The 42,943-nt window shown below is 60.1% G+C and carries 39 protein-coding genes; 13 read left to right on the top strand and 26 right to left on the bottom strand.

The window, feature by feature from the left end; translation table 11 throughout:
* Positions 1 to 187: 187 nt before the first annotated feature.
* The 5 genes from rplT to E6C55_RS30795 form a co-directional block, all read right to left on the bottom strand.
* A complete protein-coding gene (gene rplT / locus E6C55_RS30775; RefSeq protein WP_136373676.1) occupies positions 188 to 547 on the bottom strand; it encodes a 50S ribosomal protein L20 in 360 nt (119 codons plus the stop codon).
* Between the two features lie 50 nt (positions 548 to 597).
* Complete coding sequence (gene rpmI, locus E6C55_RS30780; protein ID WP_136373677.1) at positions 598 to 798, bottom strand: 50S ribosomal protein L35; 201 nt, start codon at positions 796 to 798, stop codon at positions 598 to 600.
* A gap of 19 nt (positions 799 to 817) precedes the next feature.
* Complete coding sequence (gene infC, locus E6C55_RS30785; protein ID WP_136373678.1) at positions 818 to 1,417, bottom strand: translation initiation factor IF-3; 600 nt, start codon at positions 1,415 to 1,417, stop codon at positions 818 to 820.
* A 169-nt stretch (positions 1,418 to 1,586) separates the two neighbouring features.
* The gene (locus E6C55_RS30790) at positions 1,587 to 2,849 is read right to left on the bottom strand and encodes a glycosyltransferase family 2 protein (protein ID WP_136373679.1); all 1,263 of its coding nucleotides are present in this window, start codon (positions 2,847 to 2,849) and stop codon (positions 1,587 to 1,589) included.
* Between the two features lie 132 nt (positions 2,850 to 2,981).
* Entirely contained in the window at positions 2,982 to 4,157 is a 1,176-nt protein-coding gene (locus tag E6C55_RS30795; RefSeq protein ID WP_136373680.1) for a glycosyltransferase family 4 protein, read from the bottom strand.
* 185 nt (positions 4,158 to 4,342) lie between these two features.
* Between E6C55_RS30795 and E6C55_RS30800 the strand changes: the two genes are divergently transcribed.
* A complete protein-coding gene (locus tag E6C55_RS30800; RefSeq protein ID WP_136373681.1) occupies positions 4,343 to 4,870 on the top strand; it encodes a phosphatase PAP2 family protein in 528 nt (175 codons plus the stop codon).
* Here E6C55_RS30800 and E6C55_RS30805 read toward each other — a convergent pair.
* The 5 genes from E6C55_RS30805 to E6C55_RS30825 form a co-directional block, all read right to left on the bottom strand.
* Positions 4,867 to 6,549 (bottom strand): ABC1 kinase family protein, encoded by a 1,683-nt coding sequence (locus E6C55_RS30805; RefSeq protein WP_136373682.1) that lies wholly within the window; start codon positions 6,547 to 6,549, stop codon positions 4,867 to 4,869. The genes E6C55_RS30800 and E6C55_RS30805 overlap by 4 nt on opposite strands.
* Positions 6,550 to 6,582: 33 nt before the next feature.
* Positions 6,583 to 6,885, bottom strand: coding sequence for a phasin family protein (locus tag E6C55_RS30810; RefSeq protein ID WP_136373683.1), 303 nt, complete (start codon positions 6,883 to 6,885; stop codon positions 6,583 to 6,585).
* 1,256 nt (positions 6,886 to 8,141) lie between these two features.
* Positions 8,142 to 10,313 (bottom strand): DNA topoisomerase III, encoded by a 2,172-nt coding sequence (locus E6C55_RS30815; protein ID WP_136373684.1) that lies wholly within the window; start codon positions 10,311 to 10,313, stop codon positions 8,142 to 8,144.
* A 32-nt stretch (positions 10,314 to 10,345) separates the two neighbouring features.
* Positions 10,346 to 11,158 (bottom strand): tRNA (guanosine(46)-N7)-methyltransferase TrmB, encoded by an 813-nt coding sequence (gene trmB, locus E6C55_RS30820; protein WP_136373710.1) that lies wholly within the window; start codon positions 11,156 to 11,158, stop codon positions 10,346 to 10,348.
* 132 nt (positions 11,159 to 11,290) lie between these two features.
* Complete coding sequence (locus E6C55_RS30825) at positions 11,291 to 11,479, bottom strand: hypothetical protein (RefSeq protein WP_136373711.1); 189 nt, start codon at positions 11,477 to 11,479, stop codon at positions 11,291 to 11,293.
* 317 nt (positions 11,480 to 11,796) lie between these two features.
* Here E6C55_RS30825 and E6C55_RS30830 point away from each other — a divergent pair, with 317 nt between their 5' ends.
* The 5 genes from E6C55_RS30830 (at position 11,797) to E6C55_RS30850 (ending at position 15,385) form a co-directional block, all read left to right on the top strand.
* Positions 11,797 to 12,774 carry a TIGR01212 family radical SAM protein gene (locus tag E6C55_RS30830; RefSeq protein ID WP_136373685.1) on the top strand — a complete coding sequence of 326 codons (978 nt, stop codon included), beginning with the start codon at positions 11,797 to 11,799 and terminating at the stop codon, positions 12,772 to 12,774.
* A gap of 1 nt (position 12,775) precedes the next feature.
* Positions 12,776 to 13,435, top strand: coding sequence for a tRNA (mnm(5)s(2)U34)-methyltransferase (locus E6C55_RS30835; RefSeq protein ID WP_136373686.1), 660 nt, complete (start codon positions 12,776 to 12,778; stop codon positions 13,433 to 13,435).
* 33 nt (positions 13,436 to 13,468) lie between these two features.
* Positions 13,469 to 13,873: a VOC family protein gene (locus E6C55_RS30840; RefSeq protein ID WP_136373687.1), complete on the top strand. Its 405-nt coding sequence runs from the start codon at positions 13,469 to 13,471 to the stop codon at positions 13,871 to 13,873.
* A complete protein-coding gene (locus E6C55_RS30845) occupies positions 13,870 to 14,850 on the top strand; it encodes a type I phosphomannose isomerase catalytic subunit (RefSeq protein WP_136373688.1) in 981 nt (326 codons plus the stop codon). Before E6C55_RS30840 ends, E6C55_RS30845 begins: the two co-directional genes overlap by 4 nt.
* 64 nt (positions 14,851 to 14,914) lie before the next feature.
* Positions 14,915 to 15,385, top strand: a complete 471-nt coding sequence (locus E6C55_RS30850) for a hypothetical protein (protein ID WP_136373689.1) — start codon at positions 14,915 to 14,917, stop codon at positions 15,383 to 15,385.
* Positions 15,386 to 16,296: 911 nt separating this feature from the next.
* Here E6C55_RS30850 and E6C55_RS30855 read toward each other — a convergent pair.
* The 4 genes from E6C55_RS30855 to E6C55_RS30870 all read right to left on the bottom strand — a co-directional run bounded on the left by E6C55_RS30855 (position 16,297) and on the right by E6C55_RS30870 (position 18,653).
* Positions 16,297 to 16,485 (bottom strand): DUF4177 domain-containing protein, encoded by a 189-nt coding sequence (locus E6C55_RS30855; protein ID WP_136373690.1) that lies wholly within the window; start codon positions 16,483 to 16,485, stop codon positions 16,297 to 16,299.
* Positions 16,486 to 16,488: 3 nt separating this feature from the next.
* Entirely contained in the window at positions 16,489 to 16,920 is a 432-nt protein-coding gene (locus E6C55_RS30860; RefSeq protein ID WP_136373691.1) for a hypothetical protein, read from the bottom strand.
* 82 nt (positions 16,921 to 17,002) lie between these two features.
* Entirely contained in the window at positions 17,003 to 17,401 is a 399-nt protein-coding gene (locus tag E6C55_RS30865; protein ID WP_230986932.1) for a DUF2500 domain-containing protein, read from the bottom strand.
* Between the two features lie 16 nt (positions 17,402 to 17,417).
* Entirely contained in the window at positions 17,418 to 18,653 is a 1,236-nt protein-coding gene (locus E6C55_RS30870) for a stalk domain-containing protein (protein WP_136373692.1), read from the bottom strand.
* Positions 18,654 to 18,829: 176 nt separating this feature from the next.
* Here E6C55_RS30870 and E6C55_RS30875 point away from each other — a divergent pair, with 176 nt between their 5' ends.
* The gene (locus E6C55_RS30875) at positions 18,830 to 19,369 is read left to right on the top strand and encodes a MogA/MoaB family molybdenum cofactor biosynthesis protein (RefSeq protein WP_136373693.1); all 540 of its coding nucleotides are present in this window, start codon (positions 18,830 to 18,832) and stop codon (positions 19,367 to 19,369) included.
* Positions 19,370 to 19,379: 10 nt separating this feature from the next.
* Here the strand turns inward: E6C55_RS30875 and mobA are convergent, their stop codons facing one another.
* Genes mobA through E6C55_RS30895 form a run of 4 tightly spaced genes read right to left on the bottom strand, consistent with a single transcriptional unit; the run spans position 19,380 to position 25,527 of the window.
* Positions 19,380 to 19,979 (bottom strand): molybdenum cofactor guanylyltransferase, encoded by a 600-nt coding sequence (gene mobA / locus E6C55_RS30880; RefSeq protein WP_168735970.1) that lies wholly within the window; start codon positions 19,977 to 19,979, stop codon positions 19,380 to 19,382.
* Positions 19,980 to 20,017: 38 nt separating this feature from the next.
* A complete protein-coding gene (gene nasC, locus E6C55_RS30885) occupies positions 20,018 to 22,141 on the bottom strand; it encodes an assimilatory nitrate reductase catalytic subunit NasC (RefSeq protein ID WP_230986933.1) in 2,124 nt (707 codons plus the stop codon).
* Positions 22,128 to 24,218 (bottom strand): nitrite reductase large subunit NirB, encoded by a 2,091-nt coding sequence (nirB, locus tag E6C55_RS30890; protein WP_136373695.1) that lies wholly within the window; start codon positions 24,216 to 24,218, stop codon positions 22,128 to 22,130. Before nirB ends, nasC begins: the two co-directional genes overlap by 14 nt.
* Before the next feature lie 46 nt (positions 24,219 to 24,264).
* Positions 24,265 to 25,527, bottom strand: a complete 1,263-nt coding sequence (locus E6C55_RS30895; RefSeq protein ID WP_136373696.1) for a molybdopterin molybdotransferase MoeA — start codon at positions 25,525 to 25,527, stop codon at positions 24,265 to 24,267.
* A gap of 428 nt (positions 25,528 to 25,955) precedes the next feature.
* Here E6C55_RS30895 and E6C55_RS30900 point away from each other — a divergent pair, with 428 nt between their 5' ends.
* On the top strand, positions 25,956 to 27,209 hold the full coding sequence (locus tag E6C55_RS30900; RefSeq protein ID WP_230986934.1) for a nitrate/nitrite transporter: 1,254 nt from the start codon (positions 25,956 to 25,958) through the stop codon (positions 27,207 to 27,209).
* 628 nt (positions 27,210 to 27,837) lie between these two features.
* On the opposite strand, the gene E6C55_RS30905 is transcribed toward E6C55_RS30900, so the two are convergent.
* From E6C55_RS30905 to E6C55_RS30915, 3 genes are all read right to left on the bottom strand, one after another.
* Positions 27,838 to 28,359 (bottom strand): hypothetical protein, encoded by a 522-nt coding sequence (locus E6C55_RS30905; protein WP_136373697.1) that lies wholly within the window; start codon positions 28,357 to 28,359, stop codon positions 27,838 to 27,840.
* An 11-nt stretch (positions 28,360 to 28,370) separates the two neighbouring features.
* A complete protein-coding gene (locus E6C55_RS30910; protein ID WP_136373698.1) occupies positions 28,371 to 29,090 on the bottom strand; it encodes a hypothetical protein in 720 nt (239 codons plus the stop codon).
* 472 nt (positions 29,091 to 29,562) lie between these two features.
* Positions 29,563 to 31,032, bottom strand: a complete 1,470-nt coding sequence (locus E6C55_RS30915) for an MDR family MFS transporter (protein ID WP_136373699.1) — start codon at positions 31,030 to 31,032, stop codon at positions 29,563 to 29,565.
* 149 nt (positions 31,033 to 31,181) lie between these two features.
* On the opposite strand from E6C55_RS30915, the gene E6C55_RS30920 reads away from it, so the two are divergent.
* Positions 31,182 to 31,754: a TetR/AcrR family transcriptional regulator gene (locus E6C55_RS30920; RefSeq protein WP_136373700.1), complete on the top strand. Its 573-nt coding sequence runs from the start codon at positions 31,182 to 31,184 to the stop codon at positions 31,752 to 31,754.
* On the opposite strand, the gene E6C55_RS30925 is transcribed toward E6C55_RS30920, so the two are convergent.
* The gene (locus E6C55_RS30925; RefSeq protein ID WP_136373701.1) at positions 31,738 to 33,507 is read right to left on the bottom strand and encodes a B12-binding domain-containing radical SAM protein; all 1,770 of its coding nucleotides are present in this window, start codon (positions 33,505 to 33,507) and stop codon (positions 31,738 to 31,740) included. The genes E6C55_RS30920 and E6C55_RS30925 overlap by 17 nt on opposite strands.
* A 560-nt stretch (positions 33,508 to 34,067) precedes the next feature.
* Here E6C55_RS30925 and E6C55_RS30930 point away from each other — a divergent pair.
* Positions 34,068 to 35,426, top strand: coding sequence for a hypothetical protein (locus E6C55_RS30930; protein WP_136373702.1), 1,359 nt, complete (start codon positions 34,068 to 34,070; stop codon positions 35,424 to 35,426).
* 82 nt (positions 35,427 to 35,508) lie between these two features.
* Here E6C55_RS30930 and E6C55_RS30935 read toward each other — a convergent pair whose 3' ends face one another.
* Both E6C55_RS30935 and E6C55_RS30940 read right to left on the bottom strand, forming a co-directional pair.
* Positions 35,509 to 36,855, bottom strand: a complete 1,347-nt coding sequence (locus tag E6C55_RS30935; protein ID WP_136373703.1) for a GH1 family beta-glucosidase — start codon at positions 36,853 to 36,855, stop codon at positions 35,509 to 35,511.
* A gap of 139 nt (positions 36,856 to 36,994) precedes the next feature.
* On the bottom strand, positions 36,995 to 38,032 hold the full coding sequence (locus E6C55_RS30940) for a hypothetical protein (RefSeq protein ID WP_136373704.1): 1,038 nt from the start codon (positions 38,030 to 38,032) through the stop codon (positions 36,995 to 36,997).
* Between the two features lie 134 nt (positions 38,033 to 38,166).
* On the opposite strand from E6C55_RS30940, the gene E6C55_RS30945 reads away from it, so the two are divergent.
* Together E6C55_RS30945 and E6C55_RS30950 are read left to right on the top strand one after the other, a co-directional pair.
* On the top strand, positions 38,167 to 39,021 hold the full coding sequence (locus tag E6C55_RS30945; protein ID WP_136373705.1) for an alpha/beta hydrolase: 855 nt from the start codon (positions 38,167 to 38,169) through the stop codon (positions 39,019 to 39,021).
* Between the two features lie 172 nt (positions 39,022 to 39,193).
* On the top strand, positions 39,194 to 39,991 hold the full coding sequence (locus tag E6C55_RS30950; protein ID WP_136373706.1) for a Cof-type HAD-IIB family hydrolase: 798 nt from the start codon (positions 39,194 to 39,196) through the stop codon (positions 39,989 to 39,991).
* Positions 39,992 to 40,102: 111 nt separating this feature from the next.
* Here the strand turns inward: E6C55_RS30950 and E6C55_RS30955 are convergent, their stop codons facing one another.
* Positions 40,103 to 40,507: a helix-turn-helix domain-containing protein gene (locus tag E6C55_RS30955; RefSeq protein WP_168735971.1), complete on the bottom strand. Its 405-nt coding sequence runs from the start codon at positions 40,505 to 40,507 to the stop codon at positions 40,103 to 40,105.
* A 270-nt stretch (positions 40,508 to 40,777) separates the two neighbouring features.
* Here E6C55_RS30955 and E6C55_RS30960 point away from each other — a divergent pair, with 270 nt between their 5' ends.
* On the top strand, positions 40,778 to 41,002 hold the full coding sequence (locus E6C55_RS30960; RefSeq protein ID WP_136373708.1) for a hypothetical protein: 225 nt from the start codon (positions 40,778 to 40,780) through the stop codon (positions 41,000 to 41,002).
* A 125-nt stretch (positions 41,003 to 41,127) separates the two neighbouring features.
* Here E6C55_RS30960 and E6C55_RS30965 read toward each other — a convergent pair whose 3' ends face one another.
* Positions 41,128 to 42,171 (bottom strand): GNAT family N-acetyltransferase, encoded by a 1,044-nt coding sequence (locus E6C55_RS30965; protein WP_136373709.1) that lies wholly within the window; start codon positions 42,169 to 42,171, stop codon positions 41,128 to 41,130.
* Positions 42,172 to 42,943 lie beyond the last annotated feature (772 nt).

A 42,943-nucleotide genomic window follows, 5' to 3' on the forward strand; every position in this document is an offset into this window, starting at 1 on the left:
CCCAGTGGCCTCTTTCATCGAACAAAATTCGCTTGAGAATATTCGGCTCCATGTTTCAAATGTACCAAACAACAAAGAGAACGTGAAGACCCACTCCACACCCGAAAAGTTATAAATTCTATTATGTGAACAAAAAACCGCCCCTCCCGGCAAGCGGGCGAAGGCGGTTCTTTATCGCAGACGCGAATTACGCGTTGATCTTCTCTTTGGCAGTTCCTGCCAGGCTGTTGAACGCAGCGATGTCGTTCACGGCCAGGTCGGCCAGGATCTTGCGGTTCACTTCGATGCCGGCCAGCTTCAGGCCGTGCATCAGCTTGCTGTAGGACAAGCCGTTCAGACGAGCGGCTGCGTTGATGCGCACGATCCACAGCTTGCGGAAGTTGCGCTTCGTTTGGCGACGGTCGCGGTATGCGTACGTCAGGGACTTCAGGACTTGCTCGTTAGCTTTCTTGAACAGGCGGTGTTTCGCGCCCCAGTAACCTTTAGCCAGCTTAAGAACACGGTTGCGACGGCGGCGTGTGACGAATCCGCCCTTGACTCTTGCCATTGCTCATTACCTCCCGAATATGAATATCGCTCGCGCGATCTGGTAGTCGATTACTTCAGGTTGCCGATTTGTTGTTGCAGACGACGGTAGTCGCCTTGAGCCAGCAGCGGCTGCGAGCTCAGAACGCGCTTCTGGCGTCCGGACTTGTGAGACAACAAGTGGTTCTTGTAAGCCTTGAAGCGCTTCACTTTACCGGTTCCGGTAACTTTGAAACGATCCTTCAGGCTGCTGTGCGTCTTCATCTTAGGCATCTGTATTGTCCTCCTGTCATTAGTGGCTCTTCGGAGCCAGAATCATGATCATGCTGCGGCCTTCCAACTTCGGAACTCGCTCAACGGTGCAGATGTCTGCCACTTCGTTAGCGACGCGTTCCAAGATCTTGAGGCCGATGTTCGAGTGGGCAATCTCACGACCGCGGAAGCGCACGGAACATTTGACTTTATCGCCTTCTCCGAGAAACTTCACGACATTGCGAAATTTCGTCTGGTAGTCGTGCTCCTCGATATTCGAACGGAACCAAACTTCCTTCAGGTCGACGATCTTCTGATTCTTCCGGGCTTCCTTTTCCTTCTTCTGCGATTCGTAGCGGAATTTGCCGTAGTCCATGATGCGGCATACCGGCGGCTTCGCCTGCGGCGCCACGTTCACCAGATCCATGTTCGCATCGATAGCCATCTGCATAGCTTCGCGGAACGGCTTGATGCCGAGTTGTTCGCCTTCCGATCCGACGAGACGGACTTCCTTGGCCCGGATTTCCTCATTGATTTGATGATCCTTGCTGATAATGTTCCACCTCCATATGGGACTGAGTTGCCATGTTCTTCTCTGCTTATACACAAACAAAAAAATGCGAGTCGCGAAGACCCGCATTCCGTCGCAAACGTTAATGGGCTCGCGAGGATCGCTCCTTCGCCGCCGGGACGTCGGCTACGCAAACCAGCCGACCGTTGCCGGGCAGGTGAGAAGCGGGTGCTTCTGCTTGTGCGTGCTGATGATTAGAACAGTCACTCAAGCAATATATCACGCGGGCGATACCGTGTCAAGCCGAATTCGTCCCCTCCGCCCCCATCCGCTTGCTCTGCACCTCTTCCAGCCGCAGCACCCGCGAGTGCTGCGTGTGACTCCACGTCTTGTTGTTCTGAGTGAAGAACGCCCAGAAGGTGATCGGCCACCAGGAGAGGAAGAACAGCGGGAACGTGAGCAGCCTCGCATAGCTTCTCCAGTTCACCCTCTCCAGCAGCATCGCGAGCGGACATTGCAGGTAGATGTAGAGGGACACCGGAACGGCGAACCAGGCCGGAAGCAGCGAATAGACGGAGTCGAGCCGCGGCGCCCCGGGCAGCAGTCGATCGAGCCACAGCGTAACCGTCAGCAGCGAGCCGATCAAGAAATTATACGCGTTGAAAATATACAGAGAAGCGTCCAGCTTGATCCAGCTCCGCTCGCGGATTCCCTGCCACAGCATCGGCAGCATGTATCTCCGGGCGACATCGAAGTGTCCCTGCATCCACCGGAGGCGCTGGCGCGACGAAGCCCGGAACGTGATCGGCTTCTCGTCGTACACCCGGGCATCGAAGTTGAACTTCGGGTAGACGTCCTTCCGGATGCAGCGGACCGTGAACTCCAGGTCCTCCACGAGGCTGGTCGCTCCCCAGCCCATCTCCCGCAGCAGGGAGGCGTCGAAGCACATCCCCGTCCCGCCGAGGTAATTCGCGAGGCCGACGTTGTGCCTCGGCAGTTGCCAGAGCCGATTGCAGAACCAATAGTTGATCCCGTTCGCGGCGCTCACCCAGGAATCGTGCGGGTTCTTCGTGTCCAGATACCCCTGGATGACGCGATAGCCGTTCAGCAGGTCCTCGTTCATGTAAGACAGGAAGTCCGTCGCCACGAGGTTGTCGGCGTCGAACATGACGACGGCGTCATAGCTGCGCGGACGCTTCCACAGCTCCTTCAGCATCCATTCGATGGCGAAGCCCTTGCCGCGCTTGTTCGGCATCGTCCGCTCATAGGCGTAGACGCCGGGATACCGGCGGACGACTTCCGCCGTCCCGTCGGTGCAATTGTCGCAGATAACGAACAGATCGTACAGCTCACGCGGATACCTCAGCTTCAGCAGATTCTCGACGAGCGCGCCGACGACGGCCTCCTCGTTGTGGGCGGCCACGATCAGGGCGAACGACTTCGTCGGCTTGTGCGTAATCTGCTCCTTCTTGCGATGCCACCCGAACAGGGACAGAACGACCTGGTAGGTGCCGATCAGCACGAAGATCAGTTGGAGAGCCATAAACGCTTTATTCCACATATTCAGTTGTATTACCCCCTGAACCCCTTTTTCGCGACGGCTGTCTGCCGGTTCCTTCGGTTTATGTGTGGGAAGGCTCCCGGCGCCGTTCTCTTTGTGTGTTGTTGTTCCTTGCCGATCCGTTCGCCCGCTTCAGACGGAGATGACGTCCCGCTCGCGGCTCTTCCCGGAGGAGACTTCGACTGCGCAGGCGAGCAGCCCGCCGAACACCTCGTCCCAGGACTTCGACCGGGCCGTCCGCAGCGCCTCGTGCGAGAGCCGTTCCCGGAGCGCCTTGTCCCCGTGAAGCTCGGCGAGCGCGTCTGCGAATTCGTCCGGCTGTCCCGGTGCGCACAGAAGGCCGCTGACCCGATGCTTCAGCGTGTCCGGCACGGCTCCCGCGTTCGCGCCGATGACGGGCAAGCCGCAGGCCATTGCCTCCAAGACGACGTTGCCGAACGTCTCGGTCGGCGAGGGGAAGAGCATCGCGTCCGCCGACGCCATCCAGCTCTGCAGCTCCGCCTGAGCAACGGAGCCGAGGAAGACGGCGCGGACACCGAGCTTCGCGGCCAATGCCCGCAGCTCGGCATCCGCCGGACCTTCTCCGGCCAGAACGAGCCAAGGCTCGACTCCGGCGCGTTCCGCGAAGCGGGCGACCGCTTCGACGGCGACCTCCGTCTGCTTCTCCGGCGCCAGCCTGCCTGCGCTGAGCGCAACGAAGCGGTCGGCGGGAATGCCCGCCCGCTCCAGCACCGCGGCCCGATCGGCCCCCGGATGGAAGACGGACGTGTCGATTGCCCGGCTCCATACGTCAAGGCCGCTCCAGCCCTTCTTGCTGCATTCCTCCAGAACCGAAGGCGAAGGCACGAGAATGCGATCGCACGGGCGGTGGAACCAATACAAATATCTCCATAACAGTCTGCCCATCCATTGGAGGTTGTAATACGGAAGGTAGCGAACAAAGTGGGTGTGGTGGGAAGCGATCAGCGGAATGTCGTGCTTCAGCGCCAGACGTCTGCCGGTCATGCCGGTGCCGAATGGGGTGGCGACATGAATGAGCGTCGGTCGGAAGTCGAGCAGCTTGCGCTCGGCCGCGGGCGACACGGGCACGGACAGCCGCAATTCGGGATAGAGGAAGAAGGGAACGCTCGCGAGCCTCTCCGCGGCCCCCTGCGGCGCCGATTCTCCTCTCGGGCGCGACGGGGCGAATACCTGAACGGCAATTCCTTGCCTGCGCAGATAGGCAGTCCATCTCTCCAGCGTCTTCGCAACGCCGTTTACTTCCGGAGAGTAAGTATCGGTGAACAACGCGATTCGTAGCTCCTCCATGCGTTCATCGCCTCCTCGTCATTGCTTCCATCGTAAGAGAGCGACGTTATCGGCGTGTCAGGAGAATGTCAAATCCCTGCCGGAGAACGATTTACAATGCCCTGCAATTGCGTTGATACTTTCGCAACACTGGCCATATACGATAGAATGGCAATAACAGCTCAGAGGAAAAGGAGAGGAACGGCATGACCCAACTGTACCGCCTGCTCGACGAGATAGAGGGACCTCTCTTCCTGCACGTGAACAAACGTTGGAACCGCGAGGCGCTGAACCGTCTGTTCGCCTTGCTTACCTTGATGGGCGGAGCGACGTTCGCGCTGCTCTCTTCGGCCGCCGCCGGCATCTTCGCCAGAGGGGCGTGGAGCCTCGCGGGCTGGCAGGCGCTGGCCGCCGTGGCGATCAGCCACGTGCCCGTCTTCCTTGCGAAGCGGAGCGTTCCCCGCAAGCGTCCGTACCAAGTGTATCCGCAAGCCATGACGGGCCGCCGCCCGCTGAAGGACCCGTCCTTCCCTTCCGGTCATACGACGGCGGGCTTCGCCATGCTCACGCCCTGGATGCTCGCCCAACCGCTGCTCATTCCGCTTCTGCTTCCGCTCGCGATCGGCATCGGTCTCTCCCGCGTCTATTTCGGCCTTCATTTTCCAAGCGATACGTTGGCGGGGGCACTTCTTGGCGGTTCTACGGCACTGCTCGTCTCTCTCTGGATTGTCTAACGACCCGATCGGAAAATCGAGTAAAGAAGCCAAAGAAGCATCGAACCCGCGACGGCGAAGCCGATCTCAATCGCGGGAATGCGGCCGATCGTGATGCTGCTCTCGCTGTTGATCGAGGAGCCGATGATCAGGCCGACCATCAGGATGCTGAACGACAGCAGCACAATGCTGATCGAGAGCCGGTTCCCGATGCGGTCCAGCTTCTTCATGAGCGCCTCCGTCTCCGGCATGGACAGCTCGAGCTTGATCTTGCCCTGCTGCGCCAGCGTCAGCAGCTCCTTCAGCTTGCCCGGCGCGTCCCACAGCCAATCGATCGCCCCCGGAAGCCTCTCTCCCGCCTGTCTCAGCGCCCGAATCGGATTGATCTTGTGCCGCAGCAGCCTTCGCCCGAACGGTTCGGCGACCTTCAGGATGCTGAATGTCGGGTCGAGCCCGGATGCGACTCCCTCCGTCGTCAGAAGCGTCTTGCCAAGCAGCGTCATCTCGGACGGAATCCGAATATCGTGCTTGCGCGCCACCTCCATCAGCCTGCGAATCGCGTCTCCCAAGCTGACCTCGCTGAGCGGAACCCCGTAGTACCGCTCCCGAAGCTCATCCACGTCGGCATACAGCTTCTCCCGATCGGCGCCGTCCGGAATCAAGCCGAGCCTGGCGATCGCGCGAAGAACGCCTTCCGTGCTCTGCCCGCGAAGCGCGATAACGAGGGAGGAGAAATAGAGCTTCGTCGTCGTACTCAGCTTCCCGACCATCCCGAAGTCAAGCAGCGCGATGCGGCCGTCCTCCAGAACGAGGGCATTGCCCGGATGCGGGTCCCCGTGGAAAAATCCGTCGAACAGCACCTGGTGGAGGATAATCGAGACGAAGCGCTCGGCGATCTCCGCGGGCGAATGGCCGGCGGCGGCAAGCATATCCTTATCCGACAGCCGGATGCCGCCCACCCGCTCCATCGTCAGAATTCGGCTGCCGCTCCGTTCGGGATAGACGGCCGGAATGTGCAGATAAGGAATCGACGAGCCGAGAACGGCGAACTTCTCCGCGTTGCGCCGCTCCTTGTCGTAATCAAGCTCCGCGAGCAGCGCCCTGCCCAGTTCGTCCGCCATCTCGCGGATTCGGTATCGCCTCGCCCAATCAAGCCGCTTCTCCGCCAGCCCGGCCAGCTCGGCCAGAATATCCAGGTCGGTCTCCACGATCGCCCGGATATTCGGCCGCTGAACCTTGACCGCCACCGATTCCCCCGAGCTCAGCGTCGCCAGATACACCTGGCCGATGGAGGCCGCCGCCACCGGGCGCTCCTCGAACTCGGAGAACAGGATGTCCAGCTTCTCCCCGAGCTCCGACTCGATAATCGCCACCGCCTCCTCGAACGGGAAGATGGGCACGTCGTCCTGCAGCTTCCTCAGCTCCGCCACGATGTGCTCGGGCAGCAGATCGCTCCGCGAGCCGGCCAGTTGGCCCAGCTTCACGAACGTAGGCCCGAGCTCCTCGAGGAACATCCGGACCCGAATGCCGAGCGTCCTCTTGTCCGCGCTATCCTCGTCCACATGCCGCTTTTTCCAGAGTGCCCGGTACGGTACAAGCTCGGACAGCCCCAGGTCCTTGACGAGGTAGCCGAAGCCGTAGCGAAGCAACGCCGACGCAATCTCGCGAACCCGCTGAAGATGACGGATTCTCCTCCCCACTCTCTCCTCCCCCCTTCTATCCCGCCTCGCGCGCTATTCGCTCTTCTCGAGCCGGTCGAGCAGTTGGTCGAGACGGCGTTCGAGCCGCTCGATGTCCTCCCGGGTCGCCCACTTCCGGTCGCCGACGACCTTCTGCACCTTCTCTTGCACGAGCGCCTCCACCTTGCTCTGCGTCTCCTCGCCCTTCTTCAGCAGCTCATCGACGAAGGCGAACGATTCCGCGCGGCTCATCTCGCCCTTCTTGACCAATTCGTCCACCAGCTTCTCCGCCTGCTCCTTGGTCGCTACCGCGATCCCGAGCCCAAGCGATACGGCCTTGCTAATCAGATCTCTCATTGCGAACCTTCTCCTTCCGGCTGCTCGCCTCGGCCTTGGCATCGTTGTTCTCGCTTAGTTTGCATGATCCAGTGGAGGGTCATTCAGGAACCGGGTCATTCAAGATCGGGGCGTCTATACATGTCTATGCGGGAAACTTCGGACGCCAGTCTAACCAACCCAAACTAATCCTGCGTTCCATTATGTCGCTTCTCCCGTTCGCTCAGGCTCCCTGCGTTCCATTACGCCAACTCTCCCGTTCGCTCAGGCTCCCGTCCCCCTCTTCTCCTTCGGCTGATACGCGGCATCGGCGGGACGGAGCGACGAATGGAGGATGAGAGTAACCAGACTGCTCTCATGAGCGAAACGGAGCGGTGATGGGGGGAAGAAGGTAGTTTAACTGCGCACATTGGCGGGACGGAGCGACGAATGGAGGATGAGAGTAACCAAATTGTGCTCATGAGCGACAGAGATCAGCGAACGAGAGACGAATTCGCTCATCTGGTCCGATGACTCTTGCGATTTATGTGATTTTTCACATTCGTTGGCTTGGTTCGGAAGGAATCGCGGCGTTTTATGTGGTTTTTAGCATATATGCGGCAACTCGGGCTGGAATTTTTTCTATATATGCTATTTTTCACATAAAATCGTCCAAACTGCCTGTTGGCGAGCTTCACGAATGTGAAATTTCACATAAATTTCCGGCGGGTTCGGGGATTTCAAGGGGGTTTGAGAGGTTGGGAGGTTTGGGGGGTTTGGGAGGTTTGGGAGGTTTGGGAGGTTTGGGAGGTTTGGGAGGTTTGGGAGGTTTGGGAGGTTTGAGAGGCTTGAGAAGTTTGCGAGGTTTGCGAGGTTTGCGAGGTTTGCGAGGTTTGCGAGGTTTGCGAGGTTTGCGAGGTTTGCGAGGTTTGCGAGGTTTGCGAGGTTTGCGAGGTTTGAAGGGTTCGACGATTTCGGGAGTCTAGGAAGTTTCGACGGTTTCGAATGGGGCGTTACGTCACGGCTCGGCCTATGACTTTAAAGGGGCAGTGGCGGTTCTCAATCGGCAATAATCGCCCATCCCCGGCCGCAGCCTGCGGGAAAGGCGATTATTCCCCTGCACATATCCGGGTTGTGAGTCCCAATCGGGCCTCTGCTCCCCCGCTAATTCGGCCAATCCCGCCAACCCGGCTAGTCTAGCCAATCCACTTAATCCAGCTAATCCGGCTAATCCGGCTAATCCGCTAACCCGACTTCCCCGGCTGTACCGACGAATCCGGCACCCCTGGCAAAGCCCGCTATTCCTCCTGCCGCTTCAGCGCGGCGAGCAGCTTCTCCGCGAGCGGGTTCGTCGGCTCCGGAGCGTCGCTGTACTTCTCGATCAGGGCGCGCTGCTCCTGCTTGCCGGCGCGGCCGCGCGGCTTGTCGCCCACCATCTCGACCACGTTGCACGGGCGGCACTGGAAGTACTTGCCCGCCTTGCCGTCGCGAATCTCCATCTTCTTGTGGCATTGCGGGCAGCGATGGTTCGTCAACGCCGGCTCCGCCGAGCGGCGATACTCGCATTCGCGGTCGGAGCAGACGTAGGAGCGCCCCCGCTTGGTTTTCACTTCCTTAAGCGGCTTGCCGCATTCCGGGCAACGGTAGGAGGTCAGGTTGTGCGGCTTGTATTCGCGCGTCTCCCGCTTGATCTCCTCGACCCACCGGCGCGCGCGCTCCCGGATGCCGGTCATGAACGCGTCCGGATTGCCGCTCCCCTTCGCAATCCGTTCGAGCTCGGCCTCCCACTTCGCGGTCATGTCGGGACTGCGAAGCTCGTCCACGACGAGCTCGTACAGTTGGCTCCCCTTGCCGGTCGGAGAGAGGCGATTCTGTCTCCGTTCGATCGTATCGGTGGAGAGAAGCTTCTCGATGATGTCCGCGCGGGTCGCCGGCGTGCCGAGCCCGTGCTTCTCCATCTTGGCCAGCAATCCCGCTTCGGTATAGCGTCCGGGCGGCTGCGTCTTCAGCTCCTTCGAGCGGCATGCCTTAAGCGGAAGCGACGAACCGAAGCTGAGCGGCGGAAGCTGCTGTGCGCCTTGCCGCGCTTCGGACCGCTCCGCATTCTCCTCGTCTTCTCCGTCGTCCTCCCAATCGTCTCCCGCGAAGCCGGCCGATCCGGAGGCGTACACTTCTCTCCAGCCGGCATCCTTCTCGATCCGGCCCTTCGCGTAGAATCGATCTCCTCCGACCGCCAGCACGACCGATGTCTCGTCATAGCGATACGGCGGATAGAAAATCGCGATAAAACGGCGGACGATCAGATCGTACAGCTTCCGCTCGTCGGGCGAGAGCGCCGACAGATTGACGTACTGCTCGGTCGGGATGATCGCGTGGTGGTCGCTTACCTTCGAGTCGTCGACGAAGCGCTTCGACGTCGGCAGCGCCCCGCGCAGCAGCCTGCGGACGAGCGTTGCGTAAGGGCCGACCGCGATGCTGTCCAGACGAGCCTTCAGCGTCGGCACGATATCGCCGGAGATATACCGGGAATCGGTGCGCGGATACGTGACCAGCTTATGCTGCTCGTACAGCTTCTGCAGGACGTTCGACGTCGTCTTCGCCGAGAAGCCGAGCCGCTTGTTCGCGTCCCGCTGCAGCTCGGTCAGGTCGTACGCTTGCGGGAACGGCTCGCTTCGCTCCGAGGTGCTCAGCTTCTCGACCTTGGCCGAGCCGCCGCGGCCGGCCCGATCCGCAATCGCCTTGGCCCGGTCCTCTTCCCAGATCCGGCCGTCGTGTCCGTCCTTCTCGCGCCACTGCGCCAAGAAGGTGCCGAAGTCGGCCGTCACCGTCCAGTAAGGCTTCGACTCGAACTCGCGGATATCCCTCTCCCGATCGATCAGGGTCGCCAGCGTCGGTGTCTGCACACGCCCGGCCGCGAGCTGCGCGTCGTACTTCGTCGTCAACGCGCGCGTCACGTTCAGCCCGATGAGCCAATCCGCTTCCGCGCGGCACACCGCCGATCGGTACAGCGGGTCGTATTGGCGGCCCGGCTTCAGATTCCGGAAGCCTTCGCGAATCGCCTGATCGGTCTGCGAGGAGATCCACAGCCGCTTAAACGGCTTGCGCCAGCCGACCTGCTCCATGATCCAGCGCGCGACAAGCTCTCCTTCCCGGCCCGCGTCCGTCGCGATAATGAGCTCGCCCAGGTCGGAGCGCTTGCACAATTCGTTCACGGCGCGGAACTGGCCCGCCGTCTCCTTCATCACCTTCCGCTTCATCCGCTCCGGAAGGATCGGCAGCTCCTCGAGGTTCCACGTCCGATACTTCGGATCGTAATCCTCCGGCTCCGACAGCGTAACGAGATGGCCGAGCGCCCACGTCACCACGTAGTTCGGCCCCTCCATATAGCTTCGGCTCGTCTGCCCGCAGCCGAGCACCCTCGCAATCTCCTTGGCAACGCTCGGCTTCTCCGCCAGAACAAGCGACTTCATCCCCGCGTCCCCTCCTCTCCCCGAATCCCGAATCAAGTCTCCGAAAGCTCTCCTGCAGCCTTTTCGCCCGATGTCCCTTCCTCGTTCGCCCCGCCTGCGTCGGCGTTCTCCTCTTCCGCGGCGCGCCGCTGCGCACGCTTCATCTCCTCGGCCACGCGGGCGCGGTGCGTCTCGACCGCCGCGCTGCCGACGACCGCTTCCAGACGATAGATCGGCATCCCCTGGCCGGAGAACTTCGTCTCGTATTCGGTCAGAACAAGATCCTCGCGGAGGCCGTTCCGGTGAAGATCCAGCGAGATATTCTTCATCTGAAGTTGCGAATCCGAGAAGCTGTTAAGCGAGAATTCGAACAGGCTCAGCGAGTCGGTCTTGAAGTGAATCTCCCCCTTCTCGTTAAGCGCCTTCTTGTACATGTCGAGGAAGCGATGATACGTCAGCCGACGCTTCGCATGCTTCGACTTCGGCCACGGATCGCTGAAGTTGAGATAAATTCGCTCAAGCTCGCCCGGCTCGAACATCTCCTCCAGATGCTCGACATTGCCTCGAACGAGGAAGAGGTTCGGCACTTCTTCGGAGTTTTTCTCCTCCTTCCATAGAGTACGCGCCTTCCGGCTGCCGATCCGCAGCAGTTCGTCGAACATGTCCATTCCAAGATAATTGATAGCCGGGTTGTTCGCGCTCATCCTGCTGATGAACTGCCCCTTGCCCATGCCGAGCTCGATATGAATCGGATGATCGTTGCCGAACAGCTCCCGCCACTTGCCCTTCCACAGCTTCGGCTCCAGCACGACCAGATCCGTCTGGCTCTCCAAGCTAACCTTGTTCTTCTTGCCCCGCAACCGCATCGCCATTGCCCCTTCCGTACATTTAAACCGACAACTTATTGTGCCGAATCTCTTCGCAAAAGTAAAGAGAAGCCGCCGGCCGCTCCCGAAGGAGACAACCGACGGCTTGTCGGAGCATATGGGGACAGGACCTTAGTTGAGCGGACGGGGTTCTTCGATATGGTACTGCGCGTCCAAGGCGTCCTGCAGCTTGCGCTTCGCCGACACCTCGACGGTATGGTTGCTGTGGAACTTGATGCCCGCGAGCGCCATCGCTTCCTTGATGGTCAGCTCGATCTTCATCGTATCGTCTCCTTGAGGGATCTTCACCGAGTTCATCATGATCCTCACCTCTCGCTTCCTCTTGATTAAATGGTTGTGGGAACGAATTCCCGGGAATTGGCGACTGGAAAAAAATTCAGCGGCGTATATAGGTTCATGTCAGCTATGTTTGTTGATTTGGCGCACTTTTAATATAACAGTTCATGTTAGGTTTTGCAAGATGTAAGCGCTATTTTCCGCGCCTCCCCAGCCAAAAACATCTTTATCGGAAACCGCCCGGGCACCAAAAAGCTTTTATCGGGACAGGTCTCTCGTTCTCGCCAATGGCGGTTTTTTTCGGTACAATACGGTTAGGGTATGCACAGCAAGGAGCGGTTATGAAGACAATGGAGACCACGTCCGCATTCACGGCCCTCGAGCCCCGCGTCTGGAGCGACAACAAGCGGTTCCGCACGTGGAATCACGAGATGCGCGAGCAGTTCGGCACGAAGGTGATGAAGGTTATGCTCGACGCCGGCTTCACCTGCCCCAATCGGGACGGGACGATAGCCGCCGGAGGTTGCACGTTCTGCAGCGCCCGCGGCTCGGGCGACTTCGCCGGCAGCCGTCGCGACGACCTGATCGCGCAATTCAACCAGATTCGCGACCGCCAGCACAAGAAGTGGCCGAATGCGAAGTACATCGGCTACTTCCAGGCCTATACGAATACATACGCCCCGCTGGCGAAGCTGCGAGAGTACTACGAGACGATTCTAGCCCGGCCGGGCGTTGTCGGCCTGTCGATCGCAACCCGGCCGGACTGCCTGCCGGACGATGTTGTCGAGTACCTGGCCGAGCTTAACGAACGAACGTACCTGTGGCTCGAGATGGGCTTGCAGACGGTTCACGAGTCGACCTCGAAGCTGATCAACCGCGCCCACGATACCGCCTGCTTCGAGGACGCGGTCGCCCGGCTGCGCGCCCGTGGCATCCGCGTCTGCGCCCACATCATCTACGGCCTCCCCGGCGAGGATCGGGAGATGATGCTGGAGACGGGCCGCCGGGTCGCCCGGATGGACGTGCAGGGGATCAAGATCCACCTGCTTCATCTCATGCGCAAGACGCCGATGGTCCGCCAATGGAAGGAAGGACTGCTGCGCTTCCTCGAGCGGGACGAATACATCGGTCTCGTCGCCGATACGCTGGAGCTGCTGCCGCCGGAGATGATCGTTCACCGGCTGACGGGAGATGCGCCGCGCGATCTGCTCATCGGCCCGATGTGGAGTCTCGACAAGTGGCCGGTGCTGAACGGGATCGACGCCGAGCTGATCCGCCGCGGCACGTGGCAGGGCAAATTGTACCGGAAGGAGAGATAAGATGGGCTTCCTCTCGGTATTGACGATGGCGCAGCGATGGGCAAGCGAGCATGCGCCGCCGGGTTCGGTCGTCGTCGACGCGACGGCGGGCGGCGGCGTGGACACGCTGTTCCTCGCCCGGACGGTCGGCCCCCGCGGCCGGGTATACGCGTTCGACGTGCAGCGGGAGGCGCTCGAGGCGACGCGCTCGAGGCTGCGGGAAGCGGCGGCAGGCGGCAGCGGGAATGCCGCAGGCGGCGGGCAGCAAGACGGCCGGAAGGCGGAATTCCGCAGCAAGCCGCGCCGCCCGAGCCTGGCTCCGGTGGAGCTGCTGCACGCCGGGCACGAGCGGATGGCCGAGTTGGTTGCCCCCGAGCATAGGGGAACGGTTCGGGCCGTCATGTTCAACCTCGGCTACTTCCCCGCCGCCGGCGATGAGGGGCGCAAGCTGATTACGCAGACGGAGACGACGCTGGCCGCGCTCGAGGCGGCGCTCGGGCTGCTCGCTCCCGGCGGGATAACGACGATCGTCGTCTATCCCGGCCACGAGGGCGGCGGCGAGGAAGCAGCGGCCGTGGAGGCGTGGAGCGCGTCGCTGCCGGGCGATGTCGCCCAGGCTGCCCTCTACCGCTTCCTGCAGAAGCCGAGCGCGCCGTATCTGATCGCCGTCCGCAAGAGATAAGCAGAAGAGATATAACGAAGGAGTGGAACAACCATGGCTGTACGCAAAATCGAGCATGTCGGCATCCATTCGGGCAATCTGGAGACGTCCATCGAATTCTACACGAAGGTGATCGGACTCGAGCACCTGGAGACGATCACTCACACGAACGGGATCATCCGGCTCGCGTTCCTGTCGTTCCCCGGCTCGCGGGCTACCGAGATCGAGCTGATCGAGGGGTATGACGGCGACGTTCACCCCGAAGGCCTCGTTCATCACGTCGCCTTCGCCGTCGACGATATCGAGGAGGAATACGAACGGCTCGCCGGACTCGGCGTTGCCGCGCTGGACTCCGAGATTACCCGCCTGCCGAACGGAAGCCGCTACTTCTTTTTCCACGGTCCCGACGGAGAATCGATCGAATTTTTCCAATCCACCCGAGGAGGACAAACACAATGACAATCAAACCTTATCCGCTTCACTTCAAGCCGGAGTTCAAAGAGAGAGTGTGGGGAGGCCGCGCGCTCGAGCAGTTCGGGTACGACGTTCCGGAAGGCCATATCGGCGAGGGCTGGGTGATCGCCGACCATGAGAACGGCGTCTCCCACGTGCTGAACGGCGAACTCGCCGGCCAAGGCCTGGACGAGATCCGCGAGAAGCTCGGCGCCGAATGGTTCGGCTCCGCCGGCAGCCGTTCCGGCAACGGGCGCTTCCCGCTGCTGATCAAGCTGCTCGATTGCAACGACGACCTGTCCGTTCAGGTTCACCCGACCGACACGTACGAGCGGTTGCCGAAGGGCGAGCTCGGCAAGACCGAGATGTGGTACGTGCTGGACGCGAAGCCGGGCGCCAAAATCATCTACGGCCTGCAGCCGGGCGTGACGCGCGACTCGTTCGCCGCCGCGATCGCGGACAACCGCATCATGGACACGCTGCAGGAGGTGCCCGTGCAGGCGGGCGATACGTTCTACATCCCGGCGGGCACCGTGCATGCGCTGTGCGCGGGCGTGCTCGTCGCGGAGATTCAGCAGAACTCCGATACGACCTATCGCCTGTACGACTACGATCGTCCGGGGCTGGACGGCAAGCCGCGCGAGCTTCACGTCGAAGACTCGCTGAACGTTACCGCCTACGAGGGCGCCGGGGCAACCCGCATGAAGACGGACGGAGCGAAGCCGAACGAATGGCTGACGCTGGCCGAGTCCCCGTACTTCGTCACCGCCAAGGGAGTCGTCAGCGGCTCCTGGAGCCAAGAGACGTCGCCCGCCAGCTTCGACATTCTGATCGTGGCGGAAGGCGCAGGGGCCATCGGCTGGGGCTCGGAGTCGATCGCGGCGAAGGCGGGCGACTGCTTCCTGCTGCCGGCGACGCTCGGCGCTTATTCGCTGGACGGCAGCTTCACCGTGCTTCGCAGCCGGGTTCCGGCAGACAACTGACAACTAACCAACCAACACCGAACCAACTGACAACTATCAAGCCAATGGGAGAGGAAGTCGAGCGATGCTGCGTCAAACGTTGATCCTAACCGGACTGGGACTTGCCATGTGGGCGGTCTCCCTGCTGTTCTTCCTGCTGTTCGGAGACTGGCTGCTCGTCAGCACCGAGGACGCCGGGTTCGGGGCTTCCTTATTCCTGCTCGAAGCGTTGACCGTGCTTGTGCTGATCGGCATCTCGCTCGTCGTGCGTCTGCGCTTGTTCCGCCAGCCCGGTTCGGCAACCCGGCTCGGCTATCTCAGCACGGCGATCGGCCTGCTGCTGAACACGTTCGTGCTCTGGAACCGCGACAGCGTGTTCAGCAAGTTCGACGCAGGGCAGCATCAGGCGTTCTCCGTCTGGATGACGCTCGCCTATGCGTTCTTCTTGATTGTGCCGGCGATCACGGACCGGCTCATCCGGTCGAAGCCGGAGCCGGCTGTGTCCGCCGAAGCCGCACTCGAAGGCTACGACGAAGCCGCCGAGCCGGCGGAATGAGGCTGCGCAGCAGGGCGAGGCGAGGCAAGGCCAGGCGCGTTCGCGGCAAGCCGTCAGGGGAATCCCCTGGCGGCTTTTTAATATTCGCGTCGTCCGCTCCACCCGGCGCCGCTCGCATTATCCAATCGGCACCAACGCTGCAGACGATTTTATGTGATTTTTAGCATTCGACGGCTCGGATTGCGGGTAGATCGCGGCATTTTATGCGATTTTTAGCATATATCCGGCACCTCGGCCCGGAATTTTCTCTATGTATGCTATTTTTCACATATAATCGTCCCAAACCCCCGTTACCGAGCTGCGCGAATGTGAAATTTCACATAAATTCCGGCAGCACCTTGTCTCCACCGACTACCTCGACTTCGACTTGATCCGCAGCCTCCCCCTGCCTCGTTTATCTTCCGATACTCCGAACAATCCCCCTGCTGCGAGCGGCAAGGGGATTGTTTCGCGGCGATGCAACCCAGCGGGCCCGCGCGGGAGGCGGGAGTGAGTCGGCGGCGAGTTGGCGAGTTGCGGTCAGCGAGTTGGCGGTCAGCGAGTTGGCGGTCAGCGAGTTGGCGAGTTAGTGGTCAGCGAGTTGGCGGTTGGCGAGTTGGCGGTTGGCGGTCAGCGAGTTGGCGGTTGGCGAGTTAGTGGCTGGTAAGTTGGCAAGTTGCGGTTGGTAAGTTGGCGATTCGCGAGTTGATGGTTGATGGTTGGTGACTGGCGAGCCGATTGTTGATTAGTTGGCAGTTAGCGGCAGCCAGCGGTTGGCAAGTTAATGAACGTCGAATTGGCGGTACGCAAGTCAGTGAGCAGGATAGCGAGTCAATAGGGAAGCGAGTCCGCGGTTAGTTCGGCGAATTGACGGCTGGCGGTCAGCAAGTCGAAGAGTCGGGACCGACGGGAAGGAGGGAGGAGGGAGTGGCTCACTCCTCTTGAGCGGGCCGCTCGAAGATGATCTCGTAATGGGTCGGCTTGCCGTGGCCGTTGTAATTGGTCGGGAGCACTTGGACAAGCCGCCACCCTTGCTTCGCATACTCGCGGATCGTCTCCTGGTGGGTCGCCTCCGAGAAGAACCCGCCAAGCGACGTCTCTACGAAAATATATTCGAACATAAGTCACTGCCCCTCTTCTCCAAATTGTCCGGAATCCGCTTGATCGTATATCAGCTCCATCAGCTTCCTGCTCGTCGTCTCGTCGATGCGATACCCCTGCTCCGTGTTCGGAAGCTTGAGGAGCAAGCCGTTCTGCGGGCTGTCGGTGTTCGCGATGTTCAGGTGGTACGACGATTCCGCACCGTCCTGCCCTCGAACGATCATCCGGAAGATCGCTCCGTAATCCAAGACCCTCTCCATGGGGCCCGCGCGGTCAATCGCCTCCCGGAAAAGCGAGAGCGCCTTCCCATCCTCGTAGGTGCGGGAAACGAAGGGCGGGGCCGCCATTGTCAGGCATACCTGGATGCATTCCAAGGTGACGCTCGCCCCCTTCTGTCCGTCCGCCTTCGAGCACCCGGCCAGGAGCGCCGGCAAAATCAGGACAAGAGCTACCATCCCGAGACAACGCACTTCGAAACGACACACTCCGAGACAACGCACTCCGAAACGACGCACCGAAGCATCCCCCCCTTCTCTCTTAAGCTTCCAGCGAGCGCTCGAAGCCCTTGAACCTTGTGCCTTGGTGCGTCAGCACGCCCCGATCCCCTATCGCGATCAAGCCGTATTGATTCGCTCTCACCGGCAGTTCGACCCGTTCGCGGTCCTCGAATTCGAATGTGATGTAGTAGTTCGTGCTCGCGCCGGAATCGCCGGAGCCTCCCCACACCTGCGTGCGCTTGTCGACGACTCGACAGGGGCGGGACAGCACCTCGGACGCATTGTTCTCCGCCCAGACGGTCACTCCCTTGCCTACGCTCAGCACAATGCCCCCTACGACAACAAGTCCTACGATCACGATAAAGAACGTAACGAGCCCCGGCATCCCCGAAGAACCCCCGAAGTCGCTCGGGTCGCCGAATAATGCAGACAAATACATGTACGAATATCCTCCTCTATTCCCGCTTCCATTCGTAGGTCAGCGTCGACTTCTCCGAACCCGCAAGGGCCGTATGCTCGAATGTGAAAATATTCCCCTCCCGCTTGACCAGCGAAAGCCGGTCGGTCGGATAATCAAATTCCAGCTTCCCCCAACTGTCCAGCAGCTCACCTTCTTCCGCAGGCAGCAGCTCCCGATAGAGCGCAATCCTTGTCCCTCGCTCCAGATCGACCAGTTGCAGCAAGCCGGACGTATAAGGGCGAACGAGAGCGATGCCATCCTCCAACGAGATATATTCCAGCGTATAGGAATCTTGCTCCTCGCCCATCAGCAGCGCCGCATCGAGCTTCTTCGCAACTTCTCCCGCTTCGTCGAGAAGCAGAACGGAGCCGCTGCCCATCAGAACATGGTAGCCTTCCTCCGACGTCTCCACGCTGGTTGTGGAATGGAAGCCGTAATAGGAGATTTTGGTCTGCAGGTCCAGCTTCCCGTCGCGGATAACGAGCTGATAGAGCTCGGTTCCGAGCATCGGTTCCCCGTATACGTGGTACACGGCAAGCAGCACTGTGTCGCCTTCCTCAAGCTTCGTCGCCGTCATTCCGTAGTATTGGTAAGCCCGAACGTTCGACCAGCCGATCGTATGAGGCAGCTCGCCCCCGACCGCCGCGTAGACGATGCCGTTGTCCCTTCGCACCCAGTACCAGCCTTGCGGATCGCCGGCCAGAATGCTCTTCGGCGTGTAATCCACGAACAGCTCGCCGCCGTTGGACAGCTTGACTTCCCCTCCCGCCCAGGCAGCCAGCGACTTCAACGGGTAGTACCATTGCCCGTTCGAACGAATCGGGGCCGCCGCCATCGTCGTCTTGCCGAAGTTCGTATAGGCGATCTTGGAGCCCGCTCCCCACGTCAGCTTGCGATTCGGCCCGGTGGCGGTCAGAACGCCGCGGGAGTCCGCCGACCAGACAATATCGCGGAACGCGAGCGACAGCTCCTTCAGGCTCAAATAAGTGACGCCGTTCTTGACGAGCAGTTGGTCCCCGGGGTGGCGAATATCGTAGCTCATCCCGCCCGGATAGAGGCTATAGATCGTGCTCTCGGGCAGCGGCGCCGCCGCGATTGCCGATAGCGCCTCGGCCGCGATTGCCGAGTGAGTCCCGTTCGCCTGCGCCAGAGCGAACGGGCCGCCTGCGACCGCAGCCCCGAGCAGAAGAGCCATTGCGGCCAACGCCGCCTTGCGATAATGCATTCTCATGAACTTTCCTCCAGAACTAGTCGACTGATTCCATTTTCATCCTTCTATAGTAAACGTGGCTAACCGTCGATTAGTTGCGTTTTTCCCCCCGGTGCGTTCTTGCCCCTTGTCTGCTACACTAATCTTATCCATAAAAAAAAGGACTTCAGATGAAGAAGTCCCGAGGGGAGAACGCTATGTCCAGCCTATCTTCAACCGAGCAGCACCGGCGCGAGGCGCCTTCCAGCGTTGCCTGCCTCATCATTACCGTGTCGGATACGCGCACGCTCGAGACCGACAAGAGCGGCCGGCTCGCCGAAGCGCTGCTGCTTGAGAACGGGTATGCCGTCGCGGGCCGCCGAATCGTGCCCGACGAGTACGCGGGCATTCGCAAGCTGATTGCCGAAGCCGCCGCCGATCCCGCCATCGAGGCGGTTCTGCTGAACGGCGGCACCGGAATCGCCGGCAGGGACACGACCTATGAAGCCGTGCGCGACGTTCTCGAGAAGGAGATGCCGGGGTTTGGGGAGATTTTCCGCATGCTTAGCTTCACGGAAGACATCGGCTCCGCCGCCATTCTGTCCCGCGCAGTCGCGGGAACGGTCGGCACGACGGCCGTGTTCTCGATGCCCGGCTCGACGGGAGCCGTGAAGCTGGCGATGACGAGGCTGATCGTTCCCGAGCTGCGCCACGTCATGCGCGAGCTGTACAAGGACGCTCCCCGCGGCGGGAGCTAGAGCCCTTGCGTCAATGCGGAGCGATTCTCGCGTAATCGTCCGGCGTGTTGATATTCGTCACGAAGCTTGTGTCGATGCCGGCCCGCCTCAGCTCCTCCTCTTCCGCTACACACGGCTTGACGGCCTCCAGCAGCGCCATCATTCTCCGTTCCTCCTGCGCGAGGCAGCTCTGCGAATGAAGGACGCACTCGGGGCGATAAATCGCCTGCAGCGGGTGCAGCCGCCCGGACACGCGGGGCACGATCGCGTTCGCCCCGCTCGCTTCAAGCCGCTCCGCCATCCAATCCGCCGCGTGCGGGCTGACGAAGGGCATGTCGCAGGCCGATACCCACACGAGCGGCTCCTGCGCCTCCAGCAAAGCGATATGAAGCGCCGAGAGCGGGCCGCTGCCCGGCAGCCAGTCGAGGCGGGTCGGCAGGCCGAGCCCGCCGAGCTCCTGCGCTTGCCGCTGCGTTGCGACGACCAAGGCTACCGTCTTGCAGCGGGACGCCATCCGCTCCGAGATCGTGCGGATCAGGGGAGCGCCCGCGAATGGCAGCAGCCCCTTCGCAACGCCGCCCATCCGCCTTCCCGCGCCTCCGGCCAAGATGACTCCTTCCAAGCTCCCCATCCCCTTCTCCCCCATGACAGTCAAGCCGCTCAATCCACTCAGGACCACGGTTCGATCGCAACGGCGCTCACCTTGAAGTCGGGCATCCGGCAGAACGGGTCGAGCAGCGGATTCGTCAGCAGGTTCACGTTCTGGATGCCGCCCCAATGCATCGGGATAAACAGCGTGTCCTCGCGAATGCCGATCGTCACCTTGCTGCGCACAATCGCCGTCCCCCGGCGCGAGCGGACCCGCACAAGTGTCCCGTCCTCGATCCGATACTTCCTAGCGGTGGACGGGTGCAGCTCGACGACGTTCTCGACCGCCCGTGCGGCGAGCGCGGCGCTTCGTCTCGTCTGCACGCCCGTCAGGTAATGCGGCAGCAGCCGTCCATTGGTCATGAGCAGCGGGTAATCGCGGTCCGTCTCCTCGCCCGGAGGCAGGTTATCGACCGGAACGAGCCGGGCCAAGCCGTCCGCATGGGCGAAGCCCGCTTCGAACAAGCGCTTCGTTCCCGGGTGGTCCGGCGACGGGCACGGCCAGTAGACGCCCTCCTCCCGCCTCAGCCGGTCGTAAGTGATGCCGTAATAATCCGCGATTCCGCCTCTGCTCGCGATGCGCAGCTCCTCGAAGATCGCTTCCGCCTCGGCAAAATCGAACTTGTCCCCACGCCCCCACCGAGCTGCGAGATCGCACAGCCATTGCCAATCGTGACGCGCCTCGCCCGGTGCCGGCCGCGCCGCTTCGCGCAGCAGTACCCGGCCTTCCAGGTTCGTGAGCGTGCCCGTATTCTCCATGTAAGAGGTCACCGGCAGCACGATGTCGGCCAGCTCGGCCGTCTCGGAGAGGAACATGTCGGCGACGACCAGGAACTCGAGGCTCTTCAGCCCCTCCTCGACCAATCCAACGTTCGGGTTGGAGACGATCGGATTGGAGCCCATGACGAGCAGGCCGCGAATGTCGCCGCTGACCGTCAGCTCCATCATCTCGTAGGCCGACACCCCCTTGCCGGGAAGCTCCGCGGCATCGATTCCCCATACGCCCGCGATATATTCCCGGTCCTCCGGGTTCTCGATCAGGCGATAGCCCGGAAGCTGGTCGGCCTTCTGGCCGTGCTCGCGCCCGCCTTGGCCGTTCCCCTGACCTGTGACCGCTCCGTAGCCGCAGCCGCGTCGTCCGATCTTCCCCGCGGCCAGCATCAGGTTCAGGTAGGCGCGAACCGCCATGTGGCCGTCGCGGTGCTGCTCGATTCCGCGCGCCGTGAACACCATCCCCGTCCCCGCGCGCCCGTAGGCAATCGCCGCCTTCCGGATGGCCGCTTCGGGAACCCCCGTCAGATTGGAGATATCTTCAAGCCGCATCTCCTTCACCTGCCGCTCGACCTCCGCGAAGCCAGTCGTTCGTTCGCTCAAGAAGCGGCGGTTCTCCAGCCGCTCCTCGAGCAGCACCTTCAGCAGCCCGTTCGCAAGCGCCGCATCGGTTCCCGGACGAACCTTCAGATGCAGATCGGCAATCGCGGACGTGCCCGTCTCTCTCGGGTCGACGACGATAATAAAGGTGCCGTTCTCCTTGGCTTTGTTGAAGTAAGGCATCAGCGTCGGCTGGCATTCCGCGATGTTCGTCCCGACGAGGAGCAGGCAATCCGTCTCGGGAATGTCCGACAGCTTGTTCGTGAGCCCCCGATCGATGCCGAACGCCTTGACGCCGGCCGAGGCGGCGGCCGACATGCAGAAGCGGCCGTTGTAGTCGATATGCTTCGTCCCGAGAGCGATGCGCGCGAACTTCCCGAGCAGATAAGCCGACTCGTTCGTCAAGGAGCCGCCGCCGTAGACGCCGACGGCATCGCGGCCGCGCTCCCGCTGGATGGCGCTCATCCGCTCCGCGATGGCGGCGACGGCTTCCTCCCAGCCGATCCGGACGAACGCTCCGTTCTTCTTCGCGAGCGGATACAGCACCCTCTCGCGCGACATGGCGTGCTGGTGGGCGTTCTGCCCCTTGACGCACAGACGCCCCTCCGAAGCGGCATTCATCTTCCCCTCGGCGCGGTAGCGAACCCTTCCCGACGGCAGCGGCTCCTCCGCGACGTTCATCTTGCATTGCACGCTGCAGAACGGGCACTGTGTGCTCATGACGGGCAGGGCCGCTCCCGCTCCTACTCCCCGTTCGCGCTCATTCCTCGACATATCCATCCCCCGATCCCGCTCCAATGGCGATTCTGCTCTGCGGATGACCTGCGGGCTGCTCCAGCAGCAAGTCGACCCGGGCTTCGGGGTCCAGCAGTCTCTCTCGAACCTCGATCAGCCCGATCCTCTCAAGCCAGCGCCACAGCGGCTCGCCGTAATAAGCGCTGCTCGCGTACCAGACGACGCAGGCATGAATCGCGTCGATCGCCGAGCCGAGCGACGGCTCGAGCGCGAGCAGTTGCGCCTGCTTAACCGGAATCGTCTCGTTGCCTCCCGCATAGATCTCCCAGCCCGCAGGAGCACGCGAGAGGCCGAGCTCCTTGACATAGAGGCCTCCGCGGCCCTGCGCCCCGGTGTCGACGGCGATCGCGACCGGGCCCGGAAGCCGCAGGCCGCGCATCGAATGCTCCAGCGCAAGGCCGATGCCGGCCGCTTGTTCGACGTCTCCTCCGACTCCGTAGGCGATGACGGCTTCGTGGCCGTCTTCCCTCAAGTAATACCGCAGCGCCGGCCGGCAGGTCGGGCAGCCGTCCCGCGTCCGCCAGCCAAGCGCTTCCATCGCCTGCCCCCGGCTCGCGAACGCCGCTTCTTCCATGGCCGCCTTCAGCCGGGACGGCCCAAGCTCCGTGCAGCCGCAGGCCGCAGGCTCCGTCTCGGCCGCGACCTCCACCGCGCCGCTGGCCGCAAGCCTCAGCATCGCCTCCACCATCGGGCGGCAGCCGCCGCAGGAGCCGGACGCCTTCGTGCGTGCCTTCACCGCTTCGACCGTCTTCAACCCTTCCGCCTGGACGGCCCGCACAATCGCCGCCTTGCTGACTCCGTTGCAGTTGCAGACGATCTCCGCGTCCGGCATCGAAGCCGCCGCCTCCTCGCCGCGATCCCCGCCTCCGGCCGAGATGGACCGGACGGCGGAAGCGATGCCCGCTCCCCGCTTCAACTGCTGCAGCAGCTTGCTCCCGTCGGAGGTATCCCCGTACAGAATCGCTCCGGAGATTCGGTCTCCTTCTGCCAGAATTTTGGCGTAGGTGCGTTGAACGCCGTCGTAGACCTGGTAGGCGATATCCTCTTCGCCGTCCGCAATCTGCCCGGCGGAGAAGACGTCGACGCCGGAAATCTTGAGCTGCGCATACGGGATCGAGCCGCGGTAAGGCTCCGTCTCGACGCCGCACAGCCGTCTCGCGAGCACTTTGCCTTGCTCGTACAGAGGAGCCACGAGGCCGTATACGATGCCGTCATGCTCCGCGCATTCCCCGATGGCATACACGTCCGGCTCGCTCGTCTGCATATAATCGTCGACGACGAACGCCCGATTCACCCGAATGCCCCCGCTCTCTCCCAGCTCGACATTCGGGCGAATGCCGACCGCCATCACGATCAGATCCGCACGCTGCCTGCTTCCGTCCGCGAATTGCACTCCTTCCGCCCGTTTGCGGCCGAGGACCCGCTCTGTTTTCCTCCCGAAGAGGAACTTCATGCCTTGGCCTTCAAGCTCCTTGCGCAGCATATCCGCAGCTATCCGATCAAGCTGGCGGTTCATCAGGTAGGAGGCGTTATGGACGACATGGACCTCCATTCCGAGATTAAGCAGCCCCCTCGCCGCCTCGAGGCCAAGCAGCCCTCCCCCGATGACGATCGCCTGCCGATAGTTCGCCGCCGTCTCGGTCATCTTCCGGCAGTCCTCCATCGTGCGGAAGGCGATCACGCCAGGCTTGCCGATGCCCGGAAGCTGCGGGATGAACGGCGTGGAGCCGGTCGCCAGAATAAGCCGATCGTAGCCGATCGACCGGCCGGAGCCCGTCGCGACGGTCTTCCTCTCGCTGTCGAGCCGCACGACCTTCTGGCCGGTGATCAGCCGAATGCCCTTCTCTTCGTACCACTGCCAGGAATTCAGAATAATATCGTCCATCGAAGCGTCTCCCTGAAGCACCTTCGACAGCAGAATTCGATTGTAATTCGGATGCGGCTCGCTGCCGATGATCGTGATCTCGAACTTCTCGGGAGCGAGCGCGCAGATCTCCTCCACGCACCGGACGCCCGCCATCCCGTTGCCGACGACAACCAGCTTCTCTCTGCCCATTCGCCTGATTCCCCTCTCTGCACCCGCCCGCGGTCAAGGCGGAAGCCTAAAGCCTAAGCCAGCGAACGCGTTGCCCCGCTCCGGCTCCTTGCCCTCCGGCCGGCACGATCGCCAGCGCCCCCGCTCCGGCGAACGCCGCGACATTGCCCGACCGGTCGTTCGGCAGCGGCTCGATTCTCCAGCCGTCCGCCGATGCGCGAACGCGGGAACGAATAAATCTCGGATACGGACAAGGCTTCGCCACTCCCGCGCTTAACGTCCCTTCCTCCCACTCGTTCCGGAACTGCTCCCGTCCGAGCGCCCGGCGCAGATACGGCTTCACAAGCAGCTCCAGCCCGGCGAAGCACGCCGACGGATTGCCCGACAGCGCGATAAGCGTCTTGTTCCCCCGGACAAAAGCCGAAGTGGGCGTTCCCGGCCTCATCAGCACCTTCGTGAACAGCGGCACGGCGCCTGTCAGCTCCGCCGCGGACTTGGCGCAGTCGTACCTCCCGACACTCGCTCCTCCCGACGTCACGACGAGGTCCGCCGCATCCCACGCTTGATCGATGCGCGCCGCGATCTCCTCCGCGTTGTCGGCGCACGGCGGGAGCCGATGGACGACGGCCCCCATCTCCCGCAGGCTCGCTTCCAGCATGAAGCTGTTCGAATCGTAGATTCGTCCGGGCAGCAGAGGCTGCCCCGGCAGCGTCAGCTCGTCCCCGATCGGCAGGACGACGACGGAAGGCTTCTTATATACGGCGATCCGCTCGAAGCCGAAGGAGGCGAGAATCGCCAGCTCCTTCGCCCCGATTCTCGTTCCCTGCTTCACAAGCAGACTGCATTCCGGAAGATCCTCGCCGGGCTCGGCGATATGCTGCCCCAGTTCGGCCGGCCTGTCGATCTGGACGACGCCGATTCCGTCCTCCCCGGCCACGCGGCGCACCCGCTCCTGGATGATGACCGAATCGCAGGAGGCGGGCACGGGGGAACCGGTGAACACGCGGACGGCCGAGCGTTCGGAGGCGTCTGCGCGAACGCCTTCCGCGCTCTGGCCCGCCTTCAGCTCCGATTCCACGAACAGCAGAAGCGGATGGTCCGGGGACGCTCCTTCCGTATCGGCCGTACACACGGCATAGCCGTCCATTGCCGCCCTGCGGAACGGAGGCAGCGGGAACGGGCTTACGTAGGTCTCGGCCGCCGCGCGTCCCAGCGCCGAAGCCAGCTCCGCCTCTTCCTTCCCGGGGAGGACGGCCCGCAAGCCGAGCCATTCCTCCGCCTCTTCCACCGTTGCGACGCCCTCTCTCTTCCTGGCTCTCGTCTCGATCATCGAATCTCCCCCTTGGGCCGAATAAATGCATAAAAGCCCGTCCCTTGCTGCAAGGGTACGGGCTTCGTCGCCATTGTCGCGCACATCGTTGTGCGTCGATTATTTTCTTTCTTCCAGATTAACCGTCGAACCCGAACCTGTCAACATAAATGTCATAATACATTACACAATAGCGCGTAGAAGACGGGAAGAAAGAACGAAACCTACCGAAAACGAATCAAAATCCCACATTTTCAGAAAATTAACGTAATGTATATTGACATAAAAAACTTGATTTTCTATAATTCAGCTTGGGTTCACAATGACGTGACCGAAATAATGACCGGTGTGCACAAGGTCGTGCCGCCGTTGGCAATGGGGCCGCAATTCTTCCTATAGGGAGGACTGCGGCCTCTTCATGTTCGATTCAGGAAAGGGGAGTTCAATCGATGAATAACGTTAATCAAATGAATAACGGCAATCAAAGCTTCTGGAAAAGCGGGCATAAGCCGACTCTGTTCAGCGCCTTCCTCTACTTCGATATGAGCTTTATGATCTGGGTTCTGATCGGTCCTCTGAGCGTCGTCATCATGCAGGATTATCCGATGGACCCCGTGCAGAAAGCGAACCTGGTCGCCCTCCCCGTGCTTGGCGGCTCCATTCTCCGGCTTGTGCTCGGCTTCCTGACCGATTATATCGGCGCGAAGCGCACCGGGCAGCTCGGCATGCTGCTGACGACGATCCCGCTCATCTGGGGATGGCAGTTCGTCAGCTCGCTGGATCAACTGTACATCGTCGCCCTCCTGCTCGGCATTGCGGGCGCCTCGTTCGCCGCCGCGCTCCCGCTCGCCAGCCAATGGTACCCGAAGCAGCATCAGGGCCTCGCGATGGGCATCGCCGGAGCCGGCAACAGCGGCACCGTCTTCTCGACCTTGTTCGCGAACCGGATCGCGCAGCACTTCGGCAGTTGGGAGGTTGTGTTCGGCCTCGCTCTCATCCCGATTCTGACGGTGTTCGTGCTGTTTACGATTCTCGCCAAGATCAGCCCCAACCGTCCCGCGCCGAAGAAGCTGTCCCACTACGGCAAGGTGCTGAGCCAGAAGGACGCTTGGCTGTTCTGCCTTCTGTACAGCGTCACCTTCGGCGGATTCGTCGGGCTGTCCAACTACCTGACGATTTTCTTCAACACCCAATACGGTCTGTCCGCCGTTCGCGCAGCCGACTTCACGACGCTCTGCGTCATCGCCGGGAGCTTCTTCCGCCCGATCGGCGGCGTGCTGTCCGACAAGCTCGGCGGCGTCAAGATGCTAACCCTGCTCTATGCCGGAGCGGCGGTCATGCTCGCTTGCGTCTCGTCGCTTCCGCCGCTGCCGCTCGTCATCGTCCTGCTCTTCATCGGCATGATGTGCCTCGGCTCCGGCAACGGCGCGGTATTCCAGCTCGTTCCGCAGCGGTTCGCGGGCGAGATCGGCATCGTGACCGGCATCGTCGGCGCCGCCGGCGGTCTCGGCGGCTACGCGCTCCCGCTTATCCTCGGAAGCCTGTACAAGTCGACCCATTCGTATACGCCCGGCTTCCTGATCCTGAGCGGCATCGTCGTCTGCAGCCTCATCCTGCTGACAGTTGTGCAGAGCGGCTGGAAGAAAACATGGAGCGGCCAAGGCGGCACCGCGAAGGTCGACACGATCGGCCAAGCGGGCTAACCTGCCAAGACACTTGGCCAAGATGCCGCGTGCAAGAAGGGCTGTCCCGGGAGCGATGCCTGCTCTCCGCGGGCGGCCCTTCTCCGTTCCAGTCGCCGCCCGTGATTCGGGGGCGATGCGATGTATGCGCGGGCGACTTTTGCGATTTTATGTGAAATTTCACATTCGTCGGCATGGATTCCGCCCGATTTGAGGCGTTTTATATGATTTTTAGCATATAATCGGCCCACTCGAGGCGGAATCCCCTTTATGTATGTGGTTTTTCGCATATAATTGGCCAAATCTCCCCTTATCGGCCAGCACCAATGCGAAATTTCACATAAATTCCGGCAGACAACGACCGCACCGAGTGCAGCGTCACCGAACTCCCTTAGCACACTCGATACACTTACCGCCCCGTCGCTCTCGCCGCATCGACTGCCCCCGTCATACTCGCCTCCCCACCACACTCGCCGCACTGGCCCACCTCACCCACCGCACTGCATCTGCCTATCATACTCGCACCCGCACCCGTCGCTCCCGCCGCATCGACTGCCCCCCGTCATACTCGCCACACCTCCCGAGCCCTCCCATCACGCTAAAAAAAACGGGAGGCAAAAGCCTTCCCGTTTTACTATACCGCTAGCTATTAACCACCAATTCGTTCCAATTGATCACTAGCGATCTGCTTGTAAAGTTTCACCCCAGTTTCCGCGTCAAAAACTAAGGTTACTTGAGCATTTTTAACCAATCCAAGCCTAATATCTTGATATTCTGAAAAGGAACCTTTTAGTACCCAAACTTGTCGATCAGCCGATATTTGTGAATGAGAGCCGTCCCCTTTCGCTTTTTCGAATTCCCCCCATGTAGTTAACTCTGCCGCTTTCGAATCTTCCGTGGATTTTGAATCGTTAGCGGACTTGAGTTTCGAATCATCTGTGAAGACAGATAAAATATTATCTTTAGTAATAAGTGCCGATTGAGGCAAGTCAGTATTTCCCACAAATTCCGGAGCGGGATCTTCTTTGTAAAGAGACGGATCGATTCCGATTGGTCTCGGAATAGCGGTTTTCGCTTGATCAGAAGGATTTGCAGCACTAGCAATACTTAAAAAAACAACAGCACTAACTATGACCACTAAACTTGCGAGTAAAGTAATTTTCTTTTTCATAATATCTCTCCTTATCGAGTGTACGTGGCTGTACTATAATTAGTTGTTCCACCAGAGGTTCCAAAATTAGCGTACCACAGAAGGCTGTTGTACCCTGTAGAATAATCTTCCCTGGTTCCAGTTGTCCAATTACTCCACGAACCACCTGTACCAAGGGTTTGTATAGCTGTTGACGTATTTCCACTCGTCCAAGTTGCACTCGTATTATTCGTTTCGAAGCCCACACGATGTCTTGTGGCTGTAGTTTCAGTCCGGCTGTAAGTATGAACCGAAGTATAGTCTACGTAAGCAACCCAATTCGTTCCTGATGTATACTGAATTTGATAGTTGTGCGTACCACTTGTACTGAACCCTGTAACCAAATATTCTTCGTAAACACCTGCTGAGGATTGCGCAGCTGTGTAGTATCCATCAGCATTACTTACTTTAGTAGTTCCACATGTATAAGCCCCACTTGGATTTTCGGTAGCTCCATTAACACGACCTACTTCAATCCATCCTGCACTTGTGGAACCACTCCCGAACCCAAGCCATTGCGTTTTAACTACAAAGTTGCAAGTATTAGTGCTGCTGAATCCACCACTAAGAGTTGTATTTGCAGCTGAGAAATAACCGCCTTGTATAGACACCCCTAAATTAGCTACTCGTGCATAATCATTTGCATACGCTGGAATTGCAAAGCTAAATAGCAAAACAATGAAGATAAGTAGTGAAGGTACTTTTCTACGCATTCAATTTCCTCCTATATTTTGGTTTTGATCTAGGCTAAGAATGCTCTTGACAGGATTGCATTGATCGGAAATACCCATTCAACATTTAAACTGAACTAAAAGCAAAAATATGTGCCCCCTTTCTTTAATGAGTCGCCCATACTCTTGCTTTTTATAAATCTAAGTTGTCTGGTTGGGATAGCAAGCAATAGGCGCAAGCAATCGACTTCCCGGTTCGTACACAACCACTTTCGAAGTCAAATGGTGAAGACATTCACAACAAAACCGCAGGCAAAACACATGGCAATTTTGTCGCAAATAGCATTCAATATATATATAACTCGCAATCGCTGTAAAAAGTTGCATAGTTAAGGAAATTTTTATTAAGTCTTGTCACGCACGGTTGACTACTACCACCCGAAATAACAAAAAAGACCGCCCGCTAAGCCGATGGCTTAGGGGCGGCCCCTTCTTGCGCTTATGGTGTCGCTGCTCAGTGGCCCATGCCGCGAGTTTCGCCTTCCGGCGCCTTCGTTCTGCGGATGAACAGACCGAGCACGACGGCGATGATCGCGATGATAAAGCCGAGCCAGAACGCGCTGTTCAGTCCCTCGATCAGGCCCTTGGCCATCTCAAGCGGATTCTGCGGGTCGCTGGACGTCGCCAGGTAATCCTTCTGCCCGTTCGACATGATGCTGATGAACAGTGCCGTGCCGATCGCGCCGGACACTTGCTGCAGCGTGTTCAGAATCGCCGTGCCGTGCGGATACAGGTGGCGCGGCAACTGGTTCAGCCCTGTCGTCTGCGCCGGCATCATGACCATCGAGAGGCCGATCAGCAGAATAATGTGAATCGTGATCACATAGCCGCTGCTCGTCGACTCGTCGAAGCCGGTGAACAGGAAGATCGACAGCGCCACGATGATCAGGCCCGGGATGACGAGCACACGCGGTCCGAACTTGTCGAACAGCTTGCCCGACACCGGCGCCATGATCCCGTTCACGATGCCGCCCGGCAGCAGCGTCAGGCCGGACTTGAACGCCGTCATGAACAACACGCCTTGGAGGAACATCGGAAGCAGCGTCATCGTCGAGAACAGCGTCATCATGATGACGAACAGCAGAACGGTCACGAGCGCGAACATCGGATACTTGAAGGCGCGCAAGTCCATGACCGGCTCCTTCAGCTTAAGCTGGCGAAGCACGAAGACGAGCAGCGCAACGGCTCCGACCGCAATCGGCCAGATAACCTCGTTGTGCCCCCAGCCGACGGCGCCCGCCTTGCTGAAGCCGTACACGACGCCGCCGAACCCGATTGTCGAGAGGATGATCGACAGCACGTCTACCTTCGGCTTCGTCACCTCGGACACATTCCTCATATAAACCGCGGCGAAAATCACCGAGAAAACAGCGATCGGAATGACGAGAATAAACAGGTAGCGCCAGGACAGCGAGTCCATAATGAGGCCGGACACCGTCGGCCCGATCGCGGGTGCGAACATGATGACGAGGCCGATAAGCCCCATCGCTCCGCCCCGATTCTCCGGAGGATAGATCGCCAGAATCGTATTCATCATAACCGGAAGCATCAGCCCTGTGCCGAGAGCCTGAATGACCCGTCCGGTCAGCAGCACCTCGAAGCCCGGAGCGACGGCGGCGATAATCGTTCCGGCAAGGAACAGGAGCATCGCCGACAGGAACATCTGCCGGGTGGTGAACCATTGTTGGAGCACGGCCGTCACCGGCACGAGTACGCCGATCACGAGCATGTAAGCCGTGGACAGCCACTGGATGGTCGAATAAGGAACGTTCAGGGCGGTGACAAGCTCGGGAAGCGCGTTGCCGAGCAGCGTCTCGTTCAGGATCGCGACGAATGCGCCGATAATGAGCGCGAAGACGATCGGCCCTCTGCGGATGCGGCTCGGATCGAAGCCGCCGCCCTTGCTGTTGCTTGCTGCGTTCATGGGTAAGGTGATCTCTCCCTTATTTCTATTTTTCTACACTTGTATGGCTATGCGAACAAATGTATAGTTTCCAATATACAAGTTTTATTGCCTTATTCTCAAGATTCAATATCGCTCAACATGTAGAATAATCTACAGAATGGAGTCCTATGTCGAACAAAATACCCATCTCCGACAAGCCGGACCTGAGAGTCAGACGCACCCATAAGCTGCTGTGGGAAGCGCTGTTGAAGCTCCTCGAGACTTACCCTTACGATTCGCTTACCGTTCAGCAGATTTGCGAAGAAGCCATGGTGCACCGGACGACGTTCTACAACCACTTCGAGGACAAGGACCATCTGCTGAAGTATGGCTTGCGCCAGATCGACGACCTCTTCGGCAAGCGGTCGATTCGCGAGCGTCTGCTGCACCCGGTCCGAACCGCGGAAGAGATTATCGAGAAGAACAAGCTGGCCCCGCTCATGGCGAGCCCGACGGACGGCACCCTCTCCCGCATTCTGTACAAGCAAGGAATGGAAGGCCTCAAGAAGGACCTGCGCGAGCTGGAGGAGTCGGGAGTGAAGTTCCCGCTTCCGCTGGACGTCATCGCTTCGTTCTATTCCGGTGCCCGCCTCTCTCTCTGCGCGTGGTGGATGGAGAACGGCCGGAAGGAATCCGCCGATCAGATGGACGAATATTTGCGGCAATTGATCAATCCGAAGCTGTTCATGGAAGAGGAGTAAGCGCAGGCCTTCCCTGCGGAGCTGCCGCCGCGGGGAGTACGATCGGAATCAGCTTCGCCTGCGCCTCTTCCCCTCGATAGAGGATGGCCAGCAGCGTCGCGGCGTCCGACCGGTATTCCCCGCTCTCCATCCATGCCGCATAATCGAAGGGGACTCTCTCGAGCGCGAGCCGCTTCGCCCCTTCTCTCTCGTCCAGCCCCGCTTCTCTCGATGCACGCTTGAGGTCGTCGGCCCAGTCTTTTTTGCCCAACCGTTCACCGTCCCACCAAACCTTGCGAGGCTTGTACTTGTGCTGGAGGAAGTAGTCGATCTTAAGCAAGCCGAGCGCCAGCTCCATGTTCAGGGCCGGATTCGCGTCGCTCTGCAGGAACGACCACAAGCGGACGAACAGGTCCTCGAGCTGATGACCGATTCTCTGCCAGCCCTTCTCCTCCCAATAGTCCCCGAACCGCTGGAAAAAATCGAACGGAGACGGATAAGCCCCGTTCACCAAATATTCGATCGTCCGATCCATTCGGTGCGCATTCCAATACTTCTCCAGCACGTCCTCCACCCGCTTGATTCTCGCCAGGTCGGCGAAGGGCAGCACGTCGTTGCCCAGCATCTCGTAGGGTGCCCGATCCATGTAAACATAGCCGTGCTTGTCCGCGTCCCTGCGCAAGCCCGTCCCTCTCAGCATCTTCAGGAAGCCGAGCTGAAGCTCCTCCGGACGCAGCGCGAACACGTCGTTGAACGTCTCGCGGAACGTATCGTAATCCTCGTGCGGCAGGCCGGCGATCAGGTCCAGATGCTGGTCGATCTTGCCGCTTGCCTTCACCTTGCTCACCGTGCGCGTCAGCTTGCTCCAGTTCTGCCGCCGCTTGACCGCGAGATTCGTCTCGTCGTTCGTCGATTGGACGCCGATCTCGAACCGGAGAATGCCGGGCGGAGCATGTTCCGCCAGGAAGTCCAGCACCTCCGGACGCATGATGTCCGCGGTGATCTCGAACTGGAAGACGCAGCCCCGGTGGTTCTCGATCAGGAAGCGGAACATCTCGAGCGCGTAGTCCCGCTTGATGTTGAACGTGCGGTCGACGAACTTGATGAGCTTGGCCCCGCTGTCGATCAAGTACGTCAGGTCCGCCTTCACCCGCTCCATGTCGAAGTACCGGACCCCGACCTCGATGCTCGACAGACAGAACTGGCAACTGAACGGGCAGCCGCGGCTCGTCTCGAAGTACACGACCCGATTCGCCAGCGTCGGCACATCCTCCTCGAAGCGATAAGGGGAAGGAAGCTCGCTCAGGTTCAGCTTCGGCCGTCCGGGGGTCACAATAATCTCGCCGTTCTTGCGGTAGGCAAGCCCGAACACGAAGTGGAATTTGCGCTCGTCCCTGAGCTCGCGAAGCAGGTCGCGGAACGTCTCCTCGCCTTCTCCGATCACGATATGATCGACCGCAGGCAGCCGCTGCATCCAGTACTCGGTATCGTAGCTCACCTCCGGACCGCCCAACACGATCGTCGTGTTCGGCAGCACCTTGCGAAGCATGTCAATGACGGTGATCGTCTCTTCGATATTCCATATGTAGCAGGAGAAGCCGACAACGTCCGGCTTGCGGCCGTACAGATCCGAGACGATGCCCATCGCCGGGTCCTTGATCGTATATTCCGCCATGTCCACCCGGAACTCCGGCTCGGCGAATGCCTTAAGGCAGCGCAGGGCGAGCGAAGTATGGATGAACTTGGCATTCAGCGTCGCAACAACGACGTTCATGGTCGATTCCTGCCTTCCCGAGCGGAAGCGCTCCTCCTTATTCTAACGGATATCGGGGAGTACAGCACCATATCTTCTCTGACGGCATTATGCCTCTTCTTCCATTCGATCACGAAAGGGAACATTTGTTCTCCTTCATTGTAGCGTTTTCTCGAATTAATGCAAGGGGTTCTGTAAAAAATGTTGCCGTGCGAAGGCCATGATCCGGGAGGTGGAGGTTCCTGATCCAAGGGGAGAAGAGGCATAACCTGCAAAAAGGGGATGATGTTTGCGGCATATGTAACAACATGGGAATTATTTTGCGAGGGGGGAAGGGCGGAGAGGAGAGATTGTGTTCGGCAGAATGAGAAAAATGAAGGGATAGCCGAGAATGCCTGCCAACAGGCAATAAAAATTAGCGACTCGATAAAGTGCAACCTTGATCTTATAGGCTTTCGAAATTTAGGATGAATCCAAATTTTATTTTCTTTTAAGGCTGCGTTTACGGGATGTTCAAATTCATGTGGCTAATATGGAAAAGGCTGCTGAGGCTGAATATGGATAGCTAGGGGGAATCAGGAATGATGAGATGGGGGGCCGCGCTGCTTGCGGCGTCGCTTCTGGCCGCGACGCTCGCGGGATGTACGGGAGGCGGCAGCGGGGAAGACGGCAACGCTTCGCCGGAAGCAACGGTTCTGGCCGCAGAAGGAATCGCGTATACCGGCAAAATCAAAAGCGTAGACGGCGAGACGATTACGGTGTACAAGCCGTTGGAGGAGACGGGCGCGGCCGGGACGGAGGAAGCTTCGGACGTGACGGGGAGTTCGGAGAGTTCGGAAGCAGACGAAAGCGCGAATGTCGATGAGACCGCGGGGGCGGATGCGGCTTCGGATGCGACGGCTTCGGAGACTCCGGCTTCAGACGGCTTCTCCGAGGAGACGCGTGTCCTCTTGATTACGGAGGCTACGGAATTGACTCGGGACAGCAGACAGGACGAGGTTGACGGGCAGGACGCGGCCGACGGACAGGAAGACGCGGAGTTCGCCGCTTCCGCCGAGCCGATCTCGCTGTCGGAGCTGCAGGCCGGGCAATTCGTCGCTTATACGCTCGTCGAAGGGACGGACGAAGCGGCGACGGTGCGCGTGCTCGCGGCGAACCCGCTTCAGCCTGCGGCGGCGACGGACGCGCAGGAGCGCATGGGCGGCGGCGGTGCGCCGGAAGCCGGGGCGGAGCCCGGCGAAGAAGGGGCGGTACCGCCGGACGGAGCGGCGCCCGAAGGCAGCGCGCCTCCTTCGGGAGAGCGGCCGGACGGGAAGCCTGACGCGCAGGGCCAGGGACAAGCTCCGGCAGGCGGCGGCTCTTCGGGCGGCAGTTCCTCTGCGCCAGGCTCGTCCGCCGCTCCTTCGGGTTCGCCGGAGGCCAAGTCGAGCACGGCGCCTTCCGCTTCCGCCGGCACGACGGGCAGCGGCACTACGAACGGCAGCACAACGGCGGCCGCTCCGACAGGCTCGATGACGATCGGCAAGATCAAGAGCATCAGCGGCAGCACGATCGTCGTCTACACGTCGACGATGTCGTTCGGCCAAGGTGGCCAAGGCCGGGGACCGGGCGGCGACGGAGCAAGCGGCGATGGAGGAACGCCGCCGAGCGGCGACCCTCCCGCAGACGCGTCCGCTCGGCCGGAAGGCGCTGCGGGCGGCACTGGCACCGGTGGAGCCGGTCCCGGCGGCGGACAGCGCGAGATGACGTTCAGCGACGAGACGCTGACGATTACCGTCACGAGCAGCACGAAGCTCACCTCCCAGACGATGGCGGATGGCAAGATGACGGAGACCGCGATCGAGCTTAGCTCGCTCAAGGCCGGCGACATCCTGATGATTACGCTGAAGGACGGCACCCAGGAGGCGGAGACGATTCGCCTGAACGTTCAATCGAAGTAACGGCGGCAAGCGCAACGAAGAGCCCTCGGGTTCCGGGAATATCCCGGTCTCCGAGGGCTCTTCGCCTAACTTGCGACGCCGCTTACGCGTCGAACCCGCCGTCCGCGATGACCTTCTGAATGAAGTAGAAGCTATCCTTCGGATGGCGCTCTTGCGTCTCGTAATTCGTATAGACGATGCCGAAGCGCTTCTTGTAGCCTTCCGCCCACTCGAAGTTGTCGAGCAGCGACCAGGCGAAGTAGCCCTTCAGCGGCACGCCGGATTCGATCAAGCGGTGGCACTGGATGAAGTGCTTCTTGTAATAATCGGCGCGCAGTTCGTCGTGAACGCGGCCTTCCGCCGTCAGCTCGTCCTCGTAGCAGGCTCCGTTCTCCGTGATGTAGATCGGAACGTCGCCGTACTCGTCCTTCACCCACGACAGCACCTTGTACAGGCCGTCCGGATACACGTTCCAGTCCATGAACGTCTTGGCGAAGCCGACCTGAACTTCCTCGCAGTCGAACAGGCCTTCATCCTTCTTGCAGCGTCCGAAGCCGCCGCTGTAGAAGTTGACGCCGATGAAGTCGATCGGCTGCGCGATCGTCTCCATGTCGCCTTCCCGAATCGGAACCTCGACGCCCTTCTCGCGGAACCAGTCGACCATGAACTCAGGGTACGTTCCCTTGAACGTCGGGTCCATGAACCATTCGTTGTTGTACGCGCGGTTGCGATGGGCGGCGGCGACATCCTCCGGCTTCGTCGTATACGGCTCGAACCAGTACAGATTGTGCGTCGTGCCAATGGTGCCTTCCGTGCCGAGCGCGCGGAACCTCTTCACCGCTTCCCCGTGAGCGACCATGCAGTTGTGGGCGACGGTCACGGCGAGCTGCAGATCCTTGTTGCCCGGGGCATGGGCGCCGATGTAGTTGGACAGGAACGACACGCACCAGGTCTCGTTAAACGTGATCCACTGCTTGATTTTCCCATCGAACGCTTGGAAAATCACCTCCGCATACTTCACGAACGCATCGATCGTCTCGCGGTTCGCCCAGCCGCCCTTGTCCTGCAGCGCTTGCGGGAGATCCCAGTGGTACAGCGTGACCGCAGGCTGAATGCCCGCTTCGAGCAGCGCGTCGACCACGCGGCGGTAATAGTCCAGCCCCTTCTCGTTCACCTCGCCCGTCCCTTGCGGGAAGATGCGCGGCCATGCGATCGAGAAGCGGTAAGCCTTGACGCCCAGCTTCTTCAGAAGCGCGACATCCTCCTCGTAGCGGTGGTAGCTGTCACAAGCGACATCGCCGTTGTCGTTGTTCGCGACCTTGCCCGGCGTATGCGAGAACGTATCCCAGATGGACAGGCCGCGGCCGTCCTCTTGATAAGCGCCTTCGATCTGGTAAGAAGCCGTTGCCGTGCCCCATAGAAAGTCCGACGGGAATTGGATCTTCGCCAACTCGTATCCCTCCGTATTGATGAATGGTTTCATGGATTCGTAAAACGTTTTCCTTCTCTCATTGTAAACCATTCCTGCGGAAAAGGCATACGGTTAATCTGTGCGATGTTGGCGAGTTCTTATTCGATCTGGCCGCGTTCTAGCTGCCGAGCAGCGAGCGGGCCTGCGCCTCCAGCCCGTCCCGGAACTGCTGCACCTCCGGAAGGTTCGTCTGGCCGCCGTCGTCTCCCTTGCGGAACACGTACCCGTCCGTCTTGTCCAGCACATCCAGGAACTGCTGCGCCAGCTTGGCCGTCGCCGTGTCCGGATGCTCGCTCGCGATCTTCTTGTAGAGGTCGGTAATCTCCGGCAGAATCTTGTAGGTGTTGTAGTCGAAAATCGGCGTGTTGTCGAGACCGTACAGCAGATTCGTCAGGTAGCGGAGGTAAAGCGTCGTCGCCGCTTCCTTCTCCGGCGAATCCGGATAATTCGTCACATATTGCTCCGCCGCCAGCGTGCGGCTTGCCAGTTCGTCCCACGAGATAACGAGCCCGCCGTCGGCGGCCGTCTTGTTATCCGACTCGGCGGCCAGCAGCGCGATGTAATCCTTCATGGCGGGGCTGACGTTCGCGTCGAACCGCTTCAGCTTGCCGTAATCGACCACGGGGAACACGAAGCCTTCCGCCGTCTCCAGCTTGTAGCCTCCGGCCAGCGCATCCAGCGCCATCTTGCGGGAGGCTTCGTCCTCGATCTTATTGAGCTGTTCCTCGGTGAACGTCCAATCCAGCTTCTGAAGCTGCTGCTGGAGCGCGTCCGCCTCGAAGGCGGTCTGCTGCTTCGGCAGATCGGTCTCGTACACCGCGAGAAGCTGGCGCAGCAGCTCGTCCGCCGTCTCCGCGGACACCTTGGCGATATCGGCATCCAGCGCGGCGTTCAAGTCGGCGAGAGTGGCCTGCGCTTCGATTTTTTTCTTGAAGGCGGCCGCAATCTCGGCGTCTTGGGAATCCTGGGAAGGAGCCGGCGTCGTGGCCTCCGGAGCGGATGCGGATGCGGACGGCGAGCTTGGCGCGGAAGATCCGGCTCCGTTATTATCGTTGTTGGCGCAGGCGGTCAGGCTGCCCAGAGCGAGCGCGGAAGCCATCGCGACGAGCAGAAGCTTGCGGTTTGAGCCTAACGTCTTGCCTATCATTGTATTCATGTGCATAACCTCCTCTATATAGAGAGACGGAAGGGAATCCCGGAAGGTTGCTTCCGCGGGATTGCAATTATTGGGTATTTGGGCTACAAAAGAATAGAGAAACACGGATGCGGCGAAGAGAGGAGCAAGCAAGAATGGACTATCGAGAGACGGAATGGCGAATGAGGGACGATACGCTCATGTTCGCCTGCGAGTGGCTGCCGGAGGACCCTGCGAATGCGAGGGCATTCGTCGGACTTGTCCACGGCATGGGAGAGCATTCCGGGCGCTACAGCCATGTCGCCGAGATGCTCGTACGGGAAGGCTGCATCGTCTGGGCGTTCGATCAATACGGCCACGGAAGAACGCCGGGCAAGCGGGGCCACACGCCGGACTACGACGCCCTGCTCCAAGGTCCCGAGTATCTGCTCGCCGAAACCGCGCGCCGCTATCCCGGCTTGCCGGCATTCCTCTACGGGCACAGCATGGGCGGCAACGTAACGCTGAACTACTTGCTGCGCCGGAAGCCGGCCATCGTCGGGGCGATCGTCACCGGCCCTTGGCTGAAGCTGGCCTTCAATCCGCCGCCTCTGCAAGCGATTATCGGCCGGGTTGTCGAGCGAATCTATCCACAGTATACCAACCACCGCCCGCTCGTCGCCGAACGCCTGACCTCGGACCCCGAGATGATTCGCCGCATCGCCGAAGATCCGGCCGGGCACGGCTATATTACGGCCCGCTTCTTCTTCAGCGTCAGCCGGGCCGGCCACTGGGCGATCGCGAACGCGAACAGGCTCGAGGTGCCGGTGCTGCTTATGCACGGGGATGACGACAAGGTCACCTCCCTCGAAGCCAGCCGCCAATTCGCCGAGAAGGCGGGCCGCCTCTGCAAGCTGGTCGAATGGCCCGGCTATCGCCACGAGCTGCACAACGAGTCCGAGCGCGGCGCCGTGTTCGCCGTCATCCGCCAGTGGCTGAACGAGAAGATCGAGGAATTCCACCGCAGGTAACTCGGCGACGTCGATGTTGATTCCGGTGCTGCCGCCGATGCCGGGTCCGCCGGGGCCGGGAATGGAATCCGGATGAGTTGTCGGCTCGCTCGCATATGCTTTACAATTCGGAAGGATAGAGAGGAACCGAATCGATCGACGATCGACTCGGATAAGGAGAGGAAGCTGACTTATGACGAAGTACCGCTTGATCGCGATGGACCTGGACGACACGCTGCTGACGGATGACCTCACCGTATCGGAGAAAACCCGCGAGGCGATGGCCGAAGCCATTCGGCAAGGCGTTCACCTGACAATCGCCACCGGCCGCATGTTCGCTTCCGCCAAGAGAGTGGCCGCCCAGGTCGGCCTGAACGTGCCGATCATCACCTACCAGGGCTCGCTGATCCGCAATCTGCTGGACGAAGAGGTGCTCTACGAGCGCTCCGTTCCCTATGAGAAGGTGCGCTTCCTGTACGACTACACCCGCGAGCACAAGCTGCACCTCCAGACCTACATCAACGACCAGCTCTACTCCTTCGACGACGGGGACAAGCTCGCCGCCTACGCGAAGCAATCGAGCATCCCCTACATCGTGGAGCCCGAGCTGGATCGCCTGCCGGAAGGCAATCACACGAAGCTGATCATCATCGACGACCCGGCCAAGCTGGACGCCCTGATCCCGGTCCTGAAGCCGCTGCTCGGCGACGGCGTGCACGTGACGAAGTCCAAGGCCAACTACCTGGAGTTCCTGCATCCGGAAGGAACGAAGGGGCACGCGCTCCGCTTCCTCGCCGCCCATTACGGCTTCCCGATCGAGGAGACCATCGCCGTCGGCGACGCCTGGAACGATCACGAGATGATCGAAGCCGCCGGCCTCGGCGTCGCGATGGCCAACGCCATCCCGGAGCTGAAGGCGATCGCGGACTACGTGACGCTCAGCAACAATGACGACGGCATCGCCCATGTGCTGGAGAAGTTTGTGCTGTGAATAGACGCTGATTGTCGCCATCATTGCAGCGATTAACCAAAAGAAATAGACCGCCCCTTTGCCGGGAATGCGGTCTATTTCTGATCTCATATCCGAAGCCGACCGCCACCTCTATCCCCTCTCGCCGTCGGAATGTCCTTCCGCAGGGTCATTGGGGGACGCCCCGTCTCCTTCGTTCTTCCGTTGATCCCGTCCGCGCTTCGCCTGGAGCAGACGATACATCTCCAGGCTATCGAGCAGATACTTCGCTTCCTCGTCGGTGAGCAGCTCCGCCCCGCCGTTGACGAACAGCCGATTGGTGTCTTCCTCCTCCGGCTTCGGTTCCCCGGTCAACAGCCAATCGATCGAGACCTCGTAGATGCCCGCCAGCTCCCGCAGAACTTCGTTGTCCGGTTGGGACTTGTCGTTCTCGTACTTGGAGATCGTCGTGAAGTCGATGCCCAGCTTGTTCGCGACTTGGTTCTGGGTCCATTGCTTGCCGTTGCGAGCCTGCCTCAGGCGCGATCCGAACGACATCTTCATCACCTCTTCTGCTCCCAGTATAAGAGAATCGACGAAGCTCCAACATATTCTTGAAGAAAATTCAATTTTTCGATTGAAAAAGGAATTATTTTCAATATAAAATAGAAGGACTTGAAGAATCTTCAATATCAAACATTAAAGGAGCTTTCCCATGCCCTATTGGATCTTCATGTACACCGTTCTGTTCATCCCCTGCGTTATCATCTCTATCGTTCTGGAGCTCCGGCACCGGAGACGGAATGCCGACAAGAAGGAGGAACGGCCATGATCGTTCGCTGGCTAAGACCCGATCTGCCGCCGGACGAATGGGATTGCCCCGATGTCGAGCAGTTGCTGTTCCTGCTTCGTCTCGTGCCGACGCTCTACCTGGATGGCAAACGTTACCGCTTCGCCCATGCATCGCTCCTGATCGAGCAAGGCTCGATCCGAATCGCCATCCAGGTCTCCGAGCTGCCGCCGGAAGAGAGGCTCGTTCCGAAGCTGGAGTGACCGCCGCTATGGCGGTCCGACAATTCGGCTGATTCGCAACCGCAAGAAGATCGTCCTCCGCCGGGCCCGCAGGCCCAATCGAGGGACGATCTTCTTCGCTTGACGCCGACGCTTCGGACGACCGGTTATATTCCGATTTTTTTCTCCAGCTTAAGCGCCTTAACCGTTCCTTGAGGACGAACGAACAGCTCGTTGCCGACGACTTCGTAGCCCATGTTCTCGTACAGCACAAGGTTGCGATGCACCGATTGCCGAACCATGCACGTGCTCCGGTTCATCCCCTTGGTCACGCCCATCCGCTCGATCCATTCCACAAGCATGCGGGCAAGGCCCCGCTTACGACGGCTCGGAACGACGGACAAGCGGAAGAAGGAGATGGCATCCCCATCGAACCGGTAACGAACCATCGCGGAAGGAATGTTGTCCTCGTAGACGATTGCCGCGAACTCGCTTCCGGAGGCAAGGCCTTCACGGATGCCTTCCTCGGTCTCCTCCAGAGCGCTGGACGGAGGCACCGCGGCGCGGAATTCCTCGAACGCTTCCAGCATAACCTGATGAATCGTCCCGGCGTCGTCCGGCGTCGCTTCGCGAATCTCGACGGTCGGCGCGGCGCTCGGCTTCGCCTTCGTCCGGACCGGAGCGGCTGCGGACTGTTTAACCTCCCGCTGCTGCGGCTGCGTCTCGCCGTCCGGCAGAGCCTCAGCATCGGCCGAGCGCCTTTGCTCCGCCTCCGCCCCATCCTCCGCGCCGGCCTCGTCCGGGTCGACTTCGGCTTCGACCTCGATCGGGCCTTGCTCCGCTCCGAGCTTGTCCCCTTCGCCTCTCAGGTAGTTCCGGCTCTTCCGGTTAAACAGGAACAGCAGCGTAGCGAAGGAGAGAACGAGTTGAATCATATCGATGGAGCTCAGCCACAGAATAAAGAAACACATAATAATCGTCGGCCAATACATCCGCTTCTTGATAAAGAACAAGGCCAGCGCCACCGGCAGCACGGCCATCCCGAAGTTCATGAGAACGACCGCCATGTTGGCGTCTTCGAGCTTCTCCTTGTCCATCGTGAACACTTGTCCGAATACGGCGATCATGAACGCCAGTTTGATGATGAGCAGGTATTGGGCGGTTTTGATGCTGGTTGGCTTGGTTGAGTCGAGACTGCGTGGTTTCAGCAAAGGGGAACCTCCTGGCGGTGAATGAGTTGACTTTATTATAACGTAACTCTCCGGGAAAAATCGACCATCGATCCTATAAGGCCAAAGACCCTGTTAGGGTACTACGGGCTTACGCCCGTTTGGTTGCATAACAAGCCTATTCGCGAACCCGATAACCGCTCACGAACCGCTGAATGCTGATTTATTGGCTATTCGCAATCAAGCAGCCGCTCCGGTTTCTCGCACTCCTTGTTCCGGAAGCCTTCGACTGCCCCGAACGCGGACTTTTCCTCCTGTCCGGAGACGCGCTCCTCTTCTCTCCTCTTCTCTCCTCTTCTCTCCTCTTCTCTCCTCTTCTCCGCCCATTCGGCCCCTGTTGCTCCGACACTTCAGCGATTTTATGCGGTTTTTCACATTCGTCGGCTTGATTTGGAGGGAATCGAGGCGTTTTATGTGATTTTTCGCATACATTGTGCAATTCGTGCCGGAATTGTCGCCATGGATGTGATTTTTCACATTCGCTGCCTCTCGAAGCCGTTTCTCCTCAGAATGAATGTGATTTTTCGCATAAAATCACATGAATCCCCCGCCATCAAGCTAAGCCAATGTGATTCCTCGCATAAATTCCCGGCCGCCCCCCGGCCGCGCGGCATTCAAACCGGACTTTAAGAAAAACCGTCAGGGATGAGTTCATTCCCTGACGGTCCTTTGTTTTGCGTTCCATGAGACTATTCTGCAGTTGTGCTACGGACATCCTCAATCCTGTATTCATTACCGTGTACCCCTTTGTAAT

This window comes from Cohnella fermenti, from assembly GCF_004801405.1.
GTDB classification, from domain to species: Bacteria; Bacillota; Bacilli; order Paenibacillales; family Paenibacillaceae; genus Cohnella; species Cohnella fermenti.

Excerpts from the sequence above, each read along its gene's own strand:
- rplT (WP_136373676.1), bottom strand. The coding sequence starts at position 547 with ATGGCAAGAGTCAAGGGCGGATTCGTCACACGCCGCCGTCGCAACCGT.
- rpmI (WP_136373677.1), bottom strand. The coding sequence starts at position 798 with ATGCCTAAGATGAAGACGCACAGCAGCCTGAAGGATCGTTTCAAAGTT.
- infC (WP_136373678.1), bottom strand. The coding sequence starts at position 1,417 with ATGCGGGTCTTCGCGACTCGCATTTTTTTGTTTGTGTATAAGCAGAGA.
- E6C55_RS30790 (WP_136373679.1), bottom strand. The coding sequence starts at position 2,849 with ATGTGGAATAAAGCGTTTATGGCTCTCCAACTGATCTTCGTGCTGATC.
- E6C55_RS30795 (WP_136373680.1), bottom strand. The coding sequence starts at position 4,157 with ATGGAGGAGCTACGAATCGCGTTGTTCACCGATACTTACTCTCCGGAA.
- E6C55_RS30800 (WP_136373681.1), top strand. The coding sequence starts at position 4,343 with ATGACCCAACTGTACCGCCTGCTCGACGAGATAGAGGGACCTCTCTTC.
- E6C55_RS30810 (WP_136373683.1), bottom strand. The coding sequence starts at position 6,885 with ATGAGAGATCTGATTAGCAAGGCCGTATCGCTTGGGCTCGGGATCGCG.
- E6C55_RS30815 (WP_136373684.1), bottom strand. The coding sequence starts at position 10,313 with ATGAAGTCGCTTGTTCTGGCGGAGAAGCCGAGCGTTGCCAAGGAGATT.
- trmB (WP_136373710.1), bottom strand. The coding sequence starts at position 11,158 with ATGCGGTTGCGGGGCAAGAAGAACAAGGTTAGCTTGGAGAGCCAGACG.
- E6C55_RS30825 (WP_136373711.1), bottom strand. The coding sequence starts at position 11,479 with ATGATGAACTCGGTGAAGATCCCTCAAGGAGACGATACGATGAAGATC.
- E6C55_RS30830 (WP_136373685.1), top strand. The coding sequence starts at position 11,797 with ATGAAGACAATGGAGACCACGTCCGCATTCACGGCCCTCGAGCCCCGC.
- E6C55_RS30835 (WP_136373686.1), top strand. The coding sequence starts at position 12,776 with ATGGGCTTCCTCTCGGTATTGACGATGGCGCAGCGATGGGCAAGCGAG.
- E6C55_RS30840 (WP_136373687.1), top strand. The coding sequence starts at position 13,469 with ATGGCTGTACGCAAAATCGAGCATGTCGGCATCCATTCGGGCAATCTG.
- E6C55_RS30845 (WP_136373688.1), top strand. The coding sequence starts at position 13,870 with ATGACAATCAAACCTTATCCGCTTCACTTCAAGCCGGAGTTCAAAGAG.
- E6C55_RS30850 (WP_136373689.1), top strand. The coding sequence starts at position 14,915 with ATGCTGCGTCAAACGTTGATCCTAACCGGACTGGGACTTGCCATGTGG.
- E6C55_RS30855 (WP_136373690.1), bottom strand. The coding sequence starts at position 16,485 with ATGTTCGAATATATTTTCGTAGAGACGTCGCTTGGCGGGTTCTTCTCG.
- E6C55_RS30860 (WP_136373691.1), bottom strand. The coding sequence starts at position 16,920 with ATGGTAGCTCTTGTCCTGATTTTGCCGGCGCTCCTGGCCGGGTGCTCG.
- E6C55_RS30865 (WP_230986932.1), bottom strand. The coding sequence starts at position 17,401 with ATGTATTTGTCTGCATTATTCGGCGACCCGAGCGACTTCGGGGGTTCT.
- E6C55_RS30870 (WP_136373692.1), bottom strand. The coding sequence starts at position 18,653 with ATGAGAATGCATTATCGCAAGGCGGCGTTGGCCGCAATGGCTCTTCTG.
- E6C55_RS30875 (WP_136373693.1), top strand. The coding sequence starts at position 18,830 with ATGTCCAGCCTATCTTCAACCGAGCAGCACCGGCGCGAGGCGCCTTCC.
- mobA (WP_168735970.1), bottom strand. The coding sequence starts at position 19,979 with ATGGGGAGCTTGGAAGGAGTCATCTTGGCCGGAGGCGCGGGAAGGCGG.
- nasC (WP_230986933.1), bottom strand. The coding sequence starts at position 22,141 with ATGTCGAGGAATGAGCGCGAACGGGGAGTAGGAGCGGGAGCGGCCCTG.
- nirB (WP_136373695.1), bottom strand. The coding sequence starts at position 24,218 with ATGGGCAGAGAGAAGCTGGTTGTCGTCGGCAACGGGATGGCGGGCGTC.
- E6C55_RS30895 (WP_136373696.1), bottom strand. The coding sequence starts at position 25,527 with ATGATCGAGACGAGAGCCAGGAAGAGAGAGGGCGTCGCAACGGTGGAA.
- E6C55_RS30900 (WP_230986934.1), top strand. The coding sequence starts at position 25,956 with ATGAATAACGTTAATCAAATGAATAACGGCAATCAAAGCTTCTGGAAA.
- E6C55_RS30905 (WP_136373697.1), bottom strand. The coding sequence starts at position 28,359 with ATGAAAAAGAAAATTACTTTACTCGCAAGTTTAGTGGTCATAGTTAGT.
- E6C55_RS30910 (WP_136373698.1), bottom strand. The coding sequence starts at position 29,090 with ATGCGTAGAAAAGTACCTTCACTACTTATCTTCATTGTTTTGCTATTT.
- E6C55_RS30915 (WP_136373699.1), bottom strand. The coding sequence starts at position 31,032 with ATGAACGCAGCAAGCAACAGCAAGGGCGGCGGCTTCGATCCGAGCCGC.
- E6C55_RS30920 (WP_136373700.1), top strand. The coding sequence starts at position 31,182 with ATGTCGAACAAAATACCCATCTCCGACAAGCCGGACCTGAGAGTCAGA.
- E6C55_RS30925 (WP_136373701.1), bottom strand. The coding sequence starts at position 33,507 with ATGAACGTCGTTGTTGCGACGCTGAATGCCAAGTTCATCCATACTTCG.
- E6C55_RS30930 (WP_136373702.1), top strand. The coding sequence starts at position 34,068 with ATGATGAGATGGGGGGCCGCGCTGCTTGCGGCGTCGCTTCTGGCCGCG.
- E6C55_RS30940 (WP_136373704.1), bottom strand. The coding sequence starts at position 38,032 with ATGAATACAATGATAGGCAAGACGTTAGGCTCAAACCGCAAGCTTCTG.
- E6C55_RS30945 (WP_136373705.1), top strand. The coding sequence starts at position 38,167 with ATGGACTATCGAGAGACGGAATGGCGAATGAGGGACGATACGCTCATG.
- E6C55_RS30950 (WP_136373706.1), top strand. The coding sequence starts at position 39,194 with ATGACGAAGTACCGCTTGATCGCGATGGACCTGGACGACACGCTGCTG.
- E6C55_RS30955 (WP_168735971.1), bottom strand. The coding sequence starts at position 40,507 with ATGTCGTTCGGATCGCGCCTGAGGCAGGCTCGCAACGGCAAGCAATGG.
- E6C55_RS30960 (WP_136373708.1), top strand. The coding sequence starts at position 40,778 with ATGATCGTTCGCTGGCTAAGACCCGATCTGCCGCCGGACGAATGGGAT.